The sequence below is a fragment of the Rhizobium sp. SG_E_25_P2 genome, assembly GCF_029892285.1.
Taxonomy (GTDB): domain Bacteria; phylum Pseudomonadota; class Alphaproteobacteria; order Rhizobiales; family Rhizobiaceae; genus Rhizobium_E.
In genome coordinates this window covers 56864-114318 of the sequence record NZ_JARXVM010000019.1, presented here as the reverse complement: position 1 = coordinate 114318, position 57455 = coordinate 56864, and the positions used below count along the sequence as shown (strand labels likewise).

Here is a 57455-nt window from a genome sequence, read left to right as displayed (position 1 = left end):
GACCGTGTCGATCATCTTGGAGATGTTCTTCTTGGTCAGTTCCTGATTGCAGACATCGAAGGGCACCATCGGGTTCTTCGGCAGCAGTTCGCCGACGATCATACGACCCGGTGTGGTCTCAAAAATCTTGGAGGTCGGCTTGCCTTCGGCGTCGACGCTCTTGAAGCGGCCCTTGATCTTGGTGTGCAGGGTCACCGTCTTGGTTTCGAGCGCATGCTGCAGCTCGCCCATGTCGGAGAACACCATGCCCTGACCCGGCTCGTTTTCAGCCACGATCGAGAGATAGTACAGACCGAGCACCATGTCCTGCGAGGGAACGATGATCGGCGCGCCGTTGGCCGGATGCAGGATGTTGTTGGTCGACATCATCAGCACGCGGGCTTCAAGCTGGGCTTCGAGCGACAGCGGCACGTGCACGGCCATCTGGTCGCCGTCGAAGTCGGCGTTGAAGGCGGTGCAGACGAGCGGATGCAGCTGGATGGCCTTGCCTTCGACCAGGGTCGGTTCGAAGGCCTGGATGCCCAGGCGGTGCAGCGTCGGCGCGCGGTTGAGCAGGACCGGATGCTCGCGGATGACCTCGTCGAGGATATCCCAGACTTCAGGCTTTTCCTTTTCGACCAGCTTCTTGGCCTGCTTCACGGTCGAGGAGAAACCCTTGGCGTCGAGGCGGGCGTAGATGAACGGCTTGAACAGTTCGAGCGCCATCTTCTTCGGCAGGCCGCATTGATGCAGCTTCAGTTCCGGACCGGTCACGATGACAGAACGGCCGGAATAGTCGACGCGCTTGCCGAGAAGGTTCTGGCGGAAGCGGCCCTGCTTGCCCTTGAGCATGTCGGACAGCGACTTCAGCGGACGCTTGTTGGCGCCGGTGATGACGCGGCCGCGGCGGCCGTTGTCGAACAGCGCGTCCACAGCTTCCTGCAGCATGCGCTTTTCGTTGCGGATGATGATGCCCGGCGCGCGCAGTTCGATCAGGCGCTTCAGACGGTTGTTACGGTTGATGACGCGGCGATAGAGATCGTTCAGATCCGACGTCGCGAAACGACCGCCGTCGAGCGGCACGAGCGGACGCAGATCCGGCGGGATCACCGGCACGACCTTCATGATCATCCATTCCGGGCGGTTGCCGGATTCGATGAAATTCTCGACGATCTTCAAGCGCTTCATCAGCTTCTTCTGCTTGAGATCCGAGGTCGTGTCGGCCAGTTCCGAACGCAGTTCGCCGGCGATGCGCTCGAGCTCCAGGCTCGCGAGCATTTCATAGATGGCTTCCGCGCCGATCATGGCGGTGAACTGGTCCTCGCCATATTCGTCGACGGCGAGCATATAGTCTTCTTCCGTCAGGAGCTGACGCTCCTTGAGCGCGGTGAGACCCGGCTCGGTGACGATGTAATGTTCGAAATAGAGGACGCGTTCGACATCCTTCAGCGTCATGTCGAGCAGCGTCGAGATGCGCGAAGGAAGCGACTTCAGGAACCAGATATGGGCGACCGGGGCGGCGAGCTCGATATGGCCCATGCGCTCGCGGCGAACGCGCGACAGCGTCACTTCAACGCCGCACTTTTCGCAGATAATGCCCTTATACTTCATGCGCTTGTACTTGCCGCACAAGCATTCGTAATCCTTGATCGGCCCGAAGATGCGCGCGCAGAACAGACCGTCGCGCTCAGGCTTGAAGGTGCGGTAGTTGATGGTCTCCGGCTTTTTGATTTCGCCGTAGGACCAGGAAAGAATCTTCTCGGGCGAGGCGATCGAAATCCTGATGGAATCGAAGACCTGTGCCGGTGCCTGCGGGTTGAAAAGATTCATGACCTCTTGGTTCATGCCTGTCTCCTTGGGGGCGCCAAACCCTGAAATGGACGCGCTGCCGGTTCTTGTCGACGAAAACCGCCGCGTCCTAAAAATGGAAAACCGCGGCCTTCGCCGCGCTCCACACCCTTGTCCGACTCAACGCTATGACATGCGAAACGGACCAAAGCGTGACGCCGCGCGCGGGAAACCCGCGCGCGGCCGATAGGATATTATTCCGCCGCGTCTGGAAGTTCCCCGGCCGTCTCTTCGACCACCGAGTTTTCCAGCTCCACCGACAGGCCGAGCGAGCGCATTTCCTTGACGAGAACGTTGAAGCTCTCGGGAATGCCCGCTTCGAACGTGTCGTCGCCGCGCACGATCGCCTCATAGACCTTGGTGCGGCCGGCCACATCGTCCGACTTCACCGTCAGCATTTCCTGCAGGGTGTAGGCGGCGCCGTAGGCTTCCAGCGCCCAGACTTCCATTTCCCCGAAGCGCTGACCGCCGAACTGCGCCTTGCCGCCCAGCGGCTGCTGCGTGACGAGCGAATACGGACCGATCGAACGGGCGTGGATCTTGTCGTCCACAAGGTGGTTCAGCTTCAGCATGTAGATGTAGCCGACGGTGACGGGACGGTCGAAAGGTTCGCCCGTACGGCCGTCATAGAGCTGCGACTGGCCGGTCTCTGAAAGACCTGCTTGCTTCAGCATCACGTTGATGTCGGCTTCATGCGCGCCGTCGAACACCGGAGTGGCGATCGAAACACCCTTCTTGGACTGTTCGGCGAGGCGGATCAGCGACTCGTCGTCATAATCCTGGACCGGCTCGGCCTTCGGGCCCTGGCCCATCAGGTCGTTCATGGTCAGACGCAGCGGTTCGATATTGCCGCCTTCGCGATAGGCGTCGATCATCGCACCGATCTTCCTGCCCATGCCGGCGCAAGCCCAGCCGAGATGGGTTTCGAGGATCTGGCCGACATTCATGCGCGAGGGCACGCCGAGCGGGTTGAGCACCACGTCGACAGACGTGCCGTCTTCGAGGAACGGCATGTCTTCGACCGGAACGATGCGAGACACGACGCCCTTGTTGCCGTGACGGCCGGCCATCTTGTCGCCCGGCTGGATCTTGCGCTTCACAGCGACGAAGACCTTGACCATCTTCATGACGCCCGGGGGCATTTCATCGCCGCGCTGGACCTTCTCGACCTTATCCATGAAGCGCTGTTCGAGCAGCGACTTGGAATGGTCGTACTGGCCGCGAAGCGCTTCGAGTTCGCTCTGCACCTTTTCGTCTTCAACGGCGAACATCCACCACTGCGAACGCGGATAGTCCGCGATCAATGCATGGGTCAGCTCAGTGCCCTTCTTGAAGCTCTTGGGACCGGCGATCGCCACATGACCCTTGAGCATCTCGATCAGACGGCCATAGACGTTGCGGTCAAGAATGGCCTGTTCGTCGTCGCGGTCCTTGGCGAGGCGTTCGATTTCCTCACGCTCGATCGCCATGGCGCGTTCGTCTTTCTCGACGCCGTGACGGTTGAACACGCGCACTTCCACGACCGTGCCGTAGGTGCCCGGAGGCATGCGCATGGACGTGTCGCGAACGTCGGAAGCCTTTTCGCCGAAGATGGCGCGCAGGAGCTTTTCTTCCGGCGTCATCGGGCTTTCGCCCTTCGGCGTGATCTTGCCGACCAGGATGTCGCCCGGCTGAACTTCGGCGCCGATATAGACGATGCCGGCTTCGTCGAGATTCTTCAGCGCTTCTTCCGAAACGTTCGGAATGTCGCGGGTGATTTCTTCCGGACCAAGCTTGGTGTCGCGCGCCATCACTTCGAATTCCTCGATGTGAATGGAGGTGAACACGTCGTCGGACACGATGCGCTCGGACAGCAGGATCGAGTCTTCGTAGTTGTAACCGTTCCAGGGCATGAACGCGACGAGCGCGTTGCGGCCGAGCGCCAGATCGCCGAGATCGGTGGACGGACCATCAGCGATGATGTCGCCGCGGTTGACCACGTCGCCCACGGTGACCAGCGGACGCTGGTTGACGCAGGTGTTCTGGTTGGAGCGCTGGAACTTCTGCAGACGGTAGATATCGACGCCGGACTTGGAGGCGTCAAGGCCTTCGGTGGCGCGGATAACGATACGCGTCGCATCGACCTGGTCGACCACGCCGGCGCGGCGCGCGCCGATGGCGGCGCCGGAGTCGCGGGCAACGATCGGCTCCATGCCGGTGCCGACGAACGGCGCTTCGGCGCGCAGCAACGGCACAGCCTGACGCTGCATGTTCGAGCCCATGAGCGCGCGGTTGGCGTCGTCGTTTTCAAGGAACGGAATGAGCGCGGCGGCGACCGAGACGACCTGCTTGGGCGAAACGTCCATCAGGTTGATCGTGTCGCGCGGCGCGAGCATCACGTCGCCGGAGTGACGGCAGACGACAAACTCTTCCGAGAAGGACTGGTCTTCGCCAAGAACGGCATTCGCCTGGGCGATGTAGTACTTCGCTTCTTCCATGGCCGACAGATAAATCACCTCGCTGGTAACCTTGCCATCGACGATCTTACGATACGGGCTTTCGATGAAGCCGTATTTGTTGACGCGGGCGAAGGTCGCAAGCGAGTTGATCAGACCGATATTCGGGCCTTCCGGCGTTTCGATCGGGCAGATGCGGCCGTAATGGGTCGGATGCACGTCGCGGACTTCGAAACCGGCGCGTTCGCGGGTCAGACCGCCCGGGCCAAGCGCCGAAAGACGACGCTTGTGGGTGATTTCCGACAGCGGGTTCACCTGGTCCATGAACTGCGACAGCTGCGAGGAGCCGAAGAATTCACGCACGGCGGCGGCGGCCGGCTTGGCGTTGATCAGATCCTGCGGCATGACCGTGTCGATCTCGATCGACGACATACGCTCCTTGATGGCGCGCTCCATGCGCAGCAGGCCGAGACGATACTGATTTTCCATCAATTCGCCGACCGAACGCACACGGCGGTTGCCGAGGTTGTCGATGTCGTCGATTTCGCCCTTGCCGTCGCGCAGGTCGACAAGCATCTTGACCACGGCCAGGATGTCGTCCTTGCGCAGAACGCGCACGGTGTCGGCGACGTCGAGGTCGAGGCGCATGTTCATCTTGACGCGGCCAACGGCCGACAGATCGTAGCGCTCGGCGTCGAAGAACAGCGACTGGAACATGGCTTCCGCCGATTCCATCGTCGGCGGCTCACCCGGACGCATGACGCGGTAGATGTCGAACAGGGCGTCCTGACGGTTCTGGTTCTTGTCGACATGCAGCGTGTTGCGGATATAGGCGCCGACATTGATATGGTCGATGTCGAGAACCGGGATCTCGTCGAAACCCTTGTCGAGAATGATCGGCAGCGTCTTCTCGTCAATTTCGCCGCCGGCTTCGAGATAGATTTCGCCGGTGTTCGGATTGACGATGTCTTCGGCGAGATAGTTGCCATAGAGATCGTCGTCCGTTGCCCGGAGCGCCTTCAGGCCCTTCTCGGTCAACTGGCGCAGCAGGCGCGGCGTCAGCTTCTTGCCGCCTTCGACCACGACTTCGCCGGTATCGGCGTCGATCAGGTCAGCGATGATCTTCTGGCCCTTGAGCGTTTCGGGCTGGAACGGCACGCGCCATCCCTTGCCGTCGCGCTGGTAGAGCGACTTGGTGTAGAAGGTCGACAGCATGTCTTCGCCGTCCATGCCGAGCGCCATCAGCAGCGAGCTGACGGGAATCTTGCGGCGACGGTCGATACGGGCGTAGACGATGTCCTTGGCGTCAAACTCGATGTCGAGCCAGGAACCGCGATACGGGATCACGCGGGCAGCGAACAGCAGCTTGCCGGAGGAATGGCTCTTGCCCTTGTCATGGTCGAAGAACACGCCAGGCGAACGGTGCATCTGGGAGACGATGACGCGCTCGGTGCCATTGACGATAAAGGTGCCGTTGTTGGTCATGAGCGGCATGTCGCCCATGTAGACGGACTGTTCCTTGATGTCCTTGATCGACTTGGAGCCGGTATCCTCGTCGATATCGAACACGATAAGGCGCAGCGTCACCTTGAGCGGCGCTGCATAGGTCAGATCGCGCTGACGGCATTCATCCACGTCAAACTTCGGCGACTCGAATTCGTAGGACACGAATTCGAGCATAGCCGCGCCGGAAAAATCGGTGATGGGGAACACGGACTTGAAAACGGCGTTAAGTCCCTCGTCGGGACGTCCGCCTTCAGGTTCTTCCACCATCAGGAACTGGTCATAGGACGCTTTCTGAACCTCGATGAGGTTCGGCATCTCCGCCACTTCCGGGATCTTTCCGAAAAACTTGCGTACGCGCCTACGACCATTGAAAGACAGGGTCTGAGCCATCGTCGCTCCTTATCGCTTATAGCATTCGGGCCTTAAACAGACGGAGGGCCGCTGGCCACACGGCTCCGTCATATATCGGGGAACTCTAATCTTTAGAACCCAATACCCAAAAGCCTGGTCCAGGCTTTTGGGTAACAGGTTCACGGCAACGGAAAGAAGAGCGGCCCGAACCGAGCCGCTCTTCACCGTCTGAATTACTTCAGCTCGATCTTGGCGCCAGCCGCTTCGAGCTTCTTCTTCAGGTCTTCGGCTTCGGTCTTGGAAACAGCTTCCTTGACCGGCTTCGGAGCGCCGTCGACCAGGTCCTTGGCTTCCTTGAGGCCCAGGCCGGTGATGGCGCGGACTTCCTTGATGACGTTGATCTTGTTCGCGCCGGAATCCACGAGGATCACGTCGAACTCGGTCTTTTCTTCGACAGCAGCGGCCGGAGCAGCGGCAGCAGCGGCGACAGCCACCGGAGCAGCGGCGGAAACGCCCCACTTTTCTTCGAGAAGCTTGGAGAGTTCGGCGGCTTCCAGGACGGTCAGGGCCGAGAGGTCTTCAACGATCTTTGCGAGATCAGCCATTTTTGTATTCCTTACTTAGGTTCGATCTTGGTTGGTTCAAGTGACAGCGAAGTACCGCCTTATGCGGCTTCGCTCTTCTCGGCATATGCGTTGAAAACGCGGGCAAGCTGCGCGGCCGGGGCCTGAAGAACGCCAGCGATGCGGGTGGCCGGGGTCTGAATCATACCCACCAACCGTGCACGCAGTTCATCAAGCGACGGAAGCGTCGCAAGCGCCTTGACGCCTTCAGCGTTCAGCGCAGTCGCGCCCATCGCTCCGCCAATGATGACCAGCTTGTCGTTGGTCTTGGCGAATTCGGACGCGATCTTCGGAGCCACAATCGGGTCGTTGCTGTAGCAAATCAGCGTTTGACCCTTGAACAGATCAGCGATCTGTTCGGACTCAGTGCCTTGAAGAGCGATCTTGGCCAGGCGGTTCTTCGCGACCTTTACGGTGCCGCCGGATGCGCGCATTTTTGAACGAAGATCGTTCATCTGCGCGACCGTGACGCCGGAATAGCTCGCCACGACGACTGAGCCCGAAGCCTTGAAGACTTCGTTCAGTTCGGAGACGAATTCGCGTTTTTCCGCTCTATCCACTGTCTCACTCCAGTAGGTGACACCGCGAGAATGCAGAGCCACCGGGTTGCCTTTTGCCGCATGGGAGCGATCCCAAGCGACGCTTGAGGATCCTGTCCCCTCGCGCGCATTCCCGGGGGAACACAGCACAAGGCATCCAAGGTTCGAACCGTTCTTTGCGGACATTCATCCGCGGAAACCGGATCTTACCCGTCTCATGCAGGCCAAGTGATTAAGGAGGGCCCACCTGCAATCTCGGACAGGAACTTTGCCGGCGAACCGGCAATTTCCGGCCCGAAGGCCGGAAACCATGCTCGGCGCCCGAATGGATCGGGCGCCGGAATTTCTATCAGGCTGTCAGCGACGACGGATCGACCTTGACGCCAGCACCCTGGGTCGAGGAGATCGCGATCTTCTTGACATAGTTGCCTTTGGCGCCAGCCGGCTTGGCCTTGACCACTGCGTCGGCGAAAGCCTTGATGTTCTCTTCGAGCGCCTTGGCGTCGAAGGAAGCCTTGCCAACGCCGGCATGCACGATGCCAGCCTTTTCAACGCGGAATTCGACCGCGCCGCCCTTGGACGCCTTGACGGCGCCGGCGACGTCGACGGTCACGGTGCCGACCTTCGGGTTCGGCATCATGCCGCGCGGGCCGAGAACCTTACCGAGACGGCCGACGAGCGGCATCATGTCGGGGGTCGCGATGCAGCGATCGAAATCGATCTTGCCGCCCATGACGGTTTCGAGCAGGTCTTCCGCACCGACGATGTCGGCGCCGGCGGCCTTGGCTTCATCAGCCTTGGCGCCGCGAGCGAAGACGGCGACGCGGACATTCTTGCCCGTGCCGTTCGGCAGATTGACCACGCCGCGGACCATCTGGTCGGCATGGCGCGGGTCGACGCCGAGATTCATCGAGATTTCGATGGTTTCGTCGAACTTGGCGACAGCGCGTTCCTTGACCATCGAAATGGCTTCGGTAACGACATAGGCCTTGTTGGGGTCGATGCCTTCGGAAATCTTCTGCAGACGCTTTGCGAGCTTCGCCATCTATCAGCCCTCCACTACCAGGCCCATGGCGCGGGCGGAGCCCTCGATCATGCGCATGGCGCCGTCGATATCGGCGGCGTTCAGATCCTTCATCTTGGCTTCGGCGATCTTGCGCACCTGATCGGCGGTGATCGAACCGGCCTTGGCCTTGCCCGGCGTCTTGGAGCCCGACGTGATCTTGGCTTCCTTCTTGAGGAAATAAGACACCGGCGGCTGCTTCATCGCATAGGTGAAGGACTTGTCCTGGTAATAGGTAATGACGACCGGGATCGGCATACCCTTTTCCATTTCCTGCGTAGCCGCGTTGAACGACTTGCAGAATTCCATGATGTTGATGCCGCGCTGACCAAGCGCAGGACCGATCGGCGGCGACGGGTTCGCCGAGCCAGCCTTGACCTGCAGCTTGAGGTGGCCTGCAACTTTCTTAGCCATTTCTCTGCCTTTTCACACAAGGTTCAGATCGACATGCGATCATGAACCGACTGAAACCGGTTGCCCGGCCTGTTTGCCGATTCGTCAGAACCGGCGGCTGCGGTTGCGTGGTGCGGAGCATGATGGATCCGGCTAGAGATCCGCGCCTTCCACGCGAAGCGCCGGAAAACCGGCGCTCGGAGATCAGACCTTTTCGACCTGACCATATTCGAGCTCCACCGGAGTGGCGCGCCCGAAAATAGAAACCTCCACCTTGAGGCGGGAACGCTCCTCATCGACATCCTGAACGACGCCATTGAAGGAGGCAAACGGACCATCGGCCACCCGAACCTGCTCGCCGATCTCGAAAGAGACCGTCGGCTTGGGATGCTCGACGCCATCCTGCACCTGACTCAGAATGCGATCAGCCTCGTAGTCAGGGATCGGAACCGGCTTGGATTCAGAACCCAGGAAACCAGTGACCTTCGGAGTATTCTTGATCAGGTGATAGGCTTCGTCGGTCAGGTCCGCGCGAACCATCACATAGCCCGGGAAGAACTTGCGCTCGGAATCGACCTTGCGGCCGCGACGCACTTCAACCACCTTCTCAGTCGGCACGACGATCTTCTCGAAGAGATGGCTCAAGCCCTTCTGGCGAGCCTTGTCTTCGATCGATTCGGCGACCTTCTTCTCGAAATTCGAATAAGCGTGAACAATGTACCAGCGAGCAGCCATCAGATATCTCCGAACCGATCAGCCGAGAATGAGGCTGATGGCGTAGCCCATCAACCAGTCGGCGGCAAAGAAGAACACGGCGGCGACGCCGGCCATGATGAACACCATCATGGTCGAGATCATCGTCTCACGCCGCGAGGGCCAAGTTACTTTCGCCGTCTCGGAGCGGACCTGCTGCAGAAACGTGAATGGATTGGTTTTCGATGCCATTGACTGCTCACGCCATTTCGGCGCGTAAAGCTGAACTTGTCAGCCCCACGCGCCGCGTGTCTGTTTGAACCCTACATAACCACCGATTCCCTTTTTCACAAGAGGGAAAATACGACGGTTTCCGCATTCTTAATTTGCCTTCTTGCCGTCCAGAACGCGATGGAGACTGGCAGGGGCAGAGGGGCTCGAACCCCCGGCCTACGGTTTTGGAGACCGTCGCTCTACCAACTGAGCTATACCCCTATTCATCGTCGACGCCATTCGCTGTCAAAGCGCCCGTCGTCTCGGACAGCGGCTAGTTATTCAATCCGCTCTGAAAACACAAGTACTTTTTTGCAGATCAAGGGCCACAATTCACATTGCCGCTGGCCTGCCCGAGCGCTTCAGGACTTTGAGAGATATGGAAAAGGCCCGGGCGCGTCACCGCAGCCCGGGCCTTGTTCGTCATTGGCGTCAGGCCGATCAGCCGAGGTCGTCGACCACGGCGTTGCCCTTGCCGCTGATGCGGTGGGCGAGCGCCGCTTCCATGAACGGGCTGATTGCGCCGTCCAGCACGTCCGACGGCGCCGAGCTTTCGACGCCGGTGCGCAGGTCCTTCACCATCTGGTAGGGCTGCAGCACATAAGAGCGGATCTGGTGGCCCCAGCCGATATCGGTCTTGGAGGCCGCCTCGGCATTGGCGGCGGCTTCGCGCTTTTCGAGCTCCACCTCATAAAGACGCGACCGCAGCATGTCCCAGGCCTTGGCCTTGTTCTTGTGCTGCGAGCGCTCCTGCTGGCAGGCCACCGCGATTCCCGAGGGAATATGCGTGATGCGGACGGCCGAATCGGTGGTGTTGATGTGCTGGCCGCCGGAACCGGAGGCGCGATAGGTGTCGATTCGGCAATCGCTCTCGTTGATCTCGATATTGATCGAATCGTCGACCACCGGATAGACCCAGACCGAGGAGAACGAGGTATGGCGACGCGCGTTCGAATCATAAGGAGAAATCCGCACGAGGCGGTGCACGCCCGATTCGGTTTTCAGCCAGCCATAGGCGTTGTGGCCCTTGACCATGATCGTCGCGGATTTGATGCCGGCTTCTTCGCCGTCATGCATTTCCAGCACTTCGACCTTGAAGCCCTGACGCTCCGCCCAGCGGGTGTACATGCGTAGAAGCATGTTGGCCCAGTCCTGGCTTTCGGTGCCGCCCGCGCCGGAATGGACTTCCAGATACGTGTCGTTGCCGTCCGCCTCGCCCGACAGCATCGCCTCGACCTGGCGCCGGTTGGCTTCGTTGAGCATCTCCTTGAGAGAGGCTTCCGCCACCGCGACGATCTCCTGATCGTCTTCCATCTCGCCAAGCTCGATGAGGTCGATGTTCTCCTGCAAGCTCGCTTCGAACTTGCGGACGCTGGTGATGCTGTCGTCCAGCTGCTGGCGCTCGCGCATCAGCTTCTGGGCTTCGCTCGGGTCATTCCAGAGATTGGGATCTTCGGCCTTGTTGTTCAGCCAATCCAGACGTCTTACAGCCTGATCCCAGTCAAAGATGCCTCCTCAGCAGGCTTATGGCCTGCTTGATTTCGTCGATGACATTGATTGTTTCATTGCGCATGTGCGGATGTCTTCCTTCCCACCAATTGAGCGGCTGTGCTTTAGAGCGCCCGGCGGGCCTTGTAAACCCGCCTCCCCGTCACGCGATGGTCTTGCGCGTCAGAACAGCCCGCCGGCCCCGTTGACGATGGCGTCCTTGGCCTGTTGCGAGGAATTGAGGATTTCCTCGGGCGATGCGTAGCCTTCGGCGCCGATGACGGAATAGACATCGGCGGGACCGGTGCCGGGTTTGAACGCCTCGACAATCGTGTCGGGATCGCCCTCGATGGCCATCATGCCGGTCTTGCGGTTGACGGGGATCAGCTTCATGCCTTCGGGCATGATGAACTTTTCCGGCTTATGGCCTTTGAGCGCCGCCTGCATGAATTCGTTGAACAGCGGCGCGGACAATGAGCCGCCGGTGCCGCCGCGGCCCATCGGCTTGGGATCGTCAAAGCCCATATAGACGCCAGCCACCAGATTGGGCGTATAGCCCACGAACCAGGCGTCCTTCTCGTCATTGGTCGTGCCGGTCTTGCCGGCCACATCGCTGTCCAGCTTGATCTTGCCGGCGGCGGTGCCGCGCTGGACCACGCCCTGCATGATCGAGGTGATCTGATAGGCCGTCATCGGATCGAGCACCTGTTGGCGGTTATCCACCACGTCGGGCTCGTTCTGACCATCCCATTCCGGCGCGTTGCAGGCCTGGCAGAAACGTTCCTCATGCTTGAAGATGGTCTTGCCATAGCGGTCCTGCACGCGGTCGATCAGCGTCGGCTTGATCTGTTTGCCGCCATTGGCGAGCACGGAATAGGCCGACACCATCCTCAGCACCGTCGTCTCGCCCGAGCCGAGCGACATCGACAGCACCGGATTCATCTTGTCATAGATGCCGAAACGTTCGGCATATTCGGCCACCAGCCCCATGCCCATGTCGTTGGCGAGGCGCACGGTCATCAGATTGCGCGACTTTTCAATGCCGAGACGCAGCGTGGAGGGGCCGGCCGAGCCGCCGCCGTAATTCTGCGGCCGCCAAACCTGGCCGCCCGAGACTATCTCGATCGGGGCGTCGAGGATCACAGAGGCGGGCGTATAGCCATTGTCGAGCGCCGCGGCGTAAACGAAAGGCTTGAAGGACGAGCCGGGCTGGCGCATCGCCTGGGTGGCGCGGTTGAATTCCGATTGCGCGAAGGAGAAGCCGCCGGCCATGGCGAGCACGCGGCCGGTATTGGGATCCATCGCCACGAAACCGCCCTGCACTTTCGGCGTCTGCCGGAGCCGATAGGCGCCGTCCTTGCCGTCGAGCGGCTCGACATAGACCACATCGCCGGTGTTGAGCACGCCGGTCGGGTTCTTCGCGGTCGAGCGGTCGCCGGTCGCCGAGCGATAGGCCCAGCGCATGTTTTCGGCAGCGATACGACCCGTCTTGCGCGCTTCCTCGATACGGCCGGCGGCGTCGACTTCGGGACGGACGCCGATATCGACGCCGGATTTGTCGGCCGCCAGCACCACGGCGAGACGCCATTCGGGGATGTCGCGCAGGGGAGCGATCTTGGACAGAGGCACGCCCCAGTCGGCGCCGGTCTCGATCTTGGCGACGAGACCATGGAAGCCGCGAACCTGATCATAGCTGATCAGACCATCCTGCAGCGCCTTGCGCGCAAAGAGCTGCATGGCGGGATCGAGCGAGGTGCGCACCGACAGGCCGCCTTCATACAACTCTTCCTTGCCATATTTCTCGATCAGCTGGCGGCGCACTTCGCTGGCGAAATAATCGGAGGCGAACAGGTAGCTGCTGTTCTTCATGGCGCTGACGCCGAGATCCTCTTTCTTGGCCGCCTCACCGTCGTCGCGGGAAACATAGCCGTTTTCGACCATGCGATCGATAACCCAGTTGCGGCGCTCGATCGCAGCCTCCCTGGCCCTGAAGGGATGATAATTGGCGGGGCCTTTCGGCAGGGCGGCGAGATAGGCGGCCTGCGCGACGGTCAGTTCGGTGACCGGCTTGTCGAAATATGTCAGCGCGGCGCTGGCCAGACCATAGGAATTCATGCCGAAAAAGATCTCGTTGAGATAGAGTTCGAGAATCTTGTCCTTGGAATAGGCCTGCTCGATGCGAAACGCCAGAATGGCTTCCTTCACCTTGCGATCGATCGTCTGGTCGGCGCTTAGCAGGAAGTTCTTGGCGACCTGCTGGGTAATCGTCGAAGCGCCCACGAATCTGCGCCCCGAACCGACATTCTGAATATTGACTGCGATTGCGCGCAACAGACCCTGAAAATCCACGCCGGCATGCTGGTAGAAATTCTTGTCTTCGGCCGACAGGAAGGCCGCCTTGACGCGGTCGGGAATGGCCTGGATCGGCAGGAACAGCCGGCGTTCATGCGCATATTCGGCGATCAGCGCGCCGTTGTCGGCATGCACGCGCGTCGTCACCGGCGGCTGGTAATTGGCCAGCACCTCATAATCGGGCAGATCCCTGGTCACTTCGTCGAGATAGAGAGACGCCACCATCGCCGCCGCGAGGAAAAGCATCGTTCCCAAGCCGAAGAAATAGCCGATTAGTCTGATCATGGAATTCTTTCCGCGCTGTGATCGACCGCCGACCGCGCGACGCGCCGGGACCTGTTTTACCCGATGCGCGACGTCGACGCCAGCATGGGCTCTTACAGTCGTGAATGTGAGGAAAATAGGGCTCCGCCGATATTCCCGGCCTTGCGAGCCAGCCACACACAGATTTTTACGGTCGACTGCGCCTTATCCGCCACGCAATACGCCGTTGGCCTTGAAATAGGCGACGGCGGCGTCGGCGATCAAGGTGGAAACTTTGTCGCGCCAGGCCTTGCTGGTCAGCAGTTTTTCATCCTCGGCATTGGACATGAAGCCGAGTTCAAGCAGAACCGATGGCACATCCGGCGCCTGCAGCACCCGAAAGCCGGCATGTCTGAGCGGATTGTTGATGAGTTCGATCTGGCCTTCGAACGATTTCACCACATGTTCGGCGAGCTGGATCGAAAATGCCTGGGTCTCGCGTCGCGTCAGGTCGATCAGAATGTCGGCCACCTCTTCCGGCTCATCCTTCACTTCCAGCCCGGCAATGTCGTCGGAGAGGTTTTCACGTTCCGCGAGCCCCTCCGCGAGCTTGTCGGAGGCGCGGTCGGAGATGGTGTAGACGGTGGCGCCGCGAATGCCTTTCTGCCTGAGCGTGTCAGCATGCAGGGAAATGAACAATCGCGCCTTGCCCTGCCGGGCGATCGTCACGCGCTCGGGCAGCGAGACGAAAGTGTCGTCGCTGCGCGTCAGGAAGGCGCGGAAGCCGGGCTTGGCGTTCAACTGGTCGGCCAGCGTCTTGGCGAATGCCAGCGTCACATCCTTTTCCACCGTCTTGCCCGATGCGCCAAGCGCGCCGGTGTCGATGCCGCCATGACCGGCGTCGATGGCGATGATGATGGCGTCGCTTTCGGGCCCGGCTTGCGGAGTTTCCGCCGGCGCCACGCGTGGGGTTTTGCCGCCGGCCACCTTTTCAGCGTCCCAGGTCTGGTTCTTGACCAGCGCGGCGAATTCATCGGCGCTGGTCATTTCACTGTCGAGAATGAGCCGAAAGCCCTTGCCGGGTTCGTTTTCCCGCGCTTCGGCGAGAACCGCCTTGAACGGCCGCCTGGCGGTCAGCACCAACCGCGACGCGCCAGCGCCCATGCGCCCATAGCGGATATCGGTGAAAAGCCCTTTCGGGGCGAGATCGCTGTCGCCGAAGCCGAAGGTCGTCTCGTCGAGATCCACGATCAACCGCGCGGGCGCGGCGGTGTAATGCAAGGTGAACTGGGGCTTGCGATCGAAATCGATCACGATGCGCGCGCGGGACTCGTCGCCGGCGATGCGGGCGGCATAGGCAATCAGCGGAGTCGCAGACGGTTCTTCGGCGGCTACTCCACCGCCGGATACGATCATCAGGCCGATTACCGCCAGCCATGCCATCAAAAGTCTATGCATGCTTTGTGCCGTCCTGCCCTCAACGCCCAGCGTCATCTGTTGCAAAATAGGACGCATATCTTGACGAAACCCTGATTCGGTCGGCCGAAACATAGTTTTTCCGAACGCGTCGCGCCAACACTCAAAGATAGGCCCGCAAGAAAATTCAATGATTTCCGCCAAAGAGTGAATTCGATGGGTCAATAATGTGACGGATTTGCGTCACCCCTTGATATTCGCAGGGATAAACCCTAGAAGGTATCTGCGTGAATAGCGAAGGCGGGATCGCATTGCCCGGGAGGCTGCCAGGAGGATGGCGCCAGGCCAGAGGCAATATCTGCCGCCGTTGCGCATTCGCCGAGGCTCTATCCGGTCATGCGACGTATCCGCATGGAATTTCAGGCGGTTGGCCGCCACACGCTCGTGAAGTTCGGGCACATTCATTGGACCGCAAGGTCTTGGGCTTAGACATTCTCGCTCGGTAAGACATTGACGCAAGCGATCTTATTCTCGACGGCAACGACAGATCATGCGGTCCAGCCGCGTCTCCGCCGCGCCTTCAAGATCGTTTCACACGTCTCCCGGCGGGACACATTTTCCGGCAATCGGCGCAGCCTGCGCCCGGCATTCCCCATTACTGGCGGACCCTTGCGCCAAAGCCTCGATTGCCGAGGAGTTACAGATACATGGCAGACAAGATGCTTATCGACGCGTCTCACGCTGAGGAGACGCGGGTTGTAGTCGTTCGCGGCAACCGCATTGAAGAATTCGACTTCGAGTCGCAGCATAAGAAGCAGTTGCGAGGCAATATCTACCTCGCCAAGGTCACCCGGGTCGAACCTTCGCTTCAGGCCGCTTTCGTGGATTACGGCGGCAATCGACACGGCTTTCTCGCATTCGCGGAAATCCACCCCGATTACTACCAGATCCCCCTCGCCGATCGCCAGGCGCTTCTGAAGGCGGAAGCCGAAGAACATCGCCGCGACGATGATTTCGAACCCGTCGGTCGCGCCGATTCCAGTTCCGCCGAACACGAAGCGGCGGCTGGGCTCGAAGAAGCGCCGCAGCCGGAGATTGACTCCTGGCAGGGCCGGAGCTTTGAACAGCAGGTAAAGCCTTCCGCAGAAGAAACCGTCGCGGATGTGGCGGCGGAGCCAGTCGAAGCCGGTGCAGCAGAAGCCGCAGAAGCGGTGGTCGCTCCAGTGGAAGCGCCCGCTGAAAAGCCGAAGCGTGTCCGCAAGCCGCGCGCCAAGAAAGTTAAGGCCGAGGACGTCAAGACCGAGGAAGCCGAGACCTCGGTGGACGCCGACCAGCCCGCAGCGGACGCTTCCGAACCAAGCGACGACGATAAGGGCTCGACCCCGCCCGCCATGGCGATGGTCGCCGATGTCGATTCGGTGTCCGAAGACGCTCGCCGCCGGTCCGGCGATGATGACGACGATGACGATGATGACGACAACGACGAGAAGGAAGTCATCGAATCCGTCGGCGCCGAAGACGCGATGGAGGAAGTTCCCGATCGCGTGGTGCGCAAGCCGCGCAAGCAATACCGCATCCAGGAGGTGATCAAGCGTCGCCAGATCCTGCTGGTGCAGGTCGCCAAGGAAGAACGCGGCAACAAGGGCGCGGCGCTGACCACCTATCTGTCGCTCGCCGGCCGTTACTCGGTGCTGATGCCCAACACCGCGCGCGGCGGCGGGATTTCCCGCAAGATCACCAGCCCGCAGGACCGCAAGCGCCTTAAGGAAATCGCCCGCGAACTCGAAGTGCCGCAGGGCATGGGCGTGATCCTGCGCACCGCCGGCGCCAACCGCACCAAGGCCGAAGTCAAGCGCGACTTCGAATATCTGATGCGGCTTTGGGAAAACGTGCGCACCAAGACTCTCGAGTCGACTGCGCCATGTCTGGTCTATGAAGAAGGATCGCTGATCAAGCGCTCGATCCGCGACCTCTACAACAAGGATATTTCAGAAGTCATCGTCTCGGGCGAGGAAGGCTATCGCGAAGCCAAGGACTTCATGAAGATGCTGATGCCGAGCCACGCCAAGGTGGTTCAGCCTTACCGCGACGTGCATCCGATCTTCTCGCGCGCCGGCATCGAAGCCCAGCTCGATCGCATGCTGCAGCCGCAGGTGACGCTGAAGTCGGGCGGCTATATCATCATCAACCAGACAGAAGCGCTGGTCGCCATCGATGTGAACTCGGGTCGCTCGACGCGCGAGCACTCCATCGAAGACACTGCGCTCCAGACCAATCTGGAAGCCGCCGAGGAAGTGGCCCGCCAGTTGCGCCTGCGCGACCTTGCCGGTCTGGTTGTGATCGACTTCATCGACATGGAAGAGAAGCGCAACAACCGCCTGGTCGAAAAGCGCCTCAAGGACCATCTCAAGAATGATCGCGCCCGCATCCAGGTCGGCCGGATCTCGCATTTCGGCCTGCTGGAAATGTCGCGTCAGCGCATTCGCGCTTCGGTGCTCGAAAGCACGATGCAGGTCTGCCCGCATTGCAACGGCGCGGGCCTCGTGCGCTCGCAGTCGTCGGTGGCGTTGCATGTGCTGCGCGGCATCGAGGAATTCCTGCTCAAGAGCACGACGCATGACATTATCGTCAAGACGCCGGCCGACACGGCGCTCTACCTGCTCAACCAGAAGCGCGGCTCCATCGTCGATTACGAGAATCGTTTCGGCGTCGCGATCACGGTCATGGCCGGCGATGAAGGCGGCGCGCAGCACTTCCTGATCGAGCGCGGCGAAGCCGTCGAAAACCCGGTCAAGATCGAACAGCTCATCCACTTCCCGGTCGAAGAAGAGGAAGAAGATGAAGAGATCGTCGAGATCGAGGAGGACGAAGCCGAGGTCGAGGAAAGCGCAGCGCCAGCTGCTCCGCAACAGGCTCGCTCCGACGACCAGTCGAACAAGAAGAAGAAGCGTCGTCGGCGTCGGCGCGGCGGCAAGCGTGAAGGCGGCGCGGAAAACGGCGCTGGCTTGAACGGTGGAGATGACGGCGACGAGGATGAAGGCGACGCCGACGAATCCGACAGCGCAGCCGATGACGCCGCCGAGACCACGGTCGCCGATGGCGCCGCTGGCGACAGCGACAGCCGCAAACGCCGCCGTCGCGGCAAGCGCGGTGGACGCAGGATTCGCGAAGGCGACGTAAACGGCGCGTCCGAAACCGGTGAAACCGACGCAGAAGCCTCAGACGAGGCCGATGGCGAGGACGCATCGCCGGCAGAAGCCGTCGCTGAAGTCGCCCAGGCTCCCGCGCCCCGTCCGCGGCGCGCTCGCGCCAATCGGTCCGAGGCCGTGGCATCTGCCGACGCTATCGAAACCGTGGTGGTTGAAGCCGCCGCCGAGCAGGCGTCCGAGCCCGTTGTGGCCTCCGCGCCTGAAGCTGAAGTCGTAGCGGCTGACGTTTCCGAGGCTGTCGTCGAACCGGTCCCGGCTGCCGAGACAATGGCGGAGCCGGACTCGTCCAACGAGGAGAAAAAGGTCCGCGCCAATCGTGGCGAGGCCGCCCTGCAGGCGTCAGCCCCGGTGGTGGTGACGTCGTCTGGCCAGGAAAAAACCGAGGATGACGGCAAGCCCAAAAAGGGCGGCTGGTGGCAAAAAAGGGGGTTTCTTTGATGCCATCATCCGCCTGATCAAAGGCTGAGCGTTCAAGGCCCGTCTCCATTGCGAGACGGGCCTTTCGCATTTCGGGATGGTCATGTCACGATCCCGCGAGAGCGGCCGCACAACCGCCTTTTTCTGTTTCCACGCCTGCAGGCGACCATTATAAACAGCTCGACGCCGCCAAATCAGGCGCATGAGAGGATGATCGACAATGAAGACAATGACCTGGGCGGCCGCGCTTCTTTCGCTGGCGGCGGCGCTTCAGCCCGCAAACGCCGCCGATAGTTTCTCCAGCACGCAGAAGGACGAGATCGGCGCTATTGTTCGGGACTATCTGCTCGAGCATCCTGACATGCTCATGGAGATGCAGCAGGCGCTTGAGAAGAAGCAGAACGAAGCGCGCATGGCCCAGGCCAAGATCGGCGTCGACGCCAACAAGGAGCTGATTTTCAATGCGCCTTACGATCTGTCGGTCGGCAACCCCCAGGGCAAGGTCACTGTCGTCGAATTCTTCGATTACAATTGCGGCTATTGCCGCCGCGCCATGAAGGACATGGACGTGATCGTGAAGTCGAATCCCGATGTCCGCTTCGTGTTGAAGGAATTCCCGATTCTCGGCCCCGACTCGGTGGCGGCTCATAAAGTGTCTGACGCCTTCCGCAACATCGCGCCCGAGAAATACGGCGAATTTCACCGCGAACTGCTGGGCGGCGACCATGCCGACGAAGCCCGCGCCATTGACGTCGCCAAGAAACTCGGCGTGACCGAAGACGCCCTGCGCGCCGAGATGGGCAAGCCCGGTTTCGACGCCCGGGTCCAGGACGCCTACAAGCTCGCCACCGATCTCGGCATTTCAGGCACCCCCTCTTATGTGATCGGCAATGAGGCGATTTTCGGCGCGGTCGGCGCAGACGCGCTTAACCAGAAGATCGCCAATGTCGGCCAGTGCGGCAAGACCGTCTGCTGATTTGTTGCAAAAGCCGGGAAAAGCGAATAAATGGCTTTCCCGGCCGTCCCGCCTGTGTACAACCAGTCTGGCGCCACGCGGCCCTTTCTCTGTCACCCTCCCCGGTCTATAGGAGGGGATGCGTGCATTCAGGAAGAATGGATGACCCAGACTGTCTATATTTTGAACGGCCCCAACCTCAATATGCTTGGCAAGCGGGAGCCGGGAATTTATGGCGCCGCCACGCTCGAGACCATCGCGGACGATTGCCGCAAGACGGGCGCGGAACTGGGTTTTTCGGTGGATTTTCGCCAATCCAATCACGAAGGCGTGCTGATCGACTGGCTGCATGAAGCCAATGACAAGGCCGTGGCCGCGCTGATCAATCCCGGCGCCTACGGCCATACGTCGATTGCGCTGCATGACGCGATCCGCGCCATCTCCATCCCGGTGATCGAACTGCATCTGTCCAACATTCATGCGCGGGAGGAATTCCGCCACAAGACCTGGACAGCGCCGGCGGTGAAGGGCGTGATCTGCGGTTTCGGAGCGCATTCATACATACTGGCCATGCAGGCCGCCAGGACGATCGTCACATAACGATAATAGGACATTGAAAAATGGCTGAGAAGAAGACGGGCATTGATCAGGCGCTGATCCGCGATCTGGCCAACATCCTCAAGGACACCGATCTGACCGAGATCGAAGTCGAGCAGGCGGATATGCGCATCCGCGTTTCCCGCAATATGCAGCAGGTGTTCGCCCAGGCCTCGATGCCGGCTTACGCCATGCCCGCGTCGCCGATGGTCGCGCCTGCCCCGGCGGCGGTCGCCGCAGAAGCCGCGCCCGCAGCGCCGGCAGGTTTCACACTTCCCTCGCCGATGGTGGGCACCTGCTACCATTCGCCGGCCCCGGGCTCCGCTCCCTTCGTGACTGTCGGTCAACAGGTCAAGGAAGGCCAGACCGTGCTGATCATCGAAGCGATGAAAACCATGAACCAGATCCCGGCGCCGCGCTCCGGCAAGATCGCCGCCATCATGGTCGGCGACGCCGCGCCCGTCGAATTCGGCGAGCCCCTGCTTGTGATCGAATAAGGCGGATCCCATGATCTCCAAGATCCTCATTGCCAATCGCGGCGAAATCGCCCTTCGCGTGCTGCGCGCTTGTAAAGAGCTCGGCATCGCCACTGTGGCCGTGCATTCGACCGCCGATTCGGACGCCATGCATGTGCGTCTCGCCGACGAGAGCGTCTGCATCGGCCCGCCGCCGTCGCGCGACAGCTATCTGAACATCCACCAGATCGTCGCCGCTTGCGAAATCACCGGCGCTGACGCCGTGCATCCGGGTTACGGCTTTTTGTCGGAAAACGCCAAGTTCGCCGACATCCTCGACGCCCACGGCATCACCTTTATCGGCCCGACGGCGGATCACATCCGCATCATGGGCGACAAGATCACCGCCAAGCAGACGGCGCAGGATCTCGGCATTCCGGTGGTGCCGGGTTCGGCCGGAGAAGTGCTGTCGGATGAGGACGCCATCAAGACGGCGCGCGAGATCGGCTATCCCGTGCTGATCAAGGCCACCGCCGGCGGCGGCGGTCGCGGCATGAAAGTCGCCAAGACCGAAGAAGACCTGCTGGAAGCCTTCAACACCGCCCGCTCGGAAGCCGCCAACGCCTTTGGCAACGACTCCGTCTACATGGAGAAGTATCTCGGCAAGCCGCGGCATATCGAAATCCAGGTGTTTGGCGACGGCGCAGGCAACGCCATCCATCTCGGCGAGCGCGACTGCTCGCTGCAGCGCCGGCACCAGAAGATCTGGGAAGAAGCCAATTCTCCGGCGCTCAATGTCGAGCAGCGGATGAAGATCGGCCAGATCTGCGCCGACGCCATGCGGAAGCTGAAATATCGCGGCGCCGGCACGATCGAGTTTCTCTATGAGAATGGCGAGTTCTATTTCATCGAAATGAACACCCGCCTGCAGGTGGAGCATCCGGTCACCGAAGCCATCACCGGCATCGACCTCGTGCACGAACAGATCCGTGTCGCCTCCGGCAACGGCCTGTCGGTCACCCAGGACGAGATCGTGTTTTCGGGCCACGCCATCGAATGCCGCATCAACGCCGAAGATCCCCGGACCTTCGTCCCCTCGCCCGGCACCATCACGCATTTCCATGCGCCTGGCGGCCTCGGCGTCCGCGTCGATTCCGGCGTCTATGCCGGCTACAAGATCCCGCCCTATTATGACAGCCTGATCGGCAAGCTGATCGTGCATGGACGCACCCGCGTCGAATGCATGATGCGCCTTCGCCGCGTGCTCGACGAATTCGTCATCGACGGCATCAAGACCACGCTGCCATTGTTCCAGGATCTTGTGTCCAATCCGGACATCGCCAATGGGGATTACGACATCCATTGGCTCGAACATTATCTGGCCAATGACTGACGGATCTGCGTGATGGCGCGTTCTTCGCATACTGCCGCCATCACGCCCGAAATCCTGCTCCGCGCCTATGCCGCGGGGCTGTTTCCGATGGCGGAATCCGCCGACGACCCGGAGATTTTCTGGGTCGAACCCGAGATTCGCGGCGTTATCCCGCTAGACGGCTTCCATATTTCCAAAAGCCTCGCCAAGACCATCCGCAAGCGCCCCTTTGACATCAGGGTCAACACCGCCTTCGATCAGGTGATCGCCAAATGCGGCGAACCCGCGCCGGATCGCCCCTCCACCTGGATCAATCCACTGATCCTGCTGCTCTACAAGGAACTGCACCGGCTGGGTTACGCCCATTCCGTGGAGACCTGGGAGGGGGATGAGCTGGTGGGCGGACTCTACGGCGTCTCGCTCGGCTCGGCCTTTTTCGGCGAGAGCATGTTTTCGCGCCGCACCGACGCCTCCAAGATCTGTCTCGTGCATCTGGTGGAGCGCCTGCGCGACAAGGGCTTCACGCTGCTCGACACACAATTCACCACCGAACATCTCAAGACATTCGGCGCGATCGACGTGCCCAAGCGCGACTATGAGAAATTGCTGGATCTAGCCATGCAGTCGCCGGATCTGGATTTCTGAACCTGATCGACGAACTCAATTGGCGTTGAAATCGCCAAAGTTTTGATCGGGATTGGTCAGATCCGGAAGGTTTTGCATGTCAACAGGCGCGTCGGGAGTGAGCGTGTCGCCATCGGCCGGCGGCGCGGGCTCAAGGCTCGGCGTCTGTGGCGCGTCGGCGGCCGGCGCCTCGGTCTTTGGATCGGGGATCGGCGTGGTGTCGATCTTGAAGCCGTCCGGAGCCGGCACGTCGGAGGACTGTTTGCAGCCGGTCAGCCAGATATCATAGATCGGATGGTCCACCGCGTTGAGGCCCGGAGAGGCGGCAAACATCCAGCCGCTAAAGATGCGACGGATCTTGCGGTCCAGCGTGATTTCGTCGACCTCAACGAAAGTGGACTGCTTTTGCGCTTCGGTTTCGTCGCGACTGAAACAGACGCGCGGCGTCACTTGCAGCGCGCCGAACTGCACGGTTTCATCCATGTAGACGTCAAAGGTGGTGGTGCGGCCGGTGATCTTGTCCAGCCCGGCGAATTCAGCCACGGCGTTCTTGATCTTCGCCGCCTCTGCCGGCGCGGAGGCCAGGCAAAATCCCATCAGGTACACGGCGGACAATAGCGTCCGCAGCCCCATCGCACGCGCCAATATCGATGTCATTCCGTTCACGTATCGCGGTCTCCGGCCATGCGGTGTGCGTTAGACGGCAATTATGGCCGGATGAAGGGAGGCCTCAGCCGCGCGGCGTCCAGGCGTCGTAATCGCCGGTCACGCGATCGCGCTCGCCGCCCGTGGCGAGAGAACCCTTGGGGCGATAGGCGGCGGCGGAACCGGTCGGGTTGGCGCGATGCGCCTTTTCCCAGTCGCGGGCGACATAGGACTGTTCGGTCGGCGGAACGTCGGTGCGGTAATGCATCCAGCCATGCCAGCCCGGCGGAATGGCGCTGGCGTCGGCGTAACCGTTATAGACCACCCAGCGACGGGTGCGGCCTTCGCTGTCCTTGCCGCCGGTGTAATAGGTGTTGCCCAACTCGTCCTGTCCCACCTTTTTGCCGAAGCGCCAGGTGTGAAACCGCGTGCCGATGGTTTGACCATTCCACCAGGTGAAAATCTGCAGGAGAAGCTTCATGAGTCGGGAACCCTGAATATGCGGCGCGAGACTCCCCGCGCCCGAAGGAATGCTCTGCTTATGCCGCCGCGCAGCAAGAAAGTCCAGCACTCTGTCTCGCAAAATGGTCTTGCTTCAGCTTGCAAAACGGTTCTGCCGCGGCCAATGTCCGCACCGGAGCGGCGCGATGCAATGCAAGGGGAGCGCGGGAGACGATGATGCGAATGTTCATGCGGGCGACAGTCGCCTTGGTTCTGGCAGTTGCGGCTGTGAGCGCGGCGCACGCCGACGGCATCGCCATCGTACAGGCCGTCGAACAATCCGGCGGCGTCTGCATCGGTGCGACAGCGGCGGAAGCCTTCGACTGCGCCAAGGACAAATGCGAAGCCGGCGGAGCGGTCCGCGAGGATTGCCTGGAAATGACCTGGTGCCAGAGCGGCTGGACGGTCGACGTGTTCATGCAATCCACCGAAGGCCCGCATTGGCATGAATATCATTGCGGCTGGTCGAGCCGCGCCGAAGCCGAAGCTGCCGGCCAACTGGCCTGCAATCCCGAACGCAAGACGCAATTGATGGAATGCGCCACCGCCCAGATCTACGATCCGGACGGCAAAGCGATGATGGAGAATTGAGAATGACAGATCTCGGCGATCTCGCCGCCCGCGCCCTCGGCGAAATCAGCGCCTGCCTCTACCAGACCGACGAGGCGGAACTGGAGGCGCTTGTTTCGCATCTGATGATTCCGCGCCGCGTCGCGATCTATGGCTGCGGTCGCGAGGGGTTGATGATGCGCGCGCTGTGCATGCGGCTCTATCATCTCGGTCTCGATGTCCACATGGTCGGCGATATGACCACGCCGCCGCTTGGAGCGGGTGATTTGCTGCTGGTCAGTTGCGGCCCCGGCTATCTCTCCACCGTCGATGCGCTGGCGAGGACGGCAAAGGCCGCCGGCGCGGAAATCGCCGTGATCACCGCAGAACCGGAAGGGGCGATTTCAACGCTCAGCGACGCCATGCTGACCATTCCCGCCCAGACCATGGCGCGCGACGAGGATCAGCCGACATCCTTCCTGCCGATGGGCAGCCTGTTTGAGGGCGCACAGTTCATGCTGTTTGAAATTCTGGTGATCCGGCTGCGTGACCGGATGGGCGAGACGGCGAACACCATGCGCGCCCGCCACACCAATCTGGAATGATCAGAAGCTCAGCGTCTTCTCGAGGATGAGCGCGGGGATGCCGGAATTCTGGGACCCGCAATTCTTGGTCCGGCCGACTTCGGCAAAACCGAGACCGGTGTAGAAGGCGATAGCGCGCTCATTCTTCGGCTCGACGTCGAGCCGCATGCGCTGGGCCGAGGGAAAGCAGGTTTCCACTTCGGCGAACAGGTCGCGACCGACGCCCTGCCCCGTCAGGCCAGGTTCGACATAGATCATGTGAAGAATGGCGACGTCGCTTTCGCCTTCAGCCATGGCCGCATAGGCCATGCCGCCGATCGCCTTGCCGTCGTCGGCCACCACGAATTCCGAATCGGGCCGCTTGAGCCGCGCCGAGAGCGCCGCGACCGAATGCCAGGCGGCGGTGATCTCACTGACCTTGTCGGCGCCATAGAGCGCGTCATAGGTCGCATGCCAGCTCCGCCCGAGAAGGGCGGAGACGGCTTTGAGATCGCCTTCCGAGGCTGTGCGAATGAAGAACATCCGCGATCAGTCTTCGAGGCCGAGCTTGGCCTTGACCAGCGCCTGCACCGCCTGCGGATTGGCCTTGCCGCCGGTCGATTTCATCACCTGGCCCACGAACCAGCCAGCCAGCGTCGGCTTGGCCTTGACCTTTTCGACCTGATCGGGATTGGCGGCGATGATGTCGTCAACAGCCTTTTCGATCGCGCCGGTGTCGGTGACCTGCTTCATGCCGCGGGCTTCGACGATCTCGGCGGGATCGCCGCCTTCGGTGAAGACGATTTCGAACAGATCCTTGGCCAGCTTGCCGGAAATAACGCCGTCCTTGATCAGATCGAGGATGGAGCCGAGCTGCAGCGGGCTGACCGGGCTGTCCTCGATGCCCTTGCCCGCCTTGTTGAGCGCGCCGAGCAGATCGTTGATCACCCAGTTGGCGGCGATCTTGGCGTCGCGGCCCTCGGCCAGCTTTTCGTAATAATCGGCGATCGCCTTTTCCGACACCAGGACCGAGGCGTCATAGACAGTCAGGCCGAGATCCCGAACGAAACGCTCTTTCTTGTCGTCGGGCAGTTCCGGCAGATCGGCCAGAAGCGTGGCGACGAAGGCGTTGTCGAATTCGAGCGGCAAAAGGTCCGGATCGGGGAAATAGCGATAGTCATGCGCGTCTTCCTTGGAGCGCATCGAACGGGTCTCGCCCTTGCCGGCGTCGAACAGCCGGGTTTCCTGATCGATCGAACCGCCCTCCTCCAGAATGGCGATCTGGCGGCGCGCTTCATATTCGATGGCCTGGCCGATGAAGCGGATCGAGTTGACGTTCTTGATCTCGCAACGGGTGCCGAATTCGCCGCCCGGCTTGCGCACGGAGACGTTGACGTCGGCGCGCATCGAGCCCTCGTCCATATTGCCGTCGCAGGTGCCGAGATAGCGCAGGATGGAGCGCAGCTTCGTCATATAGGCCTTGGCCTCGTCCGACGAGCGCATGTCGGGCTTGGAGACGATTTCCATCAGCGCCACGCCGGAGCGGTTGAGGTCGACATAGGACATGGTCGGATGCTGGTCATGCAGCGACTTGCCGGCGTCCTGCTCGAGATGCAGGCGCTCGATGCCGATTTCGATATCCTCGAACTGGCCCTGGCGATCCGGACCGAGCGAAATGACGATCTTGCCCTCGCCGACGATGGGATCCTTGAACTGCGAGATCTGGTAGCCCTGCGGCAGGTCGGGATAGAAATAATTCTTGCGGTCGAACACCGAGCGATGCTTGATCTCAGCCTTCAGGCCAAGCCCCGTGCGCACGGCCTGCTTGACGCATTCCTCGTTGATGACGGGCAGCATGCCCGGCATGGCGGCGTCGACGAGCGACACATTGGCGTTCTGCGGCCGGCCGAACTCGGTCGAAGCTCCCGAAAAGAGCTTGGACTGGCTGGTGACCTGGGCATGGACTTCCATCCCGATCACCACTTCCCAATCACCGGTCGCGCCGGCGATGAAACGTTTCGGATCGGGGGTGCGGACATCGACTATGCTCATTCTTGAAGCCTTCTTGCATGCATGACGCGTGGAACTTTCCGGTAGAGCAAATGCGTTTGTGAGGCAAGCGCCGAGTCCTGCTGGGACTGACGCAGGCTTGCAACGGGCGGGGAAAAATGCGGGACAACATGCACAGGTCGAGAAGCCGACAGGACGCCGAGGCTTCTATGAAAGTTTTCTTTCTGATACCGTTTTGGCGGAAAGCAGGTATAGAGAGGCCATGTTGAGTTTTAAGGCGTATATACGGGCCTCGACGTTGTTCGCGCTTCTGGCCCTGCCGGTCTATGAAAGCCCGGCCATGGCTTTCGAGATCTTCGGGATGAAGTTCTTCGAAGACGAGGACGATGCTGCCGCCGTGTCCGATCCGGTGCGCTACGCGCTGAGCTTCGATCCGGGCGACGCCGATCTACGAAAAGACCTCGAAGGCGCGTCGCTGCTGTTTCAGGAACAGGAAGATCCCGTGTCCGGCGATCTCGGCGTGGTCATCAAGGCGCGCGACGACCGTGATCGTCTGCTTGCCGCCCTTTACGAGCAGGCGCGCTATGGCGCGGTGATCGACATCAGCGTCAACGGCGTTCCAGTCGACGACGTGCCGCCTGTTCCCGACTTCCCGCGCGACAAGCCCGTGCCTGTGATCGTGAAGGTACAGCCGGGACCTGTCTTCAAGCTTGCCGAGACGAAACTCGGCGACGACGCGGCGAAATTCGATCCGCGCGATCTCGGATTGAAGACCGGCGACGCCGTGGGCGCGGGCCAGGTGATCACAGCCGCGGGTCGCGTGGTGGAGAATCTCGAAAAAGAGGGACGACCGCTCGCCAAGCTGACCGGCCGCGAACTCGCCGCCGACCACAAGACCAGTGAGACGACGGTGACCATCAATGCCGAAGGCGGCCCGGTGGCCGATTACGGCGATGTCTCCGTGAAAGGCTCCCGCACGGTCGATGAAGAATTCATCCGGCAATGGTCGCGCCTCAACAAGGGCGAACGCTATGATCCGGAGAAGGTCAAGCAGGCGACCGAGCGGTTGCGCAAGCTCGGCGTCTTCTCCTCAATCGCCATCACCAAATCCCACCGTCTGGACCAGAGCGGCCAGATCCCCATGGCGATCACGGTCGCCGACGGCAAGCAGCGTTATTACGGGTTTGGCGCGGAATTCTCGACCATCGACGGCATCGGCCTCTCGGCCTATTGGGGCCACCGCAATCTGTTCGGCGGGGCGGAATCGCTGAAGATCAGCGGCGCGGTGTCGCGTCTCGGCAGCACGCTGGACTGGAAGGAACTGGGCTACGATTTTTCCGTCCTGTTCTCCAAGCCCGCCGCCTTCAACCAGATCACCACTTTCAACGCCGGGCTAATCGCCAAGAACGAAAATCCGGACGCCTATCGCGCCTCCACCATCTCGCTGTTCGCCAACACCAGCTTCGACGTGACCGACAAGGATGTGGCGACAGGCGGCGTTGACCTGACCGCCAACCAGACCAAGGACGTGTTCGGAAAGAACGACTATCTCATCGCCTCCCTGCCGCTGACCTGGGCGCGCGACGCGACCGACAATCCACTGGACGCTACGGAAGGCTACAAGCTCAACCTCTCCGCCATTCCGAGCTATGAAGCGCTTGAAGGGACTCCGTTTTCCTCGTTAGAAGGCTCGGTATCAGGCTATTGGGGCATGGGCGAGGAAAACGGCGTGGTGCTGGCCGGCAAATTGTCGCTCGGCACGCTGGTTGGCGTCGACCAGTTGAAGGATGTGCCGGCGATCCGGCGCTTTTATGCGGGCGGCGGCGGCTCGGTGCGCGGCTACGCCTATCAAGAGATCAGCCCGCGCAATGGCGACGGCGACGCCACCGGCGGCCGTTCCTACGCCATCACCTCGCTGGAAGCGCGGGTGAAAGTGACGGAGAAGATTTCGGTCGTTCCCTTCATCGACATCGCCTCGGTCAACAAGGCGATGTATCCCGATTTCAGCGATTTCCGCGCCGGCTATGGCGTCGGCGTCCGCTACGCCACCGGCCTCGGCCCAATCCGCATCGATGTCGCCCTGCCCAGCAAGAAATATGACGACGGATCGTCCTTCGGCATCTATGCCGGCATCGGCCAATCATTCTGAGGAGGCGCTCGTGGCCCGTATGAGTTTCACCGCCTTCCTGTTTCGCAGCCTGCGCTACGGCCTGATCACGCTGCTGATCCTGGTCGCCCTGATCGGCGTCGTGATCGGCGCGCTCGGCTTCACCACGCGCGGCAACCAGTTTCTCGCCGATCAGGTCGCGGCCTTCCTCGAAAGCCCGGATCTGAAGCTCGACATCAACGGGCTGAGCGGATTGCTCGACGGTTCGGTGCATCTCGACGAGCTGACCGTAGCCGACAGCCGCGGCGTCTATGCCCGCGTCACAGATGTGGATCTCGCCTGGCGGCCGCTCGACCTTCTGAAGGGAAGGCTGCAGATCGACTCGCTCCGCGCAAAAGCGGTGGCTGTCTCCCGCATGCCGGTGACGACGGTGGAGAGCGTCGACGACGGCTCTTCCTCCGGCCTGCCAGTGGAAATCGCGTTGGACAGGCTGACGCTGCCGCAGATCGATCTCGGCGCGACGCTGATCGGCCGTGACGCCTCGCTGTCGGCGGAAGGCTCGGCGAAACTGTTGGCCAACGCCGTCTCCGCCGACCTGACCGCATCCGAACGCGCCCGGCCCGAGGCCCGCGCCCGCGCCGTGGTCGATTACCGGCTGGACAGCGGCGCGCTGAAGGCGGATGTCGACGTCGTCGAACCGGCCGGCGGCGTGATCGCCAATCTCCTGCAACTGCCCGGCCGGCCCGACGTGGCCCTGTCACTGAAAGGTGACGGGACGCTCGCCGACTGGCGCGGCGCGGCCACCGGCATGGTCGGCGGCCAGACTGTGCTGCGCATCGAAGGCGGCGCGGGCCGCGGGCCCGATGGCGCCGTGACGCTGTCCGTGACCGGCGGCGGCCAGTTCGCCGAACTCTTGCCGCCCGAAATCCGACCCTTCCTGACCGGCGACACACGCCTCGATCTCGACGCCAGCAGATCGACGGACGGCGCCATCACCATCTCCAAGGGCGCGATCGCCAATGACCGTTTCCGCATCGACGCGCAGGGCAAGCTCGATCCCAAGGGCGAGGCCGATCTGGCGCTGGCGCTCGTCCCCACAGATCGCGCTCTGACGCTTACCCTTCCCGGCAACGACGCCATCTCGGCGAGCCTGCGCGGCGCAAAACTGGCTCTCTCAGGCCCCTATCGCGCCGCAAAACTTTCGGCCGAACTGGACGCGGCCGAGATCAGGACGCCGCAGGCTGTATTGGCGGACACAAAGGTCACGGCTCGAAGCGACAGCCTCGATCTCGCAACGGCGTCGGGACGAATTGAATTTGCAGGCGACATCGGCGCGCTGACCATGGCTGACGCCACGGCGGCCAAAGTGCTGAATGGTCCGGCGCGGCTCTCGGGCGCAGCGGTGATCGACGCTGGGACAATCACTTTCGACAAGATCAGACTGGACGCGGCAAAGGCCAGCGCGGATGTCGCCGGCCGTTTCGATCGCGTCGATGGATCGGTCCAGGCGGATATCGCTGTTGACGCCGATCTCGCCGCCATCGCCCCGCCTGAGATGGCCGCGGCGCTGACGGGACAGACCAAACTCACCGGCTCCCTCGCCTATTCGGTTGAGACCGGAACCACGCTGGACGCCGTCACGCTGAAGGCCAAGGGGCTTGATGCAAGCGGTACAGCGTCGCTCGGCGCAGACCAGAGCCTGTCGGGCGCGTTCGACGTGACGCTGGCCGACGCCAGCCTTTTCGATCCCAAAGCGTCCGGCGCCGCCAAGGCCACGGTAACGCTTTCCGGCTCCCTTAGCGCGCCGAAGGCCGACTTTGTCCTGTCTTCGGACCAACTGACTTATGCAGGGCAAACGCTGAAAAACCCGGCGGCGACCGTCTCTGCGGCTCTGGACGGCGGCGGCGTAACGGCAAGCCTCAATCTCACCGCCGCCTATCGCGACCTGCCGCTGGCTCTTGGCGGTCGCGTGAACGCCGCCAAGGGCGCGGTCGCGCTGAAGGACATTACCGGATCCATCGGCAAGGCGTCACTGGGCGGCGACATCACACTCTCTGCCTCGGGCCTGCCCAAGGGTGAACTGGCCTTCAAGATCGACGATCTCGGCCAGTTGGCGGGCCTTGCCGGGCAGAAAGCCGAGGGCGCGCTGAGCGGAACCGCTAAGTTTTCCGACAGCAATGGCAAGATCGGCCTTGATCTGCAGGCCTCCGGAGACAAGATCGCCGCCCAGGGCGCGGTGCTCTCGGCGCCGAGCCTGACGCTGCGTTCGGACGATCTGCTGTCAAAAGCCGTGACGGGAGAACTCGCCGCCAACAGCTTGAATGCGCAGGGAAACACGGTCGTCTCGCCGAAGCTCGATCTCGCGCTTGAAGATAACAGACTGCGTTTCGATCTCGCCGCCGACCTTGATAAGGCTCCGCTCGTGGCTGCCGGCTCTGTGGATCTTGCCGGCCCCCAGCCCAGCGTGACGCTGGACCGACTGGAAGCCGCCCCGCGCGGCGTTCCCTTGAAGCTCGACGCCGGCAAAACTCTGGCGCTTAACGAGACTGGCGGCGTGAGGTTAGACCAGCTGGTCATCGCGCTCGGCGCCGGACATGTGACGGTGAATGGCGCGGCGGGCAGTCAACTCGATCTGACCGTGACCATCAAGGACCTGCCGCTCGATCGCGCCAACCAGTTTGTCGAGGGTCAGGCGATCGGCGGCTTCCTGTCCGGCACGGCGAAGATTTCCGGTGCGGCTGTCAATCCCACGGTGGATTTCGACCTGACCGCCACGGCGCTGACTGCGCGTCCGATGGCCGCCAATGGATTGCCGCCGCTCGATGTCGCGACATCAGGCCGCTATGCAGCCAAAGTCGTGACGGCAAAGGCCGCAACAACCATCCGCAACGAACCGGTCAACCTGGCGGCGCGGGTCGATATCTCCAAGCCCGGCCTCCGCATCGACGGCGTCGACATCAAGGCGGCGGGCGCAGATATCACCGGCTCCGTGGCTTTGGATACGGCCAACCAACCGACCGGCGATTTCCAGTTCAAGATCCCCGACGCCGGCAGGCTGGCCGCACTTGCCGGGCGCAAGGCGGAAGGCGCCTATGACGGCTCTGTCCGCATCGCGCCGATCGAAAACGGTCTCTCCGTCAAACTCGCGGCCAAGGGCGAGGTCCGCAAGCAACCGCTGGCGCTGTCGCTCGACCTCACCCGCCAATCCGGCGCGATCGCGCTACCGGCCTTCGATCTATCGCTCGGACCGAACAAGGCTGAGGGCGCGCTGGCGCTGAATCCGGAGCTGCTGCCGACCGGCAAGATCAGTTTTGACCTGCCGGATCTCTCGCTGCTCGCGGCCATGGCCGGGCAGACGGCAGAAGGCGCACTGAAAGACCAAGCCGACATCCGCGCAGAAAACGGCCTGCTTGCCGCCGACATCACCGCCAAAGGCGCGCTGCGCGGCCAGGAGATCGACATCAACCTCAAGGGCGCCCAGACCAAAGCCGGCGGCGTCTCCATCCCATCGCTCAACGCCATGATCGGCCCCAACAGAATCGCGGGCGCAATCGAACTCGACCCACAATACAAGCCTGAGGGCCAGATCCGCTTCACCCTGCCCGATCTCGCGCTGGTTGGCGCACTGGCCGGACAGAAGGTGACCGGCGCGCTCGATGGCGAAAGCCGTTTCGCCAGCAAGGGCGATGCGATTGAGGCGACCATCAAGGCGCGCGGCGAGCGGATATCCGGCTTCGGCGCGGAGATCAGAGGACTGAACGCCGACATTTCCTCCTCGGATCTGTTGCGCGGCGTCGTCACAGGCTCTGTGAAAGCCGACCGCATTGCGCAAGGGGCGAACGCCATCGACGCGCTGGCGCTGGATTTCGACCGTCAGGGCGCCGCCACGCGCTTCACCCTCGCTGCGAAACTCGACGGCGCGCCCGCCTCGACGAAGGGCAAACTGACGCCGGAGGGACAAGGCCTGCGGCTCGATCTCGATTCGCTGTCTGCTGCGCCGCGCGGCGTGCCGGTGAAACTCTCCGCTCCCGCCTCGCTCGGCATCGCCAATGGCAATGTCGATCTCGGCGACATCAAGCTGGCGCTGGGCGGCGGCAGTGTCTCCGTCAAGGGCTCCGCCGGTGGCGAAAAGCTCGCGCTCGAGGCGCGCATTTCCGCTTTGCCTGCAGCGCTCGCCAACACATTTTCGCCGGGTCTCGGCGCAAGCGGCGCGATCAGCGGAACGGCCTCCGTCGCAGGCGCCCCGGCCCAGCCGAAGATCGGCTTCGATCTCGCCTGGAAGGGCGCTGAAACCGCCCAGACCCGCGCCGCCGGCCTCGGCGCCTTCACGATCGCCGCCAAGGGCAGCACGAAGGGCGACACTCTCAGCGTCGACGTGACGGCCACGGGCGGCGGCGGCCTGAACGGCCGCGTCTCCGGCGCCGTCGGCCTGACGGGCGCGCGCAGCCTGGCGCTGAAGGCTGAGGGCAAGCTGCCCTTCGCCGCACTCGGCAGCCTCACCGCGCCGCAAGGCCTGGCGCTGAAGGGGGCGGCGGATTTCCAGCTGTCGATCTCAGGCCCCGCGACGAACCCATCGATCACCGGTCGGATCTCCACCAGCGGCGCCGAGGTGACGGTTATCCGCCAAAACCTTGTGATCAACAAGATCGCCGCGACCGTCGATCTCGACGGCAAGCAGGCGCGCATCTCCCGGCTGACCGGCAATTTCGCCTCGGGCGGCACGCTCGCAGTCGCCGGAACCATCGGCATCGCACCGGGCTCCAACTATCCCGCCAATCTCACCATCGATCTCAACCGCGCCGTCTATACCGACGGCCGCATCGTCGCCGCCAAGCTCGGCGGCAAACTGACGCTGACCGGCCCGCTCGTCGGCGGTCCGCAATTGGGCGGCGAAATCCGCATCAATCGCGCCGACATCACCGTGCCGCAGAGCCTGCCCGGCTCGCTCGGCAAGCTGAACATCCGCCATGTCGATCCGCCTGCCGATGTCGCAGCCCAAGCCAAGTCGATCGGCTCGAAGAAAGCCGGCGCAGAACAGGACGACGGCGCTGGAGACGACAGCGGATTGCGGCTCAACCTGACAATCTCGGCCCCGCGCCAGATTTTTGTGCGCGGCCGTGGGCTTGACGCCGAACTCGGCGGAAAACTGCGCGTCGCCGGCACGGCGGCGAGCCCGCGCGTCATCGGCGCTTTCACCATGCGGCGCGGACGCTTGTCGATCGTCGGGCGCCGGCTGGATTTCACCTCGGGCTCCATCTCCTTCACCGGCGGCATGATGCCGGCGCTTGATCTTGTGGCGACGTCAACAGTCAATTCGACCGCGGCGACCGTCAGCGTCACCGGACCGGCCAGCGACCCCAAGGTCACCTTCTCGTCGTCGCCTGCTTTGCCGCAGGACGAAATTCTGGCGCAATTGATTTTCGGACGCTCCGCCTCCAGCCTGTCGGCGGTGCAGATCGCCCAATTGGCGGATGCGGTGGCGACTCTGGCCGGCGGCCAGTCGTCCTCGCTGTTTGACAAATTGCGTCAGGGCCTCGGCGTCGACGACCTCGACATTGGCACGGACGAAAACGGCAACACGGCGCTGTCGGTGGGCAAATACATCAACAAGCGCACCTATCTGCAATTCCAGCAGGGCTCGGATTCGTCGTCGACGCGGGCGATCATCAATCTTGATGTCGGCAAGGGCGTCAAGCTCAAGGGTTCTGCCGGCGCGGATGGCTCCACCGGCGCGGGCGTATTCTACGAGAAGGAATATTGAGCTTTAGAACTCGCTGTAGACGCCTTGGGTTTCCACCGGCTGCAGACGCTTGACGAGACCGACCGTATCGACGTCGCGATCGAGCTGCGGCGACCAGGAGGCGGTCATCCAGCTGATCTCGTAGCCGTGGTGGCGCAGGAATTCGATCGCCTTCTCATTCTGGGAATGCGTCTCGATGGTGGCGACGTCATAGCCCTGGCCCTCGATCTCGCTTTCGAGCCGCGCCAACAGCAGCTTGCCGAACCCCTGCGATTGCCAGATCGGATCGACCCAGAGATCGCTGATGTGATTGTCGAGACGTTCGCGCGCTGCCCAAGCAGCGACCTGGCCGCCCTGTTCGGCGACATCGATGGTCAGGAAATTGTGAACGGTGAAGGAAAGAAAGGCGCGTTCGGCGTTGCGGCGCAGAAGTCCAATGTCGATCCATCCGGCGACCGCGCTTTCCCAGGCGCGCATGCCGATCGCGGCCAATTCCATCGCTTCGTCTTCCCGCGCGTTCCGGATGTTGGCCATCCACTCTCCTATCCTGTTCAACCTCAATCGAAATACGGATTCGGCGTTTGGTCAAGCGATGGAACGTGCAGCCGGCCCCGTTGACGTGTTTTTAAGCATGTTTTATGGAGAACGGGTGATAGGAGACTGGATGTCGAATTCATTGGAGCTTGTCTGAAGCATCCTGCCCGGATTTTTGTCCGTGCAGGAGTGAAATCATAGCCCGCCTCACCCGAGGCCCGGGCCGATTTGTCTTGCTCGTCTATCGAGCCTTCAGGGTTCCGACCATCATGGACATCACCCGCGCCGAACAGCGCATCCTCCACCTGCTCGCCCAGGGCGGCTTCATCGAACGCGACCGCCGCGCCAGCAAAATCTCCACCGTCCGTTGCTTCACCCGAGACGGCTGGCTCTATCCCGGCTTTGATCTCGACCTCTTTCGCAGATTGAAGCGACTGAGAGCGATCTCGTCGACATCCGGCCAACCCTACCGCATCACCGAACGCGGCCTGGCGCTGGTGCGGGCTCAGCTGGACAATCAGTAGGAATGGGTTGGTTGCGCCGCTGCGTATCGATTGGGGCGAAAAACTCTCCTTCGTCATGCTCGCCCTCGTGGCGAGCATCTGCCCACGCCGCGACACCCGCATCCGCACCGGACCCACAGCAGATCCTTGGGACAAGCCCAAGGAGGACGGCGGAGGCAAGAGCCTTGGTAGAGAGAAAGAAGAACGGTGTTTATCCGCTCACAATTTCCAGAATGAGTTCCGCAAGCGGTTCTTCTTTGCCGCCAAAACTGTCAATCATCGATTGGATCACGCGTTCCGGGGACAATAGGTCATCGTTGAAAGGCAGGCCCGCATTCTGCGCCAACAATGCAAGGAATGCCAGTTGCGTACGACCGTTACCCTCCCGAAAGGGATGAACGGCGTTGATGTCCGCAAGCGTTCGCGCCGCCCTCAAGGCGAATTCGGCAGGCGCAAGGCGACTGAAATGTCCTGATGCGGTAAGATCCGAAAATATTCGGCTCATTTCGCGATCAATTTATTCGGGATAGCAAAACCAGTTTCCACCCTTGCCGATCCGTATCGTCCTGGGTTTTCCCGCCCATCGGTAGACGTCCTGAAAGAGATGGCGATGAAGCGCCTTATAATGCTCGTAATCGAGGTTCCCCTGCGGCCAATCTTCGTCCGCGCGCGTCAGGAACATCGCAAGTTCGAATTCGTCGAGATCGTTTTGCGCGCGCAATCCCATCTTGTTTTTGAGAACGGTCGTTCCGGCGTAGCAAAGAGGATCGGATTCGGCGGTGTAGATCACAAGGCAGCGGTTTTCCTGGAGAATTGGGCCTTTATGGCAGCACGACGCTCATCCCCCGAACGGCCTTTGGTGTCGCGCAAAATTGCTTCCATGCGTGGCGAGAGCTTGAGCCCTTCCACCGCACTGATCTTCTCCCCACGCTCACTTGTCAGCTTGCTGCCGGTGACGAGAAATTGGCCGGTGTCAGCATTGCCCGAAATTTGTTTCTTCATGGCCATGAGGCTAGCACGGACTCGAAACGTCAGCAAAAAAATTTTGGTGTCACGGCCGAGGGTGATGAGATGGCCCGAGGAAACATGCAAGGCGGCGATCAACATCGCCGACCGATGCAGTTCGTTCCTCCATCATGCTCGCCCTTGTGGCGAGCATCCGCGCACGCCGCAACACGCGCATCCTCACCGGACCCGCAGCAGATCCTTGGGACAAGCCCCGGGGATGACGGATACGCATACCGAACGAAAAAAACCCGCCGGAGCAGCGCTCGGCGGGCCTTTGTCAGAAATCGTTTCGTCGGCTTACCACCACTTGGGCGCTTCGAACTTTCCGGCCGCCTGTTCGATCGCATGGGCGGTCGTGAACAGGGTTTCCTCGTCGAACGGCTTGCCGATCAGCTGCAGGCCAAGTGGCAGGCCCTTCTGGTCGAGGCCGGCGGGCACGGCGATGCCGGGCAGACCGGCCATGTTCACCGTCACCGTGAAGATGTCGTTGAGATACATCTTGACCGGATCATTGGCGAGCTCCTCGTCGGCGATGCCGAAGGCCGAGGACGGGGTGGCGGGCGTGAGAATCGCGTCGACGCCGGCGTTGAAGGCCAGTTCGAAATCCCGCTTGATCAGCGTCCGCACCTTTTGGGCGCGGATGTAATAAGCGTCGTAATAGCCGGCCGACAGCACATAGGTGCCGATCAGGATGCGGCGCTTGACTTCCTTGCCGAAGCCCGCGGCGCGGGTCTTCTCATACATGTCGAGAATGTCCTTGCCCTCGACGCGCAACCCATAACGCACGCCGTCATACCGGGCGAGGTTGGACGAGGCTTCCGCCGGCGCCACGATGTAGTAAGCCGGCAAAGCATATTTGGTGTGCGGCAGGGAGATGTCGACGATCTCGGCGCCGGCGTCCTTCAGCCAGGCGATGCCCTGCTGCCAGGCCGCATCGATTTCTTCCGGCATGCCCTCGACGCGGTATTCGCGGGGAATGCCGATCTTGACGCCCTTCATCGACTGGCCGAGCGCGGCTTCGTAATCCGGGACCGGCAGATCGACGGAGGTCGTGTCCTTGGAGTCGACGCTGGCCATGGATTTGAGCAGGATCGCGGCGTCGCGCACATCGCGGGCGATCGGGCCGGCCTGGTCGAGCGACGAGGCGAAGGCGACGATGCCCCAGCGCGAGCAACGGCCATAGGTCGGCTTGATGCCGACAGTGCCGGTAAACGCTGCCGGCTGGCGGATCGAGCCGCCGGTATCGGTGGCGGTTGCGCCAGCGCAGAGCTGAGCGGCGACAGCGGCGGCCGAGCCGCCCGACGAGCCGCCCGGCACCAGTTCGGCATTCGAGCCCCTGGCCTTCCAGGGGTTCTTGACCGGACCGTAATAGGAGCTTTCATTGGACGAGCCCATGGCGAATTCGTCCATGTTGAGCTTGCCCAGCATCACCGCGCCGTCATTGAACAGGTTCTGGGTGACGGTGGATTCATATTCCGGCTTGAAGCCGTCAAGGATATGGCTGCAGGCCTGGGTATGCACGCCCTTGGTGGCGAACAGATCCTTGATGCCCAGCGGAATGCCTTCGAGCGCGCCGGCATTGCCGGCGGCGATGCGGGCGTCCGACGCCTTGGCCTGTGTGCGGGCCAGTTCGGGCGTCACCGTCACATAGGCGTTGATGGCGGGATTGGCCGCTTCAATGGCGCTGATATAGGCGTCGGTCAGCTCGACGGCGGAAATGTCCTTGGCGGCGAGTTTTCCGCGGGCTTCGGCAATGGTGAGGCGTGTCAATTCGCTCATCGGTCGGTCACTTCATGTCTGGCGGGTCACCGCGCGTCAAAAGGGGAATGTCGAAAGCGGGAGGCGGCGAACCGCCTCGACCTTATTCGACCACTTTCGGAACCTGGAAGAAATTGCTGTCGGTCAAGGGCGCATTGGCAACGACCTTGTCGGCGATATTGCCGTCGGTCACCACATCGGCGCGCTTCTTCATCGCCATCGGCGTCACAGATGTCATCGGCTCGACGCCGTCGACATCGACTTCCGACAGCTGTTCGACGAAGCCCAGAATGGCGTTGAGTTCGCCGGTGGTCTTCTCGGCTTCTTCCTCGGTCACGGCCAGACGCGCAAGCCGCGCCACACGCTTCACCGTCGCCACATCAACAGACATGTCCTACTCCAAATATCATTCGCCTCGCCCGCTATAAAGCCGCCCGCCACGGCGCGCAACGGCTTTTTCCCCGACGGACGAGGCGATCGACAGATCAGAAGCTCAGGACTTCGCCGACCTTGGGCGCGGCGACTTTCGTCTTGTGGCCTTCCATGCCAGCCACGAATTTCTCCGCCGTCGGATCGAGCAGGCCGAAGGTGGCGTAATGGCAGGGAATGGCGGTTTCAAACGAGAAGAAGCGCTGGCAGGCGAGTGCGGCCACCGCCCCGCCCATGGTGAAGCGGTCGCCGATCGGCACGAGACCGATCTGCGGCTGGTGGAGTTCGTTGATCAGCGCCATGTCGGAGAAAATGTCGGTGTCGCCCATGGCGAGAACGGACGGCGCATCATCGAAATGCAGCATCAGGCCATTGGCGTTGCCGAGCGCATGCGAAACGCCGTCTTCGGTGACATGGGCCGAGGAATGCAGCGCATTGGTGAAGGTAGCTGAGAAACCGTTGAAGGCGATTGTGCCGCCGGTATTGCCCTGCTCGATCTTCTTGACGCCGCGATGGCCGAGCCAGGCGGCAAGATCGGCATTGGCCAGCACTGTCGCGTCGAGTTCGCCAGCCAGCGCGATCGTGTCGCCGACATGGTCCATATGGCCATGGGTCAGCAGGATATGGGTGACGCCCTTGGTCACTTCCTTGAGATCCTGGCCGGCAAAGGCGGGATTGTGGCTGAGGAACGGATCGATCAGGATCGTGGCGGACGCCGTTTCAAGGCGGAAGGCGGCATGGCCAAGCCAGGTGAGTTTCATATGTCGACCTTTCTGGGAGAATTGACTCGCAAACTGTTACGCAACACAAGCGCAAAGGTTCGTCAGCCATGTGAAGCTCTGGCTTTTTTATGTGGATGACGCTAGTCCGGCAAGATGAGCATTTTGACCATCGAAGACCTATCCACCTTTCTCGCGCCCGGCGACATCATCGCGGGGCTCGATCTCGGCACGACCACCATCGGACTTTCCTTGTCCGACAAGGGGCGGCGCTTCGCCAATCCCCGGCCGGTGATCAATCGCAAGAAATTCACGCTCGACGCCCAGGTGCTCTTGGCCTTCGCAGAGAAGGAGCAGGTGAAAGCTTTTGTGATCGGCCTGCCGATCAATATGGATGGCAGCTCAGGCCCCCGCGCTCAGGCGACGCGCGCTTTCGTGCGCACCATGGGCGACAAGACCGACATTCCCTTCACCTTCTGGGACGAGCGCCTGTCGACGGTGGCTGCAGAGCGGGCGTTGCTGGAAATGGACGTGTCGCGAAAGAAGCGGGCAGAGCGGATCGATTCCGCCGCCGCAACCTTCATTCTTCAGGGCGCTCTGGACAGGCTGTCGTCGATCGAAAGATCCGCCGCAGGCGAATGAGCCTCGCCTTTCCAGCGCCTGTAGGCGGCGGCGATCGTCTTGCGCCGGCGGAAGGCCAGGATAGAAAACAGCGCCAGACTATCGATGACGACAGCTTTCAGCACCAGCGGCGGAATATCCTCAGGCGGAATGCCCAGCACCTGGCCGTAGATCTCGAAGACGAGATCATGCAATTGCCGCGACAGGATCAGATAGCCGAAATTGATGTCGTAATAAGACAGCCAGTACCAGGAGCCGAGCAGCGTCAGCGGCAGGGCCCAGAGAATCAGTATCCATTTCATCGCGCCGCCTCCAGCCTGGGAAAGCGCGCCGACAGCATGGCGCCGAACAGCCGATCAAACAGCCCCATGGCCGAAATCGCCAGGAGAGGCGCGGTCAGATCCTGCGCGATCAGGCACAGGACGCCGCTGATGGCGATTGCCGTTCCGATTTTCGCAGCGCGTCTACGCATGACTCTCACGCCTGTTAACCCTGACCAGACAGTCACAGGTTAACATTTGAGGCGCAACGTAAACCATTTGTTAAGGTTAATTTACGGGGCCGCGCCTGTGGACGACCGCCCTCGCCTTCAGGGATAGACGCCGCGCACCAGCTTCTGCACCGCCTGTTCGACCTTCTTCCAGTCCTTCTCGGTCTTGAGCACGGTCGAGCCAAGACGTCCGGCCGCCTCAGTGGAGAGAACGATCTGCTGCACCGCGCCGAGGAGAATCGCGTTCATCAATCCGGTGTCGACGCCCTTGGGCGGCGCCATGCCCGCCCTCACCCGGGCAATCCAGTCGCCGAGCGCGCGGGCCCGAGCGTCGGCCAGCTTGCGCACCTGCGGGCTGTTCTCCGACATTTCCCAGGCGATGATTCTCTTCATCAGGGGATCGCTGCGCAGCGCTTCCATGAACAAGAGCAGCAGCCGCTCGACGAGGTCGCCATAGGTCAGCAGAAAGCCGCCGCCGCCATTGTCGGGCATCTTTTCCTCGACCCAGCCGGCAAGCTCGCGGCCGATCGCCTCGACCAGTCCGTCCATGCCGCCGTAATAGCGATAGATCAGCTGCTTGTCGCAGCCGGCGCGGCGGGCCACCGCGTTGACGCCGAATTTCTGAAAGCCGCCCTCGGCCAAGAGCTCCGAGGCCGCTTTCAGGATGCGCGCGGTGGTCGCCGCCCTGTCGCGCACGGGCGCGTCACCGCCGCCCATCATGTCCGTCGTATTCAGCATGCCCGCTCTCGCGCTCCGCAAAACAATCCGTTTTAACGACTTAATCCGGAAGATGCGGCCCAGGCAAATTGGTTAACGAAAGTTTTAGGGGATAAGTCACTTGATGGTGACGGCGTTGCTTGCCGTCACCCTCGGGCTTGTCCCGAGGGCCTGCCAAGGCGAAAGGGAGCATTCGACGAAACCGATGCAGATGCTCGCCACAGGGGCGAGCATGACGATCGAGAAGGCGATCCGAGTCGCCCTCCCCTCAAATCCTCAGTGACCCGAGGCCGGATAGAGCAGGTCGACGATAAACCGTGCGTCGAAGCGCGATTCCAGCATGCCGTAGGTCGAGCGCCAGCCGCCGGTCAGGCGGCTTTCGAGGAAGGCGTCGGCGATGCGGCCGGCGCCGAGGCGCACGAGTTCGGCCGATCCCGCGGCAAGCGCCAGTTGCTCGACCAGGAAACGCGCAGAACCTTCGTCGCGTTCGGTCAGCGCCAGCGCCGCGCGGAGCACGTCGACCGTCTTGGCGCCGGCCGGGCCGAGATCACGCGCGAGACCTGAAAACAACAGCTCGAACTGGTCGCGATGCTTGGACGCCACGCGGATGACGTCGAGCGCCATGACATTGCCGGAGCCTTCCCAGATGGCGTTGACAGGGGCTTCCCGATAATGCCGGGCGATCGGCCGCTCCTCGACATAGCCGCTGCCGCCAAGGCATTCCATGGCTTCATAGATCAGCGCCGGCGCGATCTTGCAGACCCAATATTTGATCACCGGCGTCATGATGCGCTGATAGGCCTGTTCCTCGGGGCTTTCGGCGGCGCCGTCAAAGGCCTGGGCCAGACGGAACACCAGCGCGGTGGCGGCGGCGACATCGAGCGCCATATCGCCGACCACCCGCGTCATAATCGGCTGGTCGACGAGGTTCTTGCCGAACACCGAGCGGCCGCGAATATGATGCACGACTTCGGCAAGCGAGGCGCGCATCAGCCCGGCCGACGCCACGGCGCAATCGAGCCGGGTCAGCGTGACCATGTCGAGAATGGTGCGGATGCCCTGATCGGGCGCGCCGAGCAGGAAGCCATAGGTGTTGGAGAACTCGACTTCGCTCGAGGCGTTGGAGCGATTGCCGAGCTTGTCCTTCAGTCGCTGGAAGCGCAGCCCGTTGCGGGCCCCGTCCTCGAGCAGCCGGGGAACCAGGAAACAGCCCATGCCCTCGCGCGTCTGCGCCAGCATCACGAAAGCGTCGCTCATCGGCGCCGACATGAACCATTTGTGACCCGACAAGCGATAGACATTGTCGCCCACCGGCTCGGCGACGCTGCGATTGGCGCGCACATCGGTGCCGCCCTGCTTTTCCGTCATGCCCATGCCGATGGTGAGGCCGGCCTTTTCATGCGCGGGCTTGTTGGCGGAATCGTAGCGTCGCGAGGCGATCTTGGAAAACCAGTTGCGCAGCGCCGTATCGTTGGCCTTGATCGCCGCGACGGAGGCGGAGGTCATGGTCAGCGGGCAGAGATGGCCGCATTCGAGCTGGGCGGTCAGGAAAAAGCGCACAGCGCGGGCGCGGTGCGCAGCGCCCTTCTCATCCGGCTTGTTTTCCCAGATCGACGAGGTCAGGCCGTTCGAGACGGAACGGCGCATCAGCGCATGCCAGGCGGGATGGAAATCGACGACATCGAGACGTTCGCCGCGTGGACCATGCGTGCGGAGCTTGGGAACGCCCTCATTGGCCATGCGCGCCAGTTCCTGCGCCTCATGCGAGGTGACGAAGCGACCGATCAGGTCAAACTCATCACGCACCGTCCGATGCAGTTGCGAGGAAATATCCACCAGAAGCGGATCGGAGCGATAGGCGTTGACGCCGCTCCACGGCTGCGGCTGGTTGAGTTCTTCAGGCGTCAGGTCGAGATCGGGGTTGCTCATAATGGCCATTTACGCGGATTCGCCCGCATTGCCATGGGCCTGGGCCCCCGCATATGGTGAATCCCTGTTGAAAACGGGAATAGAACCCAACCTTACGGAGATAAAACCGGCATTTCAAGCCGATGCTCCCGGCCGATCACGCCGACAACGCTGCGGCGGCCGAGTTCTTCGCCTCGATCTGGTCTAGACAGTCGACCACGGCGTCGAAGGTGAGCATGGTCGAGGTGTGGCGGGCCTTGTAATCCTTGACCGGCTTCAGATAACGCATGTCCTCGAAACGGCCCACAGGTCCCTCGCCGCCATCCTTCAGCATCGCCAGCATGTCGCGGCGCGCCATCCGGATTTCCTCGGCGCTCGCCCCCATCACATGCCGGGCCATAATCGAGGACGAGGCCTGGCCGAGCGCGCAGGCCTTGACCACATGGGAGAAACCGTTGACGCGGTCGCCATCCATCTTGACGAACACCTTGACCTTGGAGCCGCACAGTTTGGAATGCGCCTGCGCGGATGCGTCGGCGTCGGCCAACTCCCCCGTGGCGGGGATATTGCCGGCAAATTCGAGAATCTTCGCGTTGTAGATGTCGTCCATCGCTCTATCGCAACATTTTCGTTTGCTGACCTGAACCGGGCATGATTTTCCACCGTATCATCGAAAAAGACAACAGTCCCCTTTGCGGCATAGGTTCGCATACTATATGTTATGTCGCGATGGGGTGACAGAGTTTCAAGGAAATCTGTTACCTGTTGTCTGGGAAACCGTGCGGAGGATTTCATTGCCCGGCAATGAAATGCGATGCCCCGGAGCCCGCCAACGGTGCCCATGCCTGAAGCGTCAGGAAAATGGCCAGAGGCGAGTAGTCCGTTCCGATTACCGAGGTTCCAAAAGGGATCAAGAGGCCATTATGGACGCGATCGTGAAGAAATTTTCGCGCGACGAAGAATTTTCGCGCACACCCACAAAGCAGGAAGCCGAAGAGGCGGTGCGCACCTTGCTGCGCTTCATCGGCGAGGACCCCGAACGCGAGGGTCTGCTGGACACGCCATCGCGCGTGGTCAAGGCCTATGGCGAACTGTTCGGCGGCTACAAGGCCGACGCCGAAGAAGTACTCGGCCGCACCTTTGAGGAAGTGGCGGGCTATGACGACATGGTCATGGTGCGCGACATTCCGTTTTTCTCGCATTGCGAGCATCATATGGTGCCGATCATCGGCAAGGCGCATGTCGCCTATCTGCCGGATGGACGCGTGCTCGGCCTGTCCAAGATCGCCCGCGTCGTGGACATCTACGCCAAGCGTCTGCAGACGCAGGAATCGATGACGGCGCAGATCGCCAAGGCGATCGAGGGAACGTTGCGCCCGCGCGGCGTGGCGGTGCTGATCGAGGCCGATCACATGTGCATGGCCATGCGCGGCGTCAATAAGCTCGGCGCCTCCACCATGACCACCACCTTTACCGGCGAATTCAAGACCGACCCGCGCGAACAGGCGCGGTTCATGTCGATGCTTCGCGGTTTCAAATAATCGGAACGAGAATGACGATCGCATTCGATCCGCCGCCCGCCGACAAGGTCGCGCTCGAAGAAGGCGTGAGCTTCACGCCGAAATTCGACCAACATGGGCTGATCACTGCGATCGTCACCGATTTTCACGACGGCGCGTTGCTGATGGTCGGGCATATGAACGCCGAGGCGCTGGCGCTGACGCTCGAAACCGGCGTGGTGCATTATTTCAGCCGCTCGCGCGGCAAGCTGTGGAAAAAAGGCGAGACCTCCGGCAATCTTCAGCATGTGGTCGAAATTCTCACCGATTGCGATCAGGACGCGCTGCAGGTGAAGGTCAAGGTCGCGGGCCATGACGCCACCTGCCATACCGGTCGCCGGTCCTGCTTCTATCGCGCCGTAACGCTGAAGGACGGCGCGCCGACGCTTGAAATCGTCGACGACCACCGGCATTTCGAGCCTGAAACGGTCTACAAGACCTGATTTTCAGGTTGATCCCTCGGCGTTTGCACGCTTGTTGAGCAGATCCAATTGCGCTTCGCCATTTATTAACCGGGCCGCGCAACACTGTCTGCATTGACAGAGCACCGCGCCGGAGGGGTGCGCGCATGATGAATTGGGGTTTCTTCCGTTCGGCCGATGCGGCCACCACTCTCGAACCCGCAGGCGGCGGGTCATCTCCCGCGCCCAGTCTCAAAAAGCCCAAAATCGCCCTGGCGCTCGGCGGCGGCGCCGCCCGCGGCTGGGCCCATATCGGCGTGCTCAGGGCGCTCGACGAAGCCAAGGTCGAGGTGGGCATGATCGCAGGCACCTCTATCGGGGCGCTGGTCGGCGGCTGCTATCTGGCCGGCAAGCTCGATGAACTCGAAAATTTCGCCCGCTCGCTGACCATGCGGCGCATGGCGGCGCTGCTCGATCTCACCATCGGCGGCGGCGGTCTGTTTGCCGGCATGCGGCTGACCAAGCGCATGCAGGAGCATCTCGAAGGCATCGAGATCGAGGATCTCGGCCGGCCCTTCGTGGCAGTCGCCACAGAGATCCGCACAGGCCACGAGGTGTGGATCGATTCCGGCTCGCTGATCACCGCGATCCGCGCCTCCTACGCCCTGCCCGGCATTTTCGAGCCGATCAGATGCAACAACCGCGTGCTCGTCGATGGCGCGCTGGTCAATCCGGTGCCGGTCACTGTCTGCCGCGCTTATGAGCAGCCGCTGGTGGTGGCGGTCAACCTGCATTACGATCTCTATGGACGTTCGGCGGTGGTGAAACATTCCGCCAGCCGGCAGTCGCTGGAAACCCAGTTCGAGCGCGACGGCGACCGCGACCGCCGCGTCAATCTGGGGCTGACGGGAGTAATGGTCGAAGCCTTCAACATCATCCAGGATCGCATTTCGCGCGCCCGGCTGGCAGGCGATCCGCCGGACCTCGCGCTGCAGCCGCGGCTCTCGGATATCGGCCTGTCCGAATTCCACCGCGCCTCGGAGCTGATCGATCGCGGCTATCAGGAAGGCCGCGCCCGCATTGCCGAGATCCAGCGCATGCAGGAAACGATCAAGATCTACTGAACGCGGGTGCGATGCGCCGCCAAGGTCGCGGCGCATCGACAGTCCCGGTCGTCAGCTGGCGATATAGGCCTTCATCTCCTCGGCTTCGTGCTCGATCTGGCGGATATGGGCTTTGACGACGTCGCCGATGGAAATGATGCCGGCCAGTTGGCCATGCGTTTCGACCGGGATGTGGCGGGCGCGCCTGGCGCTCATCATCGCCATCAGTTCCCCGACCGAGGTGTCTTCCGAACAGCGATGGACATTCTTCCACATGATCAGCAGCACCGGCTTGTCCAGCGCCTCGGCGCCATGCTGGGCGATAGCCGACACAATATCTCGCTCCGCGACGATGCCGACGATATGTTCATGCTGATCGACGACGATGACGGCGCCGACATGATGCTCGCTGAGCAGCCGCGCCGCCTCCCGAACGGTGGCTTGCGGGCTGGTGGTCAGGACATTGCGTCCCTTCAGTTCGAGTATTGCCTTTACGCGCATGCTGTTCTCCTCCTTGCATGGCAGATGCAGGGGATGACGCCGCGCCGCACGGAGGCAGCTGTGAACGCCATCCGCTAACGGGAAGATTGTGCGCCCCTTCCTGGCGGATTGCAAGCGCTCAGGCTGCGGGGCGCCGGGCCGAGACGGTGTCGAACAGGCCGAAGGCGAGATAGCCGAACAGGAGGCCGCCGACATGCGCCTGCCAGGCGATATTGTCGGCCTCGCCTTCCGGCAGGCCGATTCCGAACACGACCAATCCGTTCGACAACGCCCAGGCGCCGATGAACATCACCACCGAAGGCTGGCGGAGCGCCTCCACGATCCCCCGCCGCCGCGCCGTCCGGGCATGGCGGCTGTCGCGGCTGCGGCGGATGGGCAGCGCGAAGCGGCAGGCGGCGCCGGTGACGGCGGATGCAACACCGGAAGCGCCGATCAGATAGGCCGGCGCAAACCCCATCGCCGCGCCATAAACGAACGCGCTGACGACGGCGGACGCGATCCAGAAAACAACGAACCGCAACGATCCCAGGCGCTCGGCCAGCGGCGTGGCGAAGGCCGCCAGCCAGAAACTGTTGACCGCCAGATGCAGCCAGTCGCCATGAAGCAGCGACGACGTGACCGGCCCGGTGAGCCAGCCGAAATCCTGTTCCGAAACGGGAATGAGGTAACGCGCCGGCAGATAGGCGAAATGGTAAAGGACCCAGTCATCAGCGGCCGCGCCGAGCAGATAGGTTCGGGCGCCATGGATGACGATCATCAGGACGATCGCGGCCCAGACAACGGCGGGCATGCGGACGGCCGGCTCGCTTGCCGGAGAGGTCGGGGCCATGTTCTGGTTATCGGTCACAGCGCCTCTCCTTACGGCAAGCTCATGTTTTCAGACAAAAAAAAGCCGTCCGGCGTTTGACGCGGACGGCGCGATCATGATTGGAGGTCTGATCGAGTGGTGTGCCGAAGGACATTCCTTCCTGTTGACCCAGGAATCTCACGGGTCTTGCGTTTTTGCAACCTATACCGGGGATTAACGTTAACAGGAGGCAATTCCGCGCAGCGTGAGTCTTGGCACGGAAATCGCTGACTCTTCTCGGTAGGGGCGAAAAACACCCCGTTATAGCCAAAATGAACCATGGAATGCCCCAATGCGGCACAGCGCCACCAATTTGCTCCTAGACTATTTTAACCGAATCCGAGGAATGGACGACGCGCCGTTGCGGCGCGACGTCAATCCGTCCGACATACCCCGCCTGTTGCCGGATATTTTCATGCTGGAGGCGGTCGACAATAGATGGTTCCGTTTCCGCCTGGCCGGGACCCGTCTCTGCGCCGCACTGGGACAGGAGGCGCGAGGCCAGGAATTCGGCCTGTTCTGGACGCTCGACGACAGACGCCGGATGACGCTGGCGGCGCAATCGGTGCTCGCCAACCGCCTGCCTCTGGTCGTGGCGGCGCGCGACGTCAACACCGGCGAAGCGGTGGAACTGTCACTGCTGCCGTTGCGCTCCAGCGAGACCGAATGCGACCGGCTGATCGGCGTCTTCTCGCGCGCCGAGCCCGACCGTCCCTTGCGCATGGGCATGGAACTGGCAGTCGAAAAGATCCAGTTCCTGACCCCAGACCGGCCGCAACCGCCGGACCCCCATGACCTGCCCGCCCCCGACGCGATCATCCGCGCCCGTGGTGTGGCATTGCGCGTCTATGACGGCGGCAAGGCGGGCTGACGCAGAGGCGGGGTTGGGCTGGGCCGCTTAATCCCCGTCTCGGGCGACGATGACGACGCGGTTGCAAAATAAGCCGCCAGAGACACAGTTTTAATCGAATCTCGGCAAGCAATGCGCCCCATTTCGCGCCTACATGCTCCTTTTCGCATCAGTTTCTAAAATTTTTATTCAGGAACTTCGTCAATCTTAAAATAAGAAACCGTCCATGGATCTCGATCCACGCAAGCCACGGCTCCGATATCCTTGGTGATCGTGGCGGGTCTGCGCCGCGCATTGATGGGCGTCAACAACAACATTTTTGGCGATCAATATGAAAAAACTTTCTTTTAGAACGTTGCTAACGATCCTTGCGGCGGCGCCGCTCGCCGCGACCCTGGGGCTTGGCGTCATGGTGGGCAACGACGCCTACACCAACTATTCCAACCTTGAAAACGCGGTCGCCCTGGTTCGCGTCGGCCGGGCCGGCGGCGCGCTGCTGCAATCCATGCCGGAGGAAGCGGCGGCGGCGGAAGATCCGGCCAATCTCGACGCGCGCCGCAAGGTGACGGACGCCGGTTTCAAGGAATTGATGGACGCTTATGGAGACGCCCATGAAGCGGGGTTGGTTGATCCGCGTTTGGCGAAAATGAAAGAAGAAATCGCGGTGGGATACGCCCGCATGTCGGAATATCGCGACATTGTCGACAGAGGCGAAAACCAACCTGTGCTCGCCCTGAAATATCTCCAACCGGTTTCCGCGCTCGGCATGGACATCGCCGGCCGCGCCGGCGGGCTTGTGCAAGAGGGCTCCCTGTCCCGCAGCCTGCTGGGCTACCATGCCTTGCTGGAAGTGAATGACGGCTATCTGATCATCAACCATCTGGGCCAGAAATTTATCGGCAGCGGCAAACTCGACCATGACGACGTCGGCCGCCTGTTCAGCGCCCTGACTTTGATCTCAGCCAACGGCGCTGTGATGCGCGACTACGCGCCCGCCGGGATCTCCGCGCGTTATGACGCCTTCTGGACCTCGCGGGAGGGACGCGCGGTGCAGACGACCATCGACGCCATGCGCGCCAACCAGGCGCAAAAGCTGACGACCGGCGAAACGGATGCCTGGAATCAAGCGATGACCGCGCGGCGGAACGTCTTTGACGCCCTGTTGACCGCCTCAGCTGACCAGATTCAGATTCTGGCCAACGACAAGATGCAAGCCGCCCATGACCGGCTGAACCTGCTGGCCGGCGGCATCGGCCTTCTGCTTGTGCTGGTGATCGCCCTGTCGGTGCGGGTCGGCAAGACGCTGTCCTCGGCGATCCGGGCGATTTCAGAGCGGATGGCGACGCTGGCCGGGGGCGACAAGGACAGCGCCATTCCGCATCTCGGCCGCAGCGACGATATCGGCGGCATGGCGCGATCGGTGGAAGTGTTCCGCCAGGCGGCGATCCGCAATGCGGCGATGGAAGACGAAGCCGCCGCAAATCGCGATCGCGCCGAAGCCGAACGCGCCCAATTGCAGGCCCGCGCCGAGGCGGACGCCAATCAAAGGCTGGAAAAGGCGACGGGAGCGCTGGCCCAGGGGCTGAAGCGCATGGCCGCCGGCGATCTTCTCTGCGAGATCCGCGACGCCTTCGCGCCACAATTCGAACCGCTCCGTCACGACTTCAACGCTTCGGTGGAACAGTTGCGCGATGCGCTGGTGGCGGTTGGCGGAACGGCGGGCGCAGTGCGCGGCGGCAGCAGCGAAATCGCCCAGGCCACCGACAATCTCTCCAAGCGCACGGAGCAACAGGCGGCGTCGCTGGAACAGACCGCCGCAGCGCTCGAGCAGATCACCGCCAATGTCAAGGCGACCTCACGCCGCTCCGGCGAAGCCCGCGACATCGTCCGCGACACGCGCTCCAAGGCCGAACAGTCCGGCAAGGTCGTGTCGGACGCCGTCTCGGCCATGGGGCGGATCGAGACCGCCTCGCGCCAGATCAGCCAGATCATCGGCGTCATCGACGAAATCGCCTTCCAAACCAACCTGCTGGCGCTGAACGCCGGCGTCGAGGCCGCCCGCGCTGGCGAAGCCGGCAAGGGATTTGCGGTCGTGGCCCAGGAAGTGCGCGAACTCGCCCAGCGTTCGGCCAATGCCGCCAAGGAAATCAAGACGCTGATCGGCAACTCGGCCACCGCCGTCGAGGAAGGCGTCCGTCTGGTCGACGACACCGGCCGCGGCCTGCGCGACATCGCCGATCATGTGCAGGCGATCACCATCCACATGGACGCGATCGCCACCGCCGCCCAGGAGCAATCTGTCGGGCTCGGCGAGGTCAACACCTCGGTCAATCACATGGATCAGGCGACCCAGCACAATGCCGCCATGGTGGAAGAGATGAACGCCGCCGGCGTCAGCCTCGCCCGCGAGGCGGAAAAGCTCGCCCATCTGCTGGCCGAATTCAAGATCGACCGCGCCGACGCCCAGCACGCCGCCCATCGCCGCGCGGCCTAATACAACGAGTTGACCCGCGAAGGCCGGCCCTTCCGGCCTTCGCTACTGCGCCACCGCCAAAAAATCCGCCGCCACGATCGACACGGCGGTCAATCCGAGCAGGATATAGGTCGTCCAGCGGATGAAGGGCGATTTCATGGGCTCTCCTATGGCTTTGGGGTCGGCGGATAAGGTCGAGATTGGGGAGAGGGATTTCAAGGGGGAGACCGAAACGGAACTTGCCTAGCCGACAATCTTTCGGCTTCGTCCGAGCGTGACCTTTCGGCTTTCTATAAAGCCCGAGCGTTTGAGATGCGCCTGAGAATACGGTTTGCGAACCGATCTCTCGAAAATGCATCTTGTAAAGAAATGGTGGGCGATGACGGACTCGAACCGCCGACATCTTCGGTGTAAACGAAGCGCTCTACCAACTGAGCTAATCGCCCCCGCAAGGTGACTGCGAAAGTGGTGAGAGCGATGGGATTCGAACCCATGACCTACTGATTAAAAGTCAGTTGCTCTACCGGCTGAGCTACGCTCTCCCAAATTCGAAACCGGCGAAGCGCCGTTCCTTGGAAGTGGGCGTGTCATAAGTAAAGCCGCCGGGCCGGTCAACCCGTTTGGCGAAGATTTTTTGGGCCGGCGTACCGTCGTCAACAAATGGTGACTGGCGCGGGCCCCTGGCCTCGGCTAAACAGCGCTGAATTCACGCGGGTTCGATTTTACGGGCCGACATTGTCTGGGTAAGGAGGCCGCCTTGGCTGGCGCCGACATTTCCTATCTGAGCGCGCTGGTCGCCGGCGCCCTGTCCTTCCTGTCGCCCTGCGTGCTGCCGCTGGTTCCGCCCTATCTCTGCTATATGGCCGGCGTGTCGATCGAGGAATTCGCCAATCCGGACCAATCGACCGGGGATCGTCGGCCGCGCCGGTCGGTGATGATCGCCGCGCTGTTTTTTACGCTAGGCTTTTCCACCGTGTTCATCGCGCTTGGCGCCAGCGCCAGCTCTATCGGCATGGCGCTGCGCCAGCATATCGACATTCTCGCCCAGATCGGCGGCCTGTTGATCATCCTGATGGGCCTGAATTTCCTCGGCCTGGTGCGCATACCCTTTTTCTCGCGCGAGGCGCGTTTCCAGTCGGGCGGCAGGCCGGCCACCTGGACGGGGGCCTATGTGATGGGCCTAGCCTTCGCCTTTGGCTGGACGCCCTGCATCGGCCCCATTCTCGGCGCGATCCTCGGCGTGGCGGCGGCGAGCGACACGGTCGGCCAGGGCGCGGCGCTGCTGTCGGTCTATTCGTTGGGGCTTGCCCTGCCCTTCTGGCTGGCGGCGGCTTTTTCAGGCGCTTTCCTGGCCTTCCTCACCCGCTTCCGCCGCCATCTCGGCCTGGTGGAGAAAGCGCTCGGGGCGCTCCTGGTGCTGACCGGCCTCGCCTTCATTTTCGGCTATATCGGCGACATCGCCATCTGGTTCCAGCAGACCTTTCCGATCCTGTCGCGGATCGGCTGAGCAAAGGCGTTTGGCATGGCCGAAATCTCCGCCCTCGTCGTCCCGTTTTTCGGCCTGATTCTGCTCGGCTATATCTCGGGGCGGCTGAGGAAACTCGATGCGTCGGCGCTGGGCTGGCTGAATTTCTTCATCGTCTACATCGCGCTGCCGGCGCTGTTCTTCAAGATCATCGGCCGCACGCCGATCGCCGAACTTACCCGCTTCGATTTCATCCTCACCAGCCTTGCCGCCACCTATACGGTGTTTTTGATCGCCTTCCTGTTCGCCCGCCTGCTCCGCCGCAGCCCGGTGGGCGAATCGACTGTGCAGGCGCTCGCCGCCGCCTATGGCAATATCGGCTATCTCGGCCCAGGGCTGGCGCTCGCAGCTTTCGGCGAACAGGCGGCGCTGCCGCTGGCGCTGATCTTCGCCTTCGAGAATATGGCCCATTTCATCGCAGCGCCCGCGCTGATGGCCTTTGACGGACAAGAAAAGCGCCCGGCGCTCGCGCTGGCTGGGGATGTCGGCCGCAAAATCGTCACCCATCCCTTCATCATCGCCACCGCCGCCGGCTTCATCGCCGCCGCCACTGGCTTTTCCGCCCCGAAACCGCTGCAGACCATGATCGACAATCTGGCGCTGGCCGCCGCCCCTTGCGCGCTGTTCGCCATGGGCGTGACGCTGGCGCTGAGGCCGCTCAAGCGCGTTCCGCAGGAGATCTATGCGCTGGCGCCCTTGAAGCTCGCCGTGCTGCCGGCGCTGATGTATCTGGCGATGAGCCTGTTTGGAAATTATCCCGCCATCTGGGTGGAAACCGCCGTGCTGCTGGCGGCGCTGCCGACCGCGACCAATGTCTTCGTCATCGCCCAGCAATATGGGATCTGGCAGGAGCGCGCCTCGGCAGCCGTGCTGATCACCACGGTGATCTCGGTGGCCAGCGTTTCGGGCGCGCTTTATCTGTTCAAATCAGGCGCGCTGCCGCCCGACCTTTTCCCGTAGCAATTCCGGCAGGCGTTTTAACGCCCGGCCCGGCGACACGCCCTCATTCATCATGAAATGCCGGAGCGGCGGCAGGCTGGCGAGCAGATGGATGCCGGCCGCGCGCAGCATCTGCACCGGCAGGAAATTCGACAGCAGCGAGCGGTTGAGCAGATCCACCCCCGCCGTGCGGCTGACCACGTCGAAGCGCCGCGCCCGGTCATAGGCCTCGCCGATCGCAAGCGGCCGGCCGGCGGCGCGCGCCTTGACCGCGAGATCGACGGCGTCGCGGATATCCCGCAGCGACAAATTGAGCCCCTGCGCGCCGATCGGCGGAAAAGCGTGGCCCGCCTCGCCCACCAGCACGACTGCGCGACTGCCGAAGCGTTCGGCGGTCATGGCCGACAGCGGCCACGCCTGCAGCTTGGCCTCGATACGGATCTTGCCGAGCAGCGACTGCATCTTCTCCTCGATGCGCCGGTTGAGCGCCTCCTCGGTCATGTCGAGAAGATCTGTCGCCTGCTCGGGCCTGACGACCCAGACCAGGCTCGATCTCAAATCGCCGAGCGGCACGGCGGTGAAGGGGCCGGTCTCGGTGTGGAATTCGGTGGAAATATTCTGATGCGGCAGGTCGTGGGAAAAATTCACCACCAGCGCCGTCTGCGGATAGGCGACGGTTTTCACGCCGATGCCGGCGGCATGCCGCGTCGGCGATTGTTTGCCGTCGGCGCCGACCGCCAGCCGCGCTTCGATCACATCGCCATTCGCCAGCGTCAGCCTGGGGCTTTCACCCTGGAGATCGAAGGCCTCGACCACCGAGTCGATGCGGGTGACCGCCGGCGTCGCGGCGATGCGCTCGGCGAGGACATCAAGAAAGGGAGCGTTGGGAATATTGTAACCGAAGGCGTCGAGCCCGATCTCGCTCGAGCGGAAAGACGCGACGGGCGCGCGCAACAGCCGGTCGGTGCCATCGATGATCCGCATGGTGGCGAGCGCCGCCGCATGCGGCATGACACTGTCCCACAGGCCGAGCTGGTCAATGAAGCGGATGGAATCATCCATCAGCGCCGTCGTGCGTTGGTCGCCGCCACCCGTCGGCGCGATCAGCGCCACGGAAAACCCCTGCCCCGCAGAGGCGATCGCCGCGATCGATCCCGCCAAACCTCCGCCGATAACGGCGATGTCGAATTGGGTCATGACGCTCTCCTTGCTCCTGCCGCCTGCACGGCGCTTAACCGTTGCGACTGGACATAGGTCCTCGCCGCGCCAAAATCCATGGGATGAATTGGCGCATGCAGGCCTGTGGCCAACTTTTCAAACAAGAATCAGCTGCGGCGCGAGCTGCGGCGACAGCGCCAGTTCCAGTCGCGCTGGCTGCCGATATCGACATGCACCGATTGCGTATGGCAATAGGTGCCGACGCCGCCGCGCCCAGGCAGCGAACGCAGATAATCGGCCAGTTCCCATTTCGACACGCCTTCGACCTGGATGTCGGCCGCCGCGCACAGCGTATGCAGCGAATGCCGCGCGCCGCCGGCGACGCGATTGTGGCGCGGATCGCGGAAGCCTGAGGTGACCATGACGGGCTTGTTGTAGCGCTTCTCGACCATTTTCAGCATGCCGACCAGTTGCGGCCTGAGACAGGAGATCTGCACTTCGTCGGTCTGGGTCCAGAGCCCGTTCGGCCCGAGCCGCGCCATGCCCGAAAGCGAAGCGAGCTTCATCAGGCCGGCGGGCTGATCATCCTCATCCGCAACGTCGGGCGCCCGGCCGGTCGGCATCATGGCGTTGACGCCGGGCAAATCCTCGCCGCCGACGTTTGCGGTCCGCATATTGGGGATCGAGGCGGTGGTGAGCTGGCGCGGCGACTCGCCAAACCGCGAGCGGTTGAAGGAGGCGGTCTTGCGTTCCTTGTCGTCATCGACGGACGAGCGGAAGAAATCGGCGAGCGTCTTCACCCGGCGGCTGCGCGGCGCCGCCTTGGCTTTGGTTTCGGCGTCATTGTTGGCCAGCGCGGCCCGGTAGGACGGCATGGCCTTGGCCTGCTCTGCCTGGGCGGCGGCGGGATCGGCGCTGGCGAGTTCTTCGGGGATTGGAAGGCCGGCAAGTGCAAGATCCTGCGCCTCGCTGGCCAGGTCGGCGCTCGGCAAGGGGATCGCGCCGACATCGCGCGATTGCGCCACGGCGCCGGCATAGATGCTGTTCTGGGACGCGTTGACGCCGGCCGGTTGGCCATTCTGCGGTTGGCCGGCGCGGGTGGAGAAGATGCTGTTCTGCGCCGCCGCCACATTGGGGGCCGCAGGCTCGCCATTGCTTTCCTCCGCGCTCCAGGAATCGGGCACCACGGATGCGTCGCGGGCGCTCATCGACTGGATGTCGGCATAGGCCTGGCTGGCGATTTTCGAGGCGTCTTGCGGCGCTGTCGCGGCGTCGCTCTGGGCGGCGGTCGCGCGCGGCGCGTCATTGGTCTGGATGGCGGCGAGTTCGACGCCGGGCGAGGACATGCAGGAGCTGACGCAGGCGACGGATGCGAGAAGAAGGGCGAGCCGGATTGCTGGCCTCGATACGAGTGACATGATCCGGTTCAATCGCAACTATCCATCCCCGCCAGGCCTGTTCTCGTTCTTGCGCAAGAGTTAGAGCACTCCTCGCGCATTGTAAACTGCCGTCACATCTGCGTGATCGCGCGACGAAACCCGGTTTGGAGCGTCGCGCGGACCACCTTATGCCCTTTGAAACTTGCGCCAGAACAGCGTTCCGGCGCATTCCTCTGCGGGCAGGCCCTGACGGAATAGGCGGGCTTGGTGAAGAAAAAGTTACCAGACGCCGGTATTGGCCATCGACAGCCAGGGCTCGGCCGGAGCAAGCGCCCCGCCCTTCTGCAGGATCTCGATGGAAATACCGTCGGGCGAACGAACGAAAGCCATCCGGCCATCGCGCGGCGGACGGTTGATCACCACGCCCTTGTCCTGCAGCGAGGCGCAGAGCGCGTAGATGTCGTCCACTTCATAAGCGAGGTGACCGAAATTGCGGCCGCTGGCATAGTCTTCCGGGTCCCAGTTGTAAGTGAGCTCGAGCAGCGGCGCGGCCTCAGCCTTGCCGGCCTCGACATCCTCGGAGGCGGCGAGAAAAACGAGCGTGAATCGCCCCGCCTCATTGTCCATGCGGCGGACTTCCTGAAGACCGAACTTGCCGCAATAGAAGTCGAGCGCCGCATCCAGATCTTTGACGCGAACCATGGTGTGAAGATAACGCATTGGATTTCCTCATAAGCGAACAACCGGCGCCATGTCTGGCCAGAAAGCCAGCTTGAGGCAAGGCATTTCTGGCAGGAAAAGGTCCGGGATTGCAACACCCAGGACTTGCATATGTATCATTTCGGGATGTTAATCTTTGAAATGAAGAATCAGTTAACCGAGCATGTGACGCGTAGAGGGGCAAGGCAGGATGACGGACAGGATTTCTTCCAAGAATATCTCCATATTTGAGGAGATGGCCTCGGATCCCGTCGATCTCATCGAGATCACGGGGGTGATCAAATGGTTCGATGTCGCCAAGGGATTCGGCTTCATCGTGCCCGACAACGGCTCGGCCGACGTCCTCCTGCATGTGACATGCCTCAGG

General features: G+C 62.2%; 51 protein-coding genes, 3 tRNA genes and 1 pseudogene (2 of these 55 running past the window's edge). 20 read left to right on the top strand and 35 right to left on the bottom strand.

Annotated features, from left to right (window positions below):
* The 12 genes from rpoC to M2360_RS22230 form a co-directional block, all read right to left on the bottom strand.
* Positions 1 to 1824, bottom strand: partial view of a DNA-directed RNA polymerase subunit beta' gene (rpoC, locus tag M2360_RS22285; protein ID WP_280777574.1) — the start only. 2385 nt of this gene lie to the left of the window's left edge; 1824 of the gene's 4209 nt are visible here — the first part of the coding sequence; it begins with the start codon at positions 1822 to 1824; its stop codon lies beyond the left edge, outside the window.
* Between the two features lie 197 nt (positions 1825 to 2021).
* Complete coding sequence (gene rpoB, locus M2360_RS22280; RefSeq protein WP_280777573.1) at positions 2022 to 6158, bottom strand: DNA-directed RNA polymerase subunit beta; 4137 nt, start codon at positions 6156 to 6158, stop codon at positions 2022 to 2024.
* A gap of 194 nt (positions 6159 to 6352) precedes the next feature.
* Complete coding sequence (rplL, locus tag M2360_RS22275) at positions 6353 to 6724, bottom strand: 50S ribosomal protein L7/L12 (RefSeq protein ID WP_280777572.1); 372 nt, start codon at positions 6722 to 6724, stop codon at positions 6353 to 6355.
* Positions 6725 to 6783: 59 nt separating this feature from the next.
* Positions 6784 to 7302 carry a 50S ribosomal protein L10 gene (rplJ, locus tag M2360_RS22270; protein ID WP_280777590.1) on the bottom strand — a complete coding sequence of 173 codons (519 nt, stop codon included), beginning with the start codon at positions 7300 to 7302 and terminating at the stop codon, positions 6784 to 6786.
* Between the two features lie 328 nt (positions 7303 to 7630).
* Complete coding sequence (gene rplA, locus M2360_RS22265) at positions 7631 to 8326, bottom strand: 50S ribosomal protein L1 (RefSeq protein ID WP_280777571.1); 696 nt, start codon at positions 8324 to 8326, stop codon at positions 7631 to 7633.
* Positions 8327 to 8329: 3 nt separating this feature from the next.
* Positions 8330 to 8758, bottom strand: coding sequence for a 50S ribosomal protein L11 (gene rplK, locus M2360_RS22260; protein WP_280777570.1), 429 nt, complete (start codon positions 8756 to 8758; stop codon positions 8330 to 8332).
* A 183-nt stretch (positions 8759 to 8941) separates the two neighbouring features.
* Positions 8942 to 9472, bottom strand: a complete 531-nt coding sequence (gene nusG / locus M2360_RS22255; protein WP_280777569.1) for a transcription termination/antitermination protein NusG — start codon at positions 9470 to 9472, stop codon at positions 8942 to 8944.
* 18 nt (positions 9473 to 9490) lie between these two features.
* The gene (gene secE, locus M2360_RS22250) at positions 9491 to 9682 is read right to left on the bottom strand and encodes a preprotein translocase subunit SecE (RefSeq protein WP_280777568.1); all 192 of its coding nucleotides are present in this window, start codon (positions 9680 to 9682) and stop codon (positions 9491 to 9493) included.
* A gap of 167 nt (positions 9683 to 9849) precedes the next feature.
* A tRNA-Trp gene (locus M2360_RS22245) sits at positions 9850 to 9925 on the bottom strand.
* A gap of 219 nt (positions 9926 to 10144) precedes the next feature.
* Positions 10145 to 11276, bottom strand: a protein-coding gene (gene prfB, locus M2360_RS22240; RefSeq protein WP_280777567.1) for a peptide chain release factor 2 whose coding sequence is annotated in 2 segments (ribosomal slippage) — positions 10145 to 11206 and positions 11208 to 11276 — 1131 coding nt in all. Because the reading frame shifts where the segments join, the coding sequence is not laid out codon by codon here.
* Positions 11277 to 11374: 98 nt separating this feature from the next.
* Positions 11375 to 13828, bottom strand: a complete 2454-nt coding sequence (locus tag M2360_RS22235; RefSeq protein ID WP_280777566.1) for a penicillin-binding protein 1A — start codon at positions 13826 to 13828, stop codon at positions 11375 to 11377.
* A gap of 183 nt (positions 13829 to 14011) precedes the next feature.
* On the bottom strand, positions 14012 to 15202 hold the full coding sequence (locus tag M2360_RS22230; protein WP_280777589.1) for an N-acetylmuramoyl-L-alanine amidase: 1191 nt from the start codon (positions 15200 to 15202) through the stop codon (positions 14012 to 14014).
* Between the two features lie 707 nt (positions 15203 to 15909).
* Between M2360_RS22230 and M2360_RS22225 the strand changes: the two genes are divergently transcribed.
* The 6 genes from M2360_RS22225 (at position 15910) to aat (ending at position 22852) form a co-directional block, all read left to right on the top strand.
* Positions 15910 to 18849, top strand: a complete 2940-nt coding sequence (locus M2360_RS22225) for an Rne/Rng family ribonuclease (protein ID WP_280777565.1) — start codon at positions 15910 to 15912, stop codon at positions 18847 to 18849.
* Positions 18850 to 19048: 199 nt separating this feature from the next.
* Positions 19049 to 19804, top strand: a complete 756-nt coding sequence (locus M2360_RS22220) for a DsbA family protein (protein WP_280777564.1) — start codon at positions 19049 to 19051, stop codon at positions 19802 to 19804.
* Positions 19805 to 19945: 141 nt separating this feature from the next.
* On the top strand, positions 19946 to 20383 hold the full coding sequence (aroQ, locus tag M2360_RS22215) for a type II 3-dehydroquinate dehydratase (protein ID WP_280777563.1): 438 nt from the start codon (positions 19946 to 19948) through the stop codon (positions 20381 to 20383).
* A 20-nt stretch (positions 20384 to 20403) separates the two neighbouring features.
* Positions 20404 to 20877, top strand: coding sequence for an acetyl-CoA carboxylase biotin carboxyl carrier protein (gene accB, locus M2360_RS22210; RefSeq protein ID WP_280777562.1), 474 nt, complete (start codon positions 20404 to 20406; stop codon positions 20875 to 20877).
* A 10-nt stretch (positions 20878 to 20887) separates the two neighbouring features.
* Positions 20888 to 22228: an acetyl-CoA carboxylase biotin carboxylase subunit gene (gene accC, locus M2360_RS22205; RefSeq protein WP_280777561.1), complete on the top strand. Its 1341-nt coding sequence runs from the start codon at positions 20888 to 20890 to the stop codon at positions 22226 to 22228.
* A 12-nt stretch (positions 22229 to 22240) separates the two neighbouring features.
* Positions 22241 to 22852 carry a leucyl/phenylalanyl-tRNA--protein transferase gene (gene aat, locus M2360_RS22200; protein WP_280777560.1) on the top strand — a complete coding sequence of 204 codons (612 nt, stop codon included), beginning with the start codon at positions 22241 to 22243 and terminating at the stop codon, positions 22850 to 22852.
* Positions 22853 to 23062: 210 nt separating this feature from the next.
* On the opposite strand, the pseudogene M2360_RS26830 reads toward aat, so the two are convergent.
* A pseudogene (locus M2360_RS26830) lies at positions 23063 to 23428 on the bottom strand (DUF2155 domain-containing protein); the annotation flags it as partial.
* 133 nt (positions 23429 to 23561) lie between these two features.
* A complete protein-coding gene (locus tag M2360_RS22190; protein ID WP_280777559.1) occupies positions 23562 to 23957 on the bottom strand; it encodes an NADH:ubiquinone oxidoreductase subunit NDUFA12 in 396 nt (131 codons plus the stop codon).
* A 197-nt stretch (positions 23958 to 24154) separates the two neighbouring features.
* On the opposite strand from M2360_RS22190, the gene M2360_RS22185 reads away from it, so the two are divergent.
* Both M2360_RS22185 and hxlB read left to right on the top strand, forming a co-directional pair.
* Positions 24155 to 24568, top strand: a complete 414-nt coding sequence (locus M2360_RS22185; RefSeq protein ID WP_280777558.1) for a hypothetical protein — start codon at positions 24155 to 24157, stop codon at positions 24566 to 24568.
* Positions 24569 to 24570: 2 nt separating this feature from the next.
* Positions 24571 to 25131, top strand: coding sequence for a 6-phospho-3-hexuloisomerase (gene hxlB / locus M2360_RS22180; RefSeq protein ID WP_280777557.1), 561 nt, complete (start codon positions 24571 to 24573; stop codon positions 25129 to 25131).
* On the opposite strand, the gene M2360_RS22175 is transcribed toward hxlB, so the two are convergent.
* Both M2360_RS22175 and gatB read right to left on the bottom strand, forming a co-directional pair.
* A complete protein-coding gene (locus tag M2360_RS22175) occupies positions 25132 to 25632 on the bottom strand; it encodes a GNAT family N-acetyltransferase (RefSeq protein WP_280777556.1) in 501 nt (166 codons plus the stop codon).
* A 6-nt stretch (positions 25633 to 25638) separates the two neighbouring features.
* Complete coding sequence (gatB, locus tag M2360_RS22170) at positions 25639 to 27141, bottom strand: Asp-tRNA(Asn)/Glu-tRNA(Gln) amidotransferase subunit GatB (protein WP_280777555.1); 1503 nt, start codon at positions 27139 to 27141, stop codon at positions 25639 to 25641.
* A 298-nt stretch (positions 27142 to 27439) separates the two neighbouring features.
* On the opposite strand from gatB, the gene M2360_RS22165 reads away from it, so the two are divergent.
* Together M2360_RS22165 and M2360_RS22160 are read left to right on the top strand one after the other, a co-directional pair.
* Positions 27440 to 29248, top strand: a complete 1809-nt coding sequence (locus M2360_RS22165) for an autotransporter assembly complex family protein (RefSeq protein WP_280777587.1) — start codon at positions 27440 to 27442, stop codon at positions 29246 to 29248.
* Between the two features lie 19 nt (positions 29249 to 29267).
* Entirely contained in the window at positions 29268 to 34967 is a 5700-nt protein-coding gene (locus M2360_RS22160; protein WP_280777586.1) for a translocation/assembly module TamB domain-containing protein, read from the top strand.
* A 3-nt stretch (positions 34968 to 34970) separates the two neighbouring features.
* Here M2360_RS22160 and M2360_RS22155 read toward each other — a convergent pair whose 3' ends face one another.
* Positions 34971 to 35480, bottom strand: a complete 510-nt coding sequence (locus tag M2360_RS22155; protein ID WP_280777554.1) for a GNAT family N-acetyltransferase — start codon at positions 35478 to 35480, stop codon at positions 34971 to 34973.
* Between the two features lie 269 nt (positions 35481 to 35749).
* Here M2360_RS22155 and M2360_RS22150 point away from each other — a divergent pair, with 269 nt between their 5' ends.
* On the top strand, positions 35750 to 36004 hold the full coding sequence (locus M2360_RS22150; protein WP_280777553.1) for a YjhX family toxin: 255 nt from the start codon (positions 35750 to 35752) through the stop codon (positions 36002 to 36004).
* 190 nt (positions 36005 to 36194) lie between these two features.
* Here the strand turns inward: M2360_RS22150 and M2360_RS26825 are convergent, their stop codons facing one another.
* From M2360_RS26825 to M2360_RS22125, 6 genes are all read right to left on the bottom strand, one after another.
* Complete coding sequence (locus tag M2360_RS26825; RefSeq protein WP_348529573.1) at positions 36195 to 36488, bottom strand: Fic family protein; 294 nt, start codon at positions 36486 to 36488, stop codon at positions 36195 to 36197.
* A gap of 12 nt (positions 36489 to 36500) precedes the next feature.
* Entirely contained in the window at positions 36501 to 36773 is a 273-nt protein-coding gene (locus tag M2360_RS26820; RefSeq protein WP_348529572.1) for a hypothetical protein, read from the bottom strand.
* Positions 36770 to 37090 (bottom strand): hypothetical protein, encoded by a 321-nt coding sequence (locus M2360_RS22140; protein WP_280777552.1) that lies wholly within the window; start codon positions 37088 to 37090, stop codon positions 36770 to 36772. The genes M2360_RS26820 and M2360_RS22140 overlap by 4 nt, the downstream gene beginning before the upstream one ends.
* Before the next feature lie 198 nt (positions 37091 to 37288).
* Positions 37289 to 38770: an Asp-tRNA(Asn)/Glu-tRNA(Gln) amidotransferase subunit GatA gene (gatA, locus tag M2360_RS22135; protein WP_280777551.1), complete on the bottom strand. Its 1482-nt coding sequence runs from the start codon at positions 38768 to 38770 to the stop codon at positions 37289 to 37291.
* Between the two features lie 82 nt (positions 38771 to 38852).
* Positions 38853 to 39140: an Asp-tRNA(Asn)/Glu-tRNA(Gln) amidotransferase subunit GatC gene (gene gatC, locus M2360_RS22130; protein WP_280777550.1), complete on the bottom strand. Its 288-nt coding sequence runs from the start codon at positions 39138 to 39140 to the stop codon at positions 38853 to 38855.
* 94 nt (positions 39141 to 39234) lie between these two features.
* A complete protein-coding gene (locus M2360_RS22125) occupies positions 39235 to 39939 on the bottom strand; it encodes a metal-dependent hydrolase (protein WP_280777549.1) in 705 nt (234 codons plus the stop codon).
* 114 nt (positions 39940 to 40053) lie between these two features.
* Between M2360_RS22125 and ruvX the strand changes: the two genes are divergently transcribed.
* Positions 40054 to 40539, top strand: a complete 486-nt coding sequence (gene ruvX, locus M2360_RS22120; RefSeq protein WP_280777548.1) for a Holliday junction resolvase RuvX — start codon at positions 40054 to 40056, stop codon at positions 40537 to 40539.
* Here ruvX and M2360_RS22115 read toward each other — a convergent pair.
* From M2360_RS22115 to M2360_RS22095, 5 genes are all read right to left on the bottom strand, one after another.
* Entirely contained in the window at positions 40485 to 40820 is a 336-nt protein-coding gene (locus tag M2360_RS22115; protein WP_280777547.1) for a DUF6105 family protein, read from the bottom strand. The two genes, ruvX and M2360_RS22115, sit on opposite strands and share 55 nt — an antisense overlap.
* Entirely contained in the window at positions 40817 to 40990 is a 174-nt protein-coding gene (locus M2360_RS22110; protein ID WP_280777546.1) for a hypothetical protein, read from the bottom strand. The genes M2360_RS22115 and M2360_RS22110 overlap by 4 nt, the downstream gene beginning before the upstream one ends.
* Before the next feature lie 117 nt (positions 40991 to 41107).
* The gene (locus tag M2360_RS22105; protein ID WP_280777545.1) at positions 41108 to 41746 is read right to left on the bottom strand and encodes a TetR/AcrR family transcriptional regulator; all 639 of its coding nucleotides are present in this window, start codon (positions 41744 to 41746) and stop codon (positions 41108 to 41110) included.
* 255 nt (positions 41747 to 42001) lie between these two features.
* The gene (locus M2360_RS22100) at positions 42002 to 43654 is read right to left on the bottom strand and encodes an acyl-CoA dehydrogenase family protein (RefSeq protein WP_280777585.1); all 1653 of its coding nucleotides are present in this window, start codon (positions 43652 to 43654) and stop codon (positions 42002 to 42004) included.
* A gap of 136 nt (positions 43655 to 43790) precedes the next feature.
* Complete coding sequence (locus tag M2360_RS22095; RefSeq protein WP_280777544.1) at positions 43791 to 44243, bottom strand: iron-sulfur cluster assembly scaffold protein; 453 nt, start codon at positions 44241 to 44243, stop codon at positions 43791 to 43793.
* Between the two features lie 313 nt (positions 44244 to 44556).
* Between M2360_RS22095 and folE the strand changes: the two genes are divergently transcribed.
* The 3 genes from folE (at position 44557) to M2360_RS22080 (ending at position 46717) form a co-directional block, all read left to right on the top strand.
* Positions 44557 to 45174, top strand: coding sequence for a GTP cyclohydrolase I FolE (gene folE, locus M2360_RS22090; RefSeq protein ID WP_280777543.1), 618 nt, complete (start codon positions 44557 to 44559; stop codon positions 45172 to 45174).
* A gap of 11 nt (positions 45175 to 45185) precedes the next feature.
* Positions 45186 to 45635, top strand: coding sequence for a phosphoribosyl-AMP cyclohydrolase (hisI, locus tag M2360_RS22085; protein WP_280777542.1), 450 nt, complete (start codon positions 45186 to 45188; stop codon positions 45633 to 45635).
* Positions 45636 to 45760: 125 nt separating this feature from the next.
* Positions 45761 to 46717, top strand: a complete 957-nt coding sequence (locus M2360_RS22080) for a patatin-like phospholipase family protein (RefSeq protein ID WP_280777541.1) — start codon at positions 45761 to 45763, stop codon at positions 46715 to 46717.
* 51 nt (positions 46718 to 46768) lie between these two features.
* Here M2360_RS22080 and M2360_RS22075 read toward each other — a convergent pair whose 3' ends face one another.
* Both M2360_RS22075 and M2360_RS22070 read right to left on the bottom strand, forming a co-directional pair.
* Entirely contained in the window at positions 46769 to 47197 is a 429-nt protein-coding gene (locus M2360_RS22075) for a CBS domain-containing protein (RefSeq protein ID WP_280777540.1), read from the bottom strand.
* Between the two features lie 118 nt (positions 47198 to 47315).
* A complete protein-coding gene (locus tag M2360_RS22070) occupies positions 47316 to 48044 on the bottom strand; it encodes a rhomboid family intramembrane serine protease (protein WP_280777539.1) in 729 nt (242 codons plus the stop codon).
* A 292-nt stretch (positions 48045 to 48336) separates the two neighbouring features.
* On the opposite strand from M2360_RS22070, the gene M2360_RS22065 reads away from it, so the two are divergent.
* Positions 48337 to 48915, top strand: coding sequence for a PAS domain-containing protein (locus M2360_RS22065; protein ID WP_280777538.1), 579 nt, complete (start codon positions 48337 to 48339; stop codon positions 48913 to 48915).
* 310 nt (positions 48916 to 49225) lie between these two features.
* Positions 49226 to 51388, top strand: coding sequence for a methyl-accepting chemotaxis protein (locus M2360_RS22060; protein ID WP_280777537.1), 2163 nt, complete (start codon positions 49226 to 49228; stop codon positions 51386 to 51388).
* 349 nt (positions 51389 to 51737) lie between these two features.
* Here the strand turns inward: M2360_RS22060 and M2360_RS22055 are convergent.
* Both M2360_RS22055 and M2360_RS22050 read right to left on the bottom strand, forming a co-directional pair.
* Positions 51738 to 51813, bottom strand: a tRNA-Val gene (locus M2360_RS22055).
* A 20-nt stretch (positions 51814 to 51833) separates the two neighbouring features.
* Positions 51834 to 51909, bottom strand: a tRNA-Lys gene (locus M2360_RS22050).
* A 215-nt stretch (positions 51910 to 52124) separates the two neighbouring features.
* On the opposite strand from M2360_RS22050, the gene M2360_RS22045 reads away from it, so the two are divergent.
* Both M2360_RS22045 and M2360_RS22040 read left to right on the top strand, forming a co-directional pair.
* Positions 52125 to 52874, top strand: a complete 750-nt coding sequence (locus M2360_RS22045; RefSeq protein WP_280777536.1) for a cytochrome c biogenesis CcdA family protein — start codon at positions 52125 to 52127, stop codon at positions 52872 to 52874.
* A gap of 15 nt (positions 52875 to 52889) precedes the next feature.
* A complete protein-coding gene (locus tag M2360_RS22040) occupies positions 52890 to 53852 on the top strand; it encodes an AEC family transporter (protein WP_280777535.1) in 963 nt (320 codons plus the stop codon).
* Here M2360_RS22040 and M2360_RS22035 read toward each other — a convergent pair.
* From M2360_RS22035 to M2360_RS22025, 3 genes are all read right to left on the bottom strand, one after another.
* Positions 53820 to 55028 carry a UbiH/UbiF family hydroxylase gene (locus M2360_RS22035; protein ID WP_280777534.1) on the bottom strand — a complete coding sequence of 403 codons (1209 nt, stop codon included), beginning with the start codon at positions 55026 to 55028 and terminating at the stop codon, positions 53820 to 53822. The genes M2360_RS22040 and M2360_RS22035 overlap by 33 nt on opposite strands.
* Positions 55029 to 55156: 128 nt before the next feature.
* Positions 55157 to 56407 (bottom strand): D-Ala-D-Ala carboxypeptidase family metallohydrolase, encoded by a 1251-nt coding sequence (locus tag M2360_RS22030; RefSeq protein ID WP_280777533.1) that lies wholly within the window; start codon positions 56405 to 56407, stop codon positions 55157 to 55159.
* A 240-nt stretch (positions 56408 to 56647) separates the two neighbouring features.
* Positions 56648 to 57088 carry a VOC family protein gene (locus tag M2360_RS22025; RefSeq protein ID WP_280777532.1) on the bottom strand — a complete coding sequence of 147 codons (441 nt, stop codon included), beginning with the start codon at positions 57086 to 57088 and terminating at the stop codon, positions 56648 to 56650.
* A gap of 190 nt (positions 57089 to 57278) precedes the next feature.
* Here M2360_RS22025 and M2360_RS22020 point away from each other — a divergent pair, with 190 nt between their 5' ends.
* Positions 57279 to 57455, top strand: the beginning of a protein-coding gene (locus tag M2360_RS22020; RefSeq protein ID WP_280777531.1) for a cold-shock protein. The gene runs 402 nt beyond the window's last position; only the first 177 of its 579 coding nucleotides appear in the window; the start codon lies at positions 57279 to 57281; its stop codon lies off the right edge, out of view.

Bases quoted from the DNA above. Each gene is read 5' to 3' on its own strand.
- rpoB (WP_280777573.1), bottom strand. From the start codon at position 6,158: ATGGCTCAGACCCTGTCTTTCAATGGTCGTAGGCGCGTACGCAAGTTT.
- rplL (WP_280777572.1), bottom strand. From the start codon at position 6,724: ATGGCTGATCTCGCAAAGATCGTTGAAGACCTCTCGGCCCTGACCGTC.
- rplA (WP_280777571.1), bottom strand. From the start codon at position 8,326: ATGGCGAAGCTCGCAAAGCGTCTGCAGAAGATTTCCGAAGGCATCGAC.
- rplK (WP_280777570.1), bottom strand. From the start codon at position 8,758: ATGGCTAAGAAAGTTGCAGGCCACCTCAAGCTGCAGGTCAAGGCTGGC.
- nusG (WP_280777569.1), bottom strand. From the start codon at position 9,472: ATGGCTGCTCGCTGGTACATTGTTCACGCTTATTCGAATTTCGAGAAG.
- secE (WP_280777568.1), bottom strand. From the start codon at position 9,682: ATGGCATCGAAAACCAATCCATTCACGTTTCTGCAGCAGGTCCGCTCC.
- M2360_RS22235 (WP_280777566.1), bottom strand. From the start codon at position 13,828: ATGATCAGACTAATCGGCTATTTCTTCGGCTTGGGAACGATGCTTTTC.
- M2360_RS22230 (WP_280777589.1), bottom strand. From the start codon at position 15,202: ATGATCGTATCCGGCGGTGGAGTAGCCGCCGAAGAACCGTCTGCGACT.
- M2360_RS22225 (WP_280777565.1), top strand. From the start codon at position 15,910: ATGGCAGACAAGATGCTTATCGACGCGTCTCACGCTGAGGAGACGCGG.
- M2360_RS22220 (WP_280777564.1), top strand. From the start codon at position 19,049: ATGAAGACAATGACCTGGGCGGCCGCGCTTCTTTCGCTGGCGGCGGCG.
- aroQ (WP_280777563.1), top strand. From the start codon at position 19,946: ATGACCCAGACTGTCTATATTTTGAACGGCCCCAACCTCAATATGCTT.
- accB (WP_280777562.1), top strand. From the start codon at position 20,404: ATGGCTGAGAAGAAGACGGGCATTGATCAGGCGCTGATCCGCGATCTG.
- accC (WP_280777561.1), top strand. From the start codon at position 20,888: ATGATCTCCAAGATCCTCATTGCCAATCGCGGCGAAATCGCCCTTCGC.
- aat (WP_280777560.1), top strand. From the start codon at position 22,241: ATGGCGCGTTCTTCGCATACTGCCGCCATCACGCCCGAAATCCTGCTC.
- M2360_RS22190 (WP_280777559.1), bottom strand. From the start codon at position 23,957: ATGAAGCTTCTCCTGCAGATTTTCACCTGGTGGAATGGTCAAACCATC.
- M2360_RS22185 (WP_280777558.1), top strand. From the start codon at position 24,155: ATGCGAATGTTCATGCGGGCGACAGTCGCCTTGGTTCTGGCAGTTGCG.
- hxlB (WP_280777557.1), top strand. From the start codon at position 24,571: ATGACAGATCTCGGCGATCTCGCCGCCCGCGCCCTCGGCGAAATCAGC.
- M2360_RS22175 (WP_280777556.1), bottom strand. From the start codon at position 25,632: ATGTTCTTCATTCGCACAGCCTCGGAAGGCGATCTCAAAGCCGTCTCC.
- gatB (WP_280777555.1), bottom strand. From the start codon at position 27,141: ATGAGCATAGTCGATGTCCGCACCCCCGATCCGAAACGTTTCATCGCC.
- M2360_RS22165 (WP_280777587.1), top strand. From the start codon at position 27,440: ATGGCTTTCGAGATCTTCGGGATGAAGTTCTTCGAAGACGAGGACGAT.
- M2360_RS22160 (WP_280777586.1), top strand. From the start codon at position 29,268: ATGAGTTTCACCGCCTTCCTGTTTCGCAGCCTGCGCTACGGCCTGATC.
- M2360_RS22155 (WP_280777554.1), bottom strand. From the start codon at position 35,480: ATGGCCAACATCCGGAACGCGCGGGAAGACGAAGCGATGGAATTGGCC.
- M2360_RS22150 (WP_280777553.1), top strand. From the start codon at position 35,750: ATGGACATCACCCGCGCCGAACAGCGCATCCTCCACCTGCTCGCCCAG.
- M2360_RS26825 (WP_348529573.1), bottom strand. From the start codon at position 36,488: ATGAGCCGAATATTTTCGGATCTTACCGCATCAGGACATTTCAGTCGC.
- M2360_RS22140 (WP_280777552.1), bottom strand. From the start codon at position 37,090: ATGTTGATCGCCGCCTTGCATGTTTCCTCGGGCCATCTCATCACCCTC.
- gatA (WP_280777551.1), bottom strand. From the start codon at position 38,770: ATGAGCGAATTGACACGCCTCACCATTGCCGAAGCCCGCGGAAAACTC.
- gatC (WP_280777550.1), bottom strand. From the start codon at position 39,140: ATGTCTGTTGATGTGGCGACGGTGAAGCGTGTGGCGCGGCTTGCGCGT.
- M2360_RS22125 (WP_280777549.1), bottom strand. From the start codon at position 39,939: ATGAAACTCACCTGGCTTGGCCATGCCGCCTTCCGCCTTGAAACGGCG.
- ruvX (WP_280777548.1), top strand. From the start codon at position 40,054: ATGAGCATTTTGACCATCGAAGACCTATCCACCTTTCTCGCGCCCGGC.
- M2360_RS22115 (WP_280777547.1), bottom strand. From the start codon at position 40,820: ATGAAATGGATACTGATTCTCTGGGCCCTGCCGCTGACGCTGCTCGGC.
- M2360_RS22110 (WP_280777546.1), bottom strand. From the start codon at position 40,990: ATGCGTAGACGCGCTGCGAAAATCGGAACGGCAATCGCCATCAGCGGC.
- M2360_RS22105 (WP_280777545.1), bottom strand. From the start codon at position 41,746: ATGCTGAATACGACGGACATGATGGGCGGCGGTGACGCGCCCGTGCGC.
- M2360_RS22100 (WP_280777585.1), bottom strand. From the start codon at position 43,654: ATGAGCAACCCCGATCTCGACCTGACGCCTGAAGAACTCAACCAGCCG.
- M2360_RS22095 (WP_280777544.1), bottom strand. From the start codon at position 44,243: ATGGACGACATCTACAACGCGAAGATTCTCGAATTTGCCGGCAATATC.
- folE (WP_280777543.1), top strand. From the start codon at position 44,557: ATGGACGCGATCGTGAAGAAATTTTCGCGCGACGAAGAATTTTCGCGC.
- hisI (WP_280777542.1), top strand. From the start codon at position 45,186: ATGACGATCGCATTCGATCCGCCGCCCGCCGACAAGGTCGCGCTCGAA.
- M2360_RS22080 (WP_280777541.1), top strand. From the start codon at position 45,761: ATGATGAATTGGGGTTTCTTCCGTTCGGCCGATGCGGCCACCACTCTC.
- M2360_RS22075 (WP_280777540.1), bottom strand. From the start codon at position 47,197: ATGCGCGTAAAGGCAATACTCGAACTGAAGGGACGCAATGTCCTGACC.
- M2360_RS22065 (WP_280777538.1), top strand. From the start codon at position 48,337: ATGCGGCACAGCGCCACCAATTTGCTCCTAGACTATTTTAACCGAATC.
- M2360_RS22060 (WP_280777537.1), top strand. From the start codon at position 49,226: ATGAAAAAACTTTCTTTTAGAACGTTGCTAACGATCCTTGCGGCGGCG.
- M2360_RS22040 (WP_280777535.1), top strand. From the start codon at position 52,890: ATGGCCGAAATCTCCGCCCTCGTCGTCCCGTTTTTCGGCCTGATTCTG.
- M2360_RS22035 (WP_280777534.1), bottom strand. From the start codon at position 55,028: ATGACCCAATTCGACATCGCCGTTATCGGCGGAGGTTTGGCGGGATCG.
- M2360_RS22030 (WP_280777533.1), bottom strand. From the start codon at position 56,407: ATGTCACTCGTATCGAGGCCAGCAATCCGGCTCGCCCTTCTTCTCGCA.
- M2360_RS22025 (WP_280777532.1), bottom strand. From the start codon at position 57,088: ATGCGTTATCTTCACACCATGGTTCGCGTCAAAGATCTGGATGCGGCG.